At 44.1% G+C, this 45,947-nt stretch carries 41 protein-coding genes and 1 tRNA gene; 22 read left to right on the top strand and 20 right to left on the bottom strand.

Going from position 1 to position 45,947, the window contains the following annotated elements; all coding sequences use genetic code 11:
- On the bottom strand, positions 1 to 202 hold a 202-nt coding region (locus OS173_RS12150), incomplete at its 3' end, for a helix-turn-helix domain-containing protein (RefSeq protein ID WP_267184561.1).
- Between the two features lie 172 nt (positions 203 to 374).
- Here OS173_RS12150 and OS173_RS12145 point away from each other — a divergent pair.
- The 13 genes from OS173_RS12145 (at position 375) to OS173_RS12085 (ending at position 14,892) form a co-directional block, all read left to right on the top strand.
- On the top strand, positions 375 to 974 hold the full coding sequence (locus OS173_RS12145) for a TetR/AcrR family transcriptional regulator (protein WP_188365383.1): 600 nt from the start codon (positions 375 to 377) through the stop codon (positions 972 to 974).
- 264 nt (positions 975 to 1,238) lie between these two features.
- Complete coding sequence (locus tag OS173_RS12140; RefSeq protein WP_267184560.1) at positions 1,239 to 1,658, top strand: hypothetical protein; 420 nt, start codon at positions 1,239 to 1,241, stop codon at positions 1,656 to 1,658.
- The gene (locus tag OS173_RS12135) at positions 1,655 to 3,058 is read left to right on the top strand and encodes an MBL fold metallo-hydrolase RNA specificity domain-containing protein (protein ID WP_267184559.1); all 1,404 of its coding nucleotides are present in this window, start codon (positions 1,655 to 1,657) and stop codon (positions 3,056 to 3,058) included. Before OS173_RS12140 ends, OS173_RS12135 begins: the two co-directional genes overlap by 4 nt.
- Positions 3,059 to 3,109: 51 nt before the next feature.
- Complete coding sequence (locus OS173_RS12130) at positions 3,110 to 3,301, top strand: hypothetical protein (RefSeq protein ID WP_267184558.1); 192 nt, start codon at positions 3,110 to 3,112, stop codon at positions 3,299 to 3,301.
- Positions 3,298 to 4,326 carry a secretion protein HlyD gene (hlyD, locus tag OS173_RS12125; protein ID WP_267184557.1) on the top strand — a complete coding sequence of 343 codons (1,029 nt, stop codon included), beginning with the start codon at positions 3,298 to 3,300 and terminating at the stop codon, positions 4,324 to 4,326. The genes OS173_RS12130 and hlyD overlap by 4 nt, the downstream gene beginning before the upstream one ends.
- 23 nt (positions 4,327 to 4,349) lie before the next feature.
- Positions 4,350 to 6,140: an ATP-binding cassette domain-containing protein gene (locus tag OS173_RS12120; RefSeq protein WP_323373190.1), complete on the top strand. Its 1,791-nt coding sequence runs from the start codon at positions 4,350 to 4,352 to the stop codon at positions 6,138 to 6,140.
- Complete coding sequence (locus tag OS173_RS12115; RefSeq protein WP_267184555.1) at positions 6,137 to 7,321, top strand: ABC transporter permease; 1,185 nt, start codon at positions 6,137 to 6,139, stop codon at positions 7,319 to 7,321. The genes OS173_RS12120 and OS173_RS12115 overlap by 4 nt, the downstream gene beginning before the upstream one ends.
- A 3-nt stretch (positions 7,322 to 7,324) precedes the next feature.
- Complete coding sequence (locus OS173_RS12110) at positions 7,325 to 8,449, top strand: ABC transporter permease (RefSeq protein ID WP_267184554.1); 1,125 nt, start codon at positions 7,325 to 7,327, stop codon at positions 8,447 to 8,449.
- 17 nt (positions 8,450 to 8,466) lie between these two features.
- Entirely contained in the window at positions 8,467 to 9,912 is a 1,446-nt protein-coding gene (locus OS173_RS12105; protein WP_267184553.1) for an efflux transporter outer membrane subunit, read from the top strand.
- Between the two features lie 39 nt (positions 9,913 to 9,951).
- Positions 9,952 to 10,836, top strand: coding sequence for an LOG family protein (locus OS173_RS12100; RefSeq protein WP_188365375.1), 885 nt, complete (start codon positions 9,952 to 9,954; stop codon positions 10,834 to 10,836).
- A gap of 53 nt (positions 10,837 to 10,889) precedes the next feature.
- Positions 10,890 to 12,032, top strand: a complete 1,143-nt coding sequence (locus tag OS173_RS12095) for a lipid A deacylase LpxR family protein (protein ID WP_267184552.1) — start codon at positions 10,890 to 10,892, stop codon at positions 12,030 to 12,032.
- A 14-nt stretch (positions 12,033 to 12,046) separates the two neighbouring features.
- Positions 12,047 to 12,364, top strand: coding sequence for a hypothetical protein (locus tag OS173_RS12090; RefSeq protein WP_267184551.1), 318 nt, complete (start codon positions 12,047 to 12,049; stop codon positions 12,362 to 12,364).
- 176 nt (positions 12,365 to 12,540) lie between these two features.
- Positions 12,541 to 14,892, top strand: coding sequence for a phosphoketolase family protein (locus OS173_RS12085; protein WP_267184550.1), 2,352 nt, complete (start codon positions 12,541 to 12,543; stop codon positions 14,890 to 14,892).
- Between the two features lie 36 nt (positions 14,893 to 14,928).
- Here OS173_RS12085 and OS173_RS12080 read toward each other — a convergent pair whose 3' ends face one another.
- Complete coding sequence (locus tag OS173_RS12080) at positions 14,929 to 15,435, bottom strand: helix-turn-helix transcriptional regulator (RefSeq protein ID WP_229728305.1); 507 nt, start codon at positions 15,433 to 15,435, stop codon at positions 14,929 to 14,931.
- A 121-nt stretch (positions 15,436 to 15,556) separates the two neighbouring features.
- Here OS173_RS12080 and OS173_RS12075 point away from each other — a divergent pair, with 121 nt between their 5' ends.
- Genes OS173_RS12075 through OS173_RS12060 form a run of 4 tightly spaced genes read left to right on the top strand, consistent with a single transcriptional unit; the run spans position 15,557 to position 21,199 of the window.
- Positions 15,557 to 16,750, top strand: a complete 1,194-nt coding sequence (locus OS173_RS12075) for a hypothetical protein (protein WP_267184549.1) — start codon at positions 15,557 to 15,559, stop codon at positions 16,748 to 16,750.
- On the top strand, positions 16,747 to 17,757 hold the full coding sequence (locus OS173_RS12070; RefSeq protein ID WP_188365370.1) for an efflux RND transporter periplasmic adaptor subunit: 1,011 nt from the start codon (positions 16,747 to 16,749) through the stop codon (positions 17,755 to 17,757). The genes OS173_RS12075 and OS173_RS12070 overlap by 4 nt, the downstream gene beginning before the upstream one ends.
- A complete protein-coding gene (locus tag OS173_RS12065; RefSeq protein WP_267184548.1) occupies positions 17,757 to 20,822 on the top strand; it encodes an efflux RND transporter permease subunit in 3,066 nt (1,021 codons plus the stop codon). The genes OS173_RS12070 and OS173_RS12065 overlap by 1 nt, the downstream gene beginning before the upstream one ends.
- Complete coding sequence (locus OS173_RS12060) at positions 20,819 to 21,199, top strand: DUF3240 family protein (RefSeq protein ID WP_267184547.1); 381 nt, start codon at positions 20,819 to 20,821, stop codon at positions 21,197 to 21,199. The genes OS173_RS12065 and OS173_RS12060 overlap by 4 nt, the downstream gene beginning before the upstream one ends.
- 308 nt (positions 21,200 to 21,507) lie before the next feature.
- Here OS173_RS12060 and OS173_RS12055 read toward each other — a convergent pair whose 3' ends face one another.
- From OS173_RS12055 to OS173_RS12020, 8 genes are all read right to left on the bottom strand, one after another.
- The gene (locus OS173_RS12055) at positions 21,508 to 22,017 is read right to left on the bottom strand and encodes a hypothetical protein (RefSeq protein ID WP_267184546.1); all 510 of its coding nucleotides are present in this window, start codon (positions 22,015 to 22,017) and stop codon (positions 21,508 to 21,510) included.
- Positions 22,018 to 22,644: 627 nt separating this feature from the next.
- Positions 22,645 to 23,106, bottom strand: coding sequence for a hypothetical protein (locus tag OS173_RS12050; protein ID WP_267184545.1), 462 nt, complete (start codon positions 23,104 to 23,106; stop codon positions 22,645 to 22,647).
- Entirely contained in the window at positions 23,099 to 23,497 is a 399-nt protein-coding gene (locus OS173_RS12045; RefSeq protein WP_267184544.1) for a hypothetical protein, read from the bottom strand. Before OS173_RS12045 ends, OS173_RS12050 begins: the two co-directional genes overlap by 8 nt.
- Positions 23,484 to 23,870 (bottom strand): hypothetical protein, encoded by a 387-nt coding sequence (locus OS173_RS12040; protein WP_267184543.1) that lies wholly within the window; start codon positions 23,868 to 23,870, stop codon positions 23,484 to 23,486. The genes OS173_RS12045 and OS173_RS12040 overlap by 14 nt, the downstream gene beginning before the upstream one ends.
- The gene (locus OS173_RS12035) at positions 23,860 to 24,060 is read right to left on the bottom strand and encodes a helix-turn-helix transcriptional regulator (protein ID WP_267184542.1); all 201 of its coding nucleotides are present in this window, start codon (positions 24,058 to 24,060) and stop codon (positions 23,860 to 23,862) included. Before OS173_RS12035 ends, OS173_RS12040 begins: the two co-directional genes overlap by 11 nt.
- 80 nt (positions 24,061 to 24,140) lie before the next feature.
- Positions 24,141 to 25,067 (bottom strand): hypothetical protein, encoded by a 927-nt coding sequence (locus OS173_RS12030; protein ID WP_267184541.1) that lies wholly within the window; start codon positions 25,065 to 25,067, stop codon positions 24,141 to 24,143.
- Between the two features lie 100 nt (positions 25,068 to 25,167).
- Complete coding sequence (locus OS173_RS12025; RefSeq protein WP_267184540.1) at positions 25,168 to 26,373, bottom strand: tyrosine-type recombinase/integrase; 1,206 nt, start codon at positions 26,371 to 26,373, stop codon at positions 25,168 to 25,170.
- Positions 26,374 to 26,647: 274 nt separating this feature from the next.
- Positions 26,648 to 26,734 (bottom strand) — tRNA-Leu (locus OS173_RS12020).
- Between the two features lie 278 nt (positions 26,735 to 27,012).
- On the opposite strand from OS173_RS12020, the gene OS173_RS12015 reads away from it, so the two are divergent.
- Positions 27,013 to 27,327: an HPF/RaiA family ribosome-associated protein gene (locus tag OS173_RS12015; RefSeq protein ID WP_267184539.1), complete on the top strand. Its 315-nt coding sequence runs from the start codon at positions 27,013 to 27,015 to the stop codon at positions 27,325 to 27,327.
- Positions 27,328 to 27,422: 95 nt separating this feature from the next.
- Here the strand turns inward: OS173_RS12015 and OS173_RS12010 are convergent, their stop codons facing one another.
- The 3 genes from OS173_RS12010 to OS173_RS12000 all read right to left on the bottom strand — a co-directional run bounded on the left by OS173_RS12010 (position 27,423) and on the right by OS173_RS12000 (position 31,532).
- Positions 27,423 to 27,893, bottom strand: a complete 471-nt coding sequence (locus OS173_RS12010) for a Dps family protein (RefSeq protein ID WP_267184538.1) — start codon at positions 27,891 to 27,893, stop codon at positions 27,423 to 27,425.
- A 143-nt stretch (positions 27,894 to 28,036) separates the two neighbouring features.
- Positions 28,037 to 29,920, bottom strand: a complete 1,884-nt coding sequence (locus OS173_RS12005; protein ID WP_267184537.1) for a formylglycine-generating enzyme family protein — start codon at positions 29,918 to 29,920, stop codon at positions 28,037 to 28,039.
- Positions 29,910 to 31,532 (bottom strand): bifunctional metallophosphatase/5'-nucleotidase, encoded by a 1,623-nt coding sequence (locus tag OS173_RS12000; protein WP_267184536.1) that lies wholly within the window; start codon positions 31,530 to 31,532, stop codon positions 29,910 to 29,912. Before OS173_RS12000 ends, OS173_RS12005 begins: the two co-directional genes overlap by 11 nt.
- On the opposite strand from OS173_RS12000, the gene OS173_RS11995 reads away from it, so the two are divergent.
- Positions 31,531 to 32,592, top strand: a complete 1,062-nt coding sequence (locus OS173_RS11995) for a ribonuclease D (protein ID WP_267184535.1) — start codon at positions 31,531 to 31,533, stop codon at positions 32,590 to 32,592. The two genes, OS173_RS12000 and OS173_RS11995, sit on opposite strands and share 2 nt — an antisense overlap.
- Here OS173_RS11995 and OS173_RS11990 read toward each other — a convergent pair.
- The 4 genes from OS173_RS11990 to OS173_RS11975 all read right to left on the bottom strand — a co-directional run bounded on the left by OS173_RS11990 (position 32,575) and on the right by OS173_RS11975 (position 35,949).
- The gene (locus OS173_RS11990; protein ID WP_267184534.1) at positions 32,575 to 33,135 is read right to left on the bottom strand and encodes a hypothetical protein; all 561 of its coding nucleotides are present in this window, start codon (positions 33,133 to 33,135) and stop codon (positions 32,575 to 32,577) included. The two genes, OS173_RS11995 and OS173_RS11990, sit on opposite strands and share 18 nt — an antisense overlap.
- Positions 33,132 to 33,617: a GNAT family N-acetyltransferase gene (locus OS173_RS11985; protein WP_267184533.1), complete on the bottom strand. Its 486-nt coding sequence runs from the start codon at positions 33,615 to 33,617 to the stop codon at positions 33,132 to 33,134. The genes OS173_RS11990 and OS173_RS11985 overlap by 4 nt, the downstream gene beginning before the upstream one ends.
- The gene (locus tag OS173_RS11980) at positions 33,618 to 34,379 is read right to left on the bottom strand and encodes a Bax inhibitor-1/YccA family protein (RefSeq protein WP_456085718.1); all 762 of its coding nucleotides are present in this window, start codon (positions 34,377 to 34,379) and stop codon (positions 33,618 to 33,620) included.
- Positions 34,380 to 34,845: 466 nt separating this feature from the next.
- Positions 34,846 to 35,949, bottom strand: a complete 1,104-nt coding sequence (locus tag OS173_RS11975) for a bifunctional chorismate mutase/prephenate dehydrogenase (protein WP_267184531.1) — start codon at positions 35,947 to 35,949, stop codon at positions 34,846 to 34,848.
- Positions 35,950 to 36,030: 81 nt separating this feature from the next.
- On the opposite strand from OS173_RS11975, the gene OS173_RS11970 reads away from it, so the two are divergent.
- The gene (locus OS173_RS11970; RefSeq protein WP_267184530.1) at positions 36,031 to 36,732 is read left to right on the top strand and encodes a CsgG/HfaB family protein; all 702 of its coding nucleotides are present in this window, start codon (positions 36,031 to 36,033) and stop codon (positions 36,730 to 36,732) included.
- A 72-nt stretch (positions 36,733 to 36,804) separates the two neighbouring features.
- On the opposite strand, the gene lpdA is transcribed toward OS173_RS11970, so the two are convergent.
- From lpdA to OS173_RS11955, 3 genes are read right to left on the bottom strand one after another with little or no spacing between them, the layout of a single operon-like run.
- A complete protein-coding gene (gene lpdA / locus OS173_RS11965; protein WP_267184529.1) occupies positions 36,805 to 38,226 on the bottom strand; it encodes a dihydrolipoyl dehydrogenase in 1,422 nt (473 codons plus the stop codon).
- A gap of 29 nt (positions 38,227 to 38,255) precedes the next feature.
- Entirely contained in the window at positions 38,256 to 39,431 is a 1,176-nt protein-coding gene (sucB, locus tag OS173_RS11960; protein ID WP_267184528.1) for a dihydrolipoyllysine-residue succinyltransferase, read from the bottom strand.
- A gap of 6 nt (positions 39,432 to 39,437) precedes the next feature.
- The gene (locus OS173_RS11955) at positions 39,438 to 42,263 is read right to left on the bottom strand and encodes a 2-oxoglutarate dehydrogenase E1 component (RefSeq protein WP_267184527.1); all 2,826 of its coding nucleotides are present in this window, start codon (positions 42,261 to 42,263) and stop codon (positions 39,438 to 39,440) included.
- A 566-nt stretch (positions 42,264 to 42,829) separates the two neighbouring features.
- Between OS173_RS11955 and OS173_RS11950 the strand changes: the two genes are divergently transcribed.
- Entirely contained in the window at positions 42,830 to 45,364 is a 2,535-nt protein-coding gene (locus OS173_RS11950; RefSeq protein ID WP_267184526.1) for an adenosylcobalamin-dependent ribonucleoside-diphosphate reductase, read from the top strand.
- Positions 45,365 to 45,463: 99 nt separating this feature from the next.
- Positions 45,464 to 45,947: transposase (locus OS173_RS11945; RefSeq protein WP_267184525.1), on the top strand; the 484-nt coding region annotated here is incomplete at its 3' end.

Genomic DNA, 45,947 nt, shown 5'->3' with positions numbered 1-45,947 from the left:
GGGCGTTCTTACGACGACTTTCAGCCATCTGTTGGGCTTGCTTAGGCCGGTAATTCTTTTTGCCTGTATTACGGGATATTTCACGAGAAATGGTCGAAGGTGATCTGCCAAGTTCTTTGGCTATAATCTTTTGTGTGAAACCCATTTTCTTTAGCCTGTAAATCTGATATCGTTTTGTTTCGGTTAACTGTTTATAGCTCATATTGCATTTTCCTTTTGGTGAGAAAAATCAGTAACTATACCAGTTAACCGACCTCCTCAGGAAATTGCACTTATTATCCGAATTGAGGAAAGATAATTCAGCTAAGAAAACTAATGATTGGCAGTGGCATAAAAATATGAGAAGATAGTGGTCACTTACTATCTAAACTGTCATGACTTCCAGAACAAAAAATAAAACCGCTGAACAACGACGCCTTGAAACCGTTGAGACCCTGATAGATTTAGCAGGCGAACAGAACCCCAATGCCATCACCACCCAGGCTCTCGCCGATAAAATGGGTTTAACGCAAGGCGCGATATTCAGGCATTTCCCCACCAAGGAATCTATTTTTTCCGGGGTCATGGGTTGGGTGGCCGAGCGCTTAATGAAGCATATTCATAAAGCCATCAAATCAGAAGATTCGGCCATAGACAAATTACAGTCTATGTTTTTAGCCCATATTTCTTTTGTCAGTAAGCATCCGGGAATTCCACGCATACTCTTTGGTGAGCTGCAACATGACAAAAACAGCGTACCCAAACAGATGGTAAAGCAACTAATCGCCCAGTATGCTGATTTATTACAGGATATCATGCGCACAGGGAAAGAACGTGGTGAGCTCAATCCAAATTTAGACATTGAGGCGGCAACGCTGTTATTTATTGGCAGTATTCAGGGGTTGGTGATGCAATCAATGCTGGCGGCAGATCGACAGGATATGTTGGCGCAGGCAGAAGCGGTCTTTAATGTGTACCGACAGTCCTTACTATAAACCCATAAACAAACGGATGTTCATGGGGCGCAAGCGGTTGTACACTCACGCCCTTAACGTGCATCACTTATACTTCGATCTCTGATCCAATCTCGATTCTAACTTCCCCATCCATGGAGTCGTCTTAAGCTGTGCTGCTCTCAGCACTTCTCGGATAGATTAATCATGACTTAAATAAATAAAATTGCTTGACAAAACAATCAGAAAGATTAAAGATAGTGAGTACTCACTATCATAATATCAATTTTAGATAAGAGAATGGTTATGTCAGCAGAAAAAACGCACAAATTTTGGATATGGCTGGTCGCATTAGTGGCCGTAGCCTTTGGCCTGATGACGGTTAAAGAAGGTGGTCTGGTTTTATATGGCAATGAAGCCGCTGTCAGTGCCGCGGGTGATTATGTACCTTTTGTACTGTGGTTTAACTTTATCGCCGGTTTCTTCTATATTCTGGCCGGAATCGGCTTGTGGTTACAAAAACCTTGGGCGGTTTGGTTGGCGGTTAGCCTGGCAGCCGCAACAGCGTTTGTGTTTGCCGCTTTTGGACTGCATGTTGCTTTGGGTGGCGCCTTTGCTCAACGGACGGTGATTGCCATGAGTCTTCGTACGGCGATATGGGCCGCGATTGCGGTGATTGCCTGGCAGCAAATTAGAAAGCGTCAGCTAGGTGGAGCGTCACCATGAAAATTACATTTCATGGCGCCGCCCAGGAAGTCACCGGTTCATGTTTTATGGTGGAAACCGAAAGCACCCGTTTTTTGGTTGAATGTGGTATGTATCAGGGTGGTCGTCAAGCATCGGCTCGCAACCATGAGCCGTTTGCATTTGATGCAAAATCCATCGACTTTGTGTTACTGACGCATGCTCATATTGATCACAGTGGCCTATTGCCTAAGCTCACCAAATCAGGCTTTAAAGGGGCCATTCACACCACCACTGCGACCACCGATTTACTTCAAGTGATGTTGCTCGATAGCGCCCATATTCAAGAAAGTGATTATGAGCGTAGCATACGTCACGCCAATACTTCACACCAGCAGAGTGCGGTGATGGCACCTTTATACACGAAGAAAGATGCCCAAAGTTGTTTGAGCCAGGTTAAATCGCATGACTATGACCAGGAAGTCATTCCATTCGATGGGGTGCGCTGTCGATTCCGAGATGCCGGTCATATTCTGGGTTCAGCTATTATCGAAGTTTGGGTGTCGGAACAAGGCAAAACCAGTAAATTGGTTTTTAGTGGTGATTTGGGTCAACCGGGGCGACCGATTGTCCGTGACCCAACCATTATTGAAGAAGCAGATATTCTTTTTATTGAATCGACCTACGGTAACCGCGTCCACCAAGATATGGCAACCATTGAAGCCGAGTTGGTTGATGCCATTGATAACACGCTGAATAAGAAAGGTGGCAACGTAATCATCCCGGCATTTGCTGTCGGTCGTACTCAGGAAGTTTTATATCATTTACATCGCTTGTCTCGCGCAGGACGCTTACATAATTTGAAAGTCATTGTTGATTCGCCGATGGCCACAGAAGTGACCCGTATTACCCAACAACATATGGGCTTATTTGATGAAGCGACCAAAAACCTGGCAGGCTGGCACAGTTTGGGCAAGGACATTCCGTTTCTGCATTTCACTGAAAGTGTGGCCGGATCAAAAGCGTTAAACAAAATTCAATCCGGTGCCATCATTATTTCTGCCAGTGGCATGTGTACTGCAGGACGGATACTTCATCACCTACGGTATAACTTACCGCGGGCAGAGTGCAGTGTCTTAATCACTGGCTTTCAGGCTCAGGGGACATTGGGTCGGCTTTTGGTTGATGGTGCTAAACAGGTGCGTATTTTTGGTGATGAGATTCCGGTGCATGCTTCGGTTTATACCGTTGGTGGCGGTTTATCAGCGCATGCTGATTTGCCGGCTTTATTGGCCTGGACCGGTCATTTTCAACGGCCACCACAACATACGTTTGTGGTTCATGGCGAGCAAACAGCGGCCACAGATTTTGCCGAAAGCTTACGGCAGGCGCATGGCTGGCAGGTATCAGTGCCCGAGCCCGGACAGGAAGTCATGGTGTGACACTCATTTATCAACAAACAGCTGAATATAGCTGATTGACAGGAAACGATTATGAACAACAAAAGAAAAGTGAACTGGCAGGCCAAACAATATTTGGCTGAACATTTGTATGGCTGGGGCGATGATGGTGTTATGCCCATTACTATCGGTGCCCAAGTCATACCCAAACAGAAACCAACAAGTCCGATTAAGCCCAGTGCTCAATCGGTTAACGTCAGCATTCAATGGGACAATCAACGATGAATACGCAACAATCCGGCGGTAAAAAAGGCCGCATACTCTTGGTTCTTATTATCATAGCTGTCACCGCCGTGTCGGTGTGGTGGTTCTTATTACGTGAACAAAACGATGACTCGACCTTGCGTTTATATGGCAATGTGGACATTCGTGAGGTGGAACTGGCTTTTCGTCAACCCGGTCGATTAACCGAGATGCTGTTTGATGAGGGCGATCAAGTGAACGCCGGTGAGATTATGGCGCAGCTAGATGCCGGACCTTATCGGGATAAACTGGCGGCTGCCAAAGCCGAATTACAAGCCGCCCAGGCAGAGTTGGATAAGCTTCACAGCGGCAACCGGCCGCAGGAGGTTCTGCAGGCAGAAGCGACAGTCGCGCAGACGCAGGCAAATTACCATGAGGCGGAACGCAATTATCAGCGTCAAAGTGCGTTACTTGAATCCGGTGCCACCAGTCAACGGGCAGTGGACGCGGCGCTGGCCATGCGTAATCAGTCGGCGGCCAATCTGGCCTCAGCAAAAGCCGCCTTGTCATTGGTAGAAGCCGGATTTCGGGATGAAGACATTGCTGCCGGTGAAGCGCGGGTGGCGGTGGCGCAAGCGGCGGTGGCACAAGCTGAAACGGCGCTGGCCGATACTGATTTGGTGGCGCCCAGTGATGCCACGGTTTTGGCGCGTGTGCGCGAACCGGGCAGTATGGTGGCCAGTAACAGCACGGTCTATAGTTTAAGTTTGCGCGATCCGGTTTATGTGCGCGCCTATGTCAGCGAGCCGAATCTGGGTCATATTGCCCCGGGTACTCAGGTGCGGGTATTCACCGATTCATCTGATCAGGCTTATCAGGGTCAGATTGGGTTTATTTCGCCGCGAGCCGAGTTTACGCCGAAGTCGGTTGAAACCACAGATTTGCGCACGGATCTGGTTTACCGCTTACGAATTACCGTCACGGATGCCAATCAAGATTTGCGTCAGGGTATGCCGGTTACGGTTGAAGTGGATCAGAGCGGTAATAAATCGGTATCAGGGCAATAACTATGTCAAATGTTAATCATGTCATGAGTACCGCCATCACAAGTGATGTTTTTCGCCGATTGGGTAAAAATAATGCCGCAGTGATGATCGAAGATGTGGTGAAGCGTTTTGGCGAGGTGCAAGCGCTCAATGGTTTCAGTGCCGAAATCCAATATGGTCGGTTAACCGGTTTGGTGGGCCCTGATGGTGCTGGTAAAACCACCTTGATGCGTATTATGACCGGCTTATTGGTACCTAACAGCGGTCGCGTAACGCTGGCCGGGTTTGACGTGGTGGATGACAACGAAGCCATTCATATTGTCAGCGGTTATATGCCGCAGCGATTTGGTCTTTACGAAGATTTGTCGGTGATGGAAAACATGCGTCTATACGCACAATTGCGTGGTATGGATGCTGATCAGCATGGTGATATATTTGACAGTTTGCTGGATTTCACCCGGCTTGGGCCGTTTACCAAACGTTTGGCTGGTAAGTTATCCGGTGGTATGAAACAAAAACTGGGACTGGCTTGTGCGCTGATGGCAAAACCCAAGGTATTGTTGTTGGATGAGCCCAGTGTCGGCGTTGATCCGGTGAGTCGTCAGGATTTGTGGCGTATGGTACAGGAATTAACCGACGATGGCATGGCGGTGGTGTGGTCAACAGCCTATCTGGATGAAGCGGAGCGCTGTCAAAGCGTGTTGTTATTAAATGAAGGCAAACTTGAATTTAATGGTCCACCACAGGAACTAACCGATCAAATTAAGGAACGCAGTTATCGATTGGAACAGGTTGGCACTGAACGCCGCGCGGTGTTATCCAAGGCACTTAATTTAGCCAGTGTCGGTGACGGTGTGATTCAGGGTGATGCGGTGCGGGTGGTGTTACGTGAGGATGCCAACACCCGGGAAATTAAAGCACTGGCCGATGACGTGGGTGCCAGCCTGACTCTGGTTCAACCCAGATTTGAAGATGCATTCATTGATTTACTGGGCGGCGGTCCCGGTGGCACTTCGGCGCTGGCTGAGCGTATTGATGCGGTTGAACTGGGTTCGGATGTGGCCGTTTCTTGTCGCAACTTAACCAAACGTTTCGGTGATTTTACCGCCACAGACGATGTCAGTTTCGAGGTGCAAAAAGGTGAAATATTTGGTCTGCTCGGACCCAATGGAGCGGGTAAATCAACCACTTTTAAGATGCTCTGTGGCTTGTTTAAACCGACCGAAGGCGAGGCGCAGGTGGTTGGACATGATTTACGTTATGCCACCGGATCTGCCAAAAGCCAGTTGGGTTATATGGCGCAAAAGTTCTCTTTATATGGTTTGCTGTCGGTGCAACAGAATCTTGAGTTTTCCGCCGGTGTTTATGGGCTGGAAGGCGATATCAAGCGACAACGCATTGATGAGATGATTAACACCTTTGATTTGTCTCAATATTTGAGTACTTCACCGGATTCATTACCACTTGGCTATAAACAACGCCTGGCGTTGGCCTGTGCTTTGATGCACCGGCCGCCGGTGTTGTTCCTGGATGAGCCGACTTCCGGTGTGGACCCCATTACCCGACGCGAATTCTGGACCCATATTAACGGTCTGGCACGCAAAGGTGTGACCATTATGGTGACCACCCATTTTATGGATGAAGCAGAATACTGCGATCGGGTGGCGATGATGTACCGGGCACGACTGATTGCGCTGGATACACCCGATGCCCTGAAACAGGGCGCCGTTAATGAAAAACATCCTGACCCCACCATGGAAGATGCTTTTATACATCTGGTGGAGTCAGCACAATTGGACGATGAGGCGCGACGTGACGCGAAGGCCGCTGTATGAATGATCAGACATCCAAAACCGTCGATTCTCAAGCAGATTTAATACAAGATGAGCGTGCCCAACGTGCCTTTGACTGGCGGCGGTTGATGGCCTTGGTTCGAAAAGAAAGTTTGCAAGCCATTCGTGACCCATCCACCATTCTGATTGCCTTTGTGCTACCCATTATATTGCTGTTTTTATTTGCTTATGCGGTGTCTCTGGATGTCCGTGAAGTGCGTATCGGGGTGGTACTGGAATCTGACAGTGCTTCGGCGCAATCGTTGGCAGCGGCCTTTGCCGGCACCCGTTATCTGAAGGTGACGCCGGCACGGGATCGGCGGGAAGTGGCTGAGCAGGTGGTGTCCGGTCAATTGCGTGGCTATGTGGTGATTCCTCAGGATTTTGAGAAACGCCTGACATCAGGTCAACCGCAGTCGGTGGTGCAGGTGATAACAGATGGTTCGTTGCCAAATACCGCCAACTTTGTTGCCAATTACGCACAGGGCGTGGTGCTCAACTGGCAGGCAAGTCGCCACAGCGGCAGACCGGTATCGGTGATTAATCTGGAGCCGCGCTATTGGTTCAATGCCGAATTGGAAAGTCGTCGCTCACTGGTGCCCGGTGCCATTGCCATTGTTATGACCATTATCGGTACCATGTTGACGGCATTGGTGGTGGCACGGGAGTGGGAGCGGGGCACCATGGAAGCGGTGTTGTCGACACCGGCATCCGTGGTGGAGATTTTGATTGGTAAATTATTGCCTTATTTTGTCCTGGGTATGGCAGCGACCCTGGCTTCAGCCGCGCTGGCCGCTTTTGTCTTTGATGTGCCGCTGCGAGGTTCGTTACCGGCGTTATTAATCTTGTCTGCTGTGTTTTTGGTGCCGGCTTTGGGGCAGGGTTTGTTGATTTCATCGGTGACAAAAAATCAGTTTCTGGCTTCTCAGATTGCCTTATTCTCTGGTTTCTTACCGGCCTTTTTGTTGTCCGGCTTTCTGTTTGAAATTGATGCCATGCCGGTGCCGATTCAAGCCATCACCTATTTAATTCCGGCCCGTTATTTTGTGTCTTCTTTGCAAACGGTGTTTTTAGCCGGTGATGTGTGGGCGGTGTTTTTACCGGATTTGGCGGCCATGATGGCGATTGGGGTGTTCTTCTTTGCCATCGCCAAGCGCAAAACCCGTAAAAATTTGGAGTCATAGAGAATGCGTCGCTTTTTAAATCTATTTGTTAATGCCCGGCTCAGGGCGCAGATTGTGAAAGAATTATTGAGTATTTTGCGCGATCCTCGCAGTCGCATCATTGTGTTTGTGCCACCGTTGATGCAGTTGTTAATTTTCACCTTCGCCACCACCTTAGAAGTGCGTAATGCGGATATCGCTGTTTATGATCGCGATGCCGGTCACTGGTCCCATGAGCTGGTGGCACGTATAGATGCGGCGGATTTTGTGAATGAGATTCATACGGTACACAGCCCCGAAGCCTTACGCGATTTGATTGATCGTCGTGCCGTGATTGCGGCGCTTAATATCGGTCCGGAATTTTCCCGTGACATTGCCGCAGGCAAAGTTGGTACGGTCCAGGTTATCGTGGATGGTCGTCGCAGTAATGCCGGCCAGATCACCGTGGGTTATCTGAATACCATTGCCGCCGGTGTCAGTGCTGCCGTACAACGAGACACAGTTCATGCCAATCCGGTGGTGGTGCGCCACTGGTTTAACCCAAATCTGATTTATCGCTGGTTTGTGGTGCCTGCTTTATCGGGTATTTTGGTTTTCTTCAGTGCGCTAATGATTACCTCCTTGTCCATTTCCCGGGAACGGGAACTGGGGACATTTGATCAATTGCTGGTATCACCGACCACCACCTTTGAAATCATTGTGGCCAAAACCATGCCGGCCTTGGCCATCGGATTGGTTTTGGGGTTGATGATGATTGCTGCCGCGGCGTTTGTTTTCCGGGTGCCATTTGAGGGCTCATTTTGGTTATTGATGCCAAGTTTATTGTTATTTATCTTATCTGTGGTGGGTATCGGCCTGATGATTTCATCGGTCTCTGCCACCCAGCAACAGGCCATTTTAGGGGCTTTTGCCATTGGTGTACCGGCAGTTTTGATGTCCGGTTTTGCCACCCCGGTTGAAAATATGCCGACCTTATTGCAATGGTTGGCCGAGGCGATTCCGCTGAAGCACTTTTTGGTGATTGTAGAAGGAACCTTCCTCAAAGCCATGCCGGCGTCAGATATTATCGCCAATACCTGGCCGTTGGTCATCATTGCACTGGTAACACTCTCCATGGCGGTGGTGTTTGTGCGCAGTCGTTTGGAATAATTTTTGGAGTGATTAATATGACACAAGGTTTAAATTTTGGGCGACATGGGCTTTACCTGGCAGCGAGTTTATTGCTCGGTGCTTGTGCCGTGGGGCCGGACTATCGTCAGCCGCCAGCCGTTGCTACCGGTGATGGCTGGACACTGTCGGTGAACGCCAAAGACAGACAAATTGAATGGGCACAATGGTGGGCGGCATTGGGTGATCCTGTTTTGGATCGTCTGGTGGCCGGTGCCTTGTCGAGTAACCTGAATTTGCGACAAGCCTATGCCCGAATTAATGAGGCGCGGGCATTGCGTGACCGCGCAGCCGGTGGTTATGCGCCTGTTGTGGACACCTCAGGCAGTGTCGCACGACGACGACAAAGTGAGCATGGTCCGTTACCGATTGCCTCAATTCCGGGACTTGATCGTAATCAGACCATTTATGAGATTGGCTTCGATGCGGCCTGGGAAATTGATTTGTTTGGTCAAACCGGTCGTGCGCTTGAAAGTGCACAAGCGCGACTTCAGGCTGCGCAGGCCGATGCCATTGATATTCGCATTAGTGTTGCCGCGGAAGTGGCCCGGGTTTATTTAACGCTGAGAGGCGCACAACGGGAACTGGCAGCCCGACAAGCTTCCGTAGAAACATTGCAACAGACTTTAGACCTGGTGCAAAAACGCTATGAATTGGGCGATGTCGCAGAAGCGGACATTGCCATCAACCAGTCACGCCTGGCAGTGGCTGAGGCCGGTTTACCGGGTATTCAAGCACGCATACGTGCCGCTGCTCTGGGTTTGGGTGTGCTGTTGGGGATGCCGCCTGAGCATGAATTGGCATTGATTAATATGGATGCACCGGCGATTGCCTTAACAGCGTTACCGGTTGGTGAACGGGCTGATATATTGCGCCGACGTCCAGATATTCGGGCTGCAGAACGGCGTTTGGCTGCCAGTACGGCCGATATAGGTGTTGCCACGGCTGAATTATTTCCTCAATTATCGATTGCCGCCGGCGGTGGTTTTCAATCCCTGGACTCAAGCCAGTTATTTGATTCTGACAGCACCACTTTTTCACTTGTGCCGTTGATTTCCTGGCGCTTGTTTGATGGTGGACGGGTGCGTGCCGAAATCCGGGCCACCGAAGCGCGCCAACAACAAGCCGCATTGGCTTATGAGCAAGCGGTGTTGACCGCGCTGAGTGATGCCGAACGTGCCCTTAGCGACTATCTGCTTGGTCTTGATGCTGTTGAACGTCAACAGTTGGCAGTGAATGCAGCCAGACGCAGCTACCAACATGCCCAAGCACGATTTCAGGCCGGTGATATGGCATTAACCGAATTGCTGACTGAAGAACGGGTTTTACGCGAAGCCGAACACAACTATGCCCAAACCCACACCGCCACGGCGATTAATCTGGTGGCTTTATTTAAAGCCCTGGGAGGCGGTTGGGATATGGGCCTCATCGATTCGCAACAATGAAGACCCTAATATGAACTTGATTAATCGAGGAGAGTGAACATGTCTGATCAATCAAAACTGCATGCAGAACATAAGCAACTTGTGCAAAACATATTGTCGGGTGAGGCTTACCGGCTGGCTTATGAAGACATCGCATTTCTCAACAGTGACGATTTGCGGCCGATTCGATTACAACTGGAATTGCTGAAACCTGAACAGGAATTGCGTCGAAAAAAGATTAGCTCAACGGTGGTGGTTTTTGGTAGTGCCCGAATCATCGCGCAACAACAGGCTCAAGAAAATCTGGATAAACTTGAAAGACGTGCGGCATCAGAACAGGCAGATGCCCCGGATACGAGACAGCTTGATGAGGCTAAAAAACAACTGGCGCAATCACAGTACTATGAAGAAGCCCGGCGTTTTTCACACATTATTTCAACTCGATTTCAGGAACAACACCACCGTGATTTTGTGGTGGTGACCGGTGGCGGTCCCGGTATTATGGAAGCGGCTAACCGCGGTGCTTATGAAGCCGGTGCACGTTCCATTGGGTTAAATATTACCTTACCGCATGAACAAACACCCAATCCGTTTATTACGCCGGAATTGGCTTTCCAGTTTCATTACTTTGCCGTGCGTAAAATGCATTTTTTGATGCGTGCCAAAGGTTTGGTGGTGTTTCCGGGTGGTTTTGGTACGCTGGATGAATTGTTTGAAGTCCTGACTTTGGTACAAACCGGGAAAATGGCAGAGATTCCCATCGTGCTGGTTGGCAAATCCTATTGGCAACGTGTGGTTGATTTTGATTATCTGGTTGAGTCCGGTTATATCAGTGCTGAGGACAAGCAGTTAATGACTTATGTGGACACAGCCGAAGAAATCATGACTGTGTTGGAAGGATTCTATGCGGGAAGACCGCCGAAGGAAGAAACTTTAGACGTGTAGCCATGGTTCGTTTTTATTCATTTTTTTGCGACCGCTTTAATTATTGTTATCCAATGCAGTTGATGGCCGCGATGAGTATGCTGTTGTGGTCGATGTTGGCAGTGGCCGCCGATGAAAATATGGATATTGACCTGGCCTGTGCGCCCGAAGAAACAATTCAATTCCGCGGTGGTACGATACGACTGGAAAATGACAAGTTTACTGATACTGATCAGGATTATACCAATGGTGTGTCAATCACCATGGTTTCGCACGATATTCCCGGTCAATTACGGCCTGAGTGCCTGTCAAAGCCAAGTCGTTTGTATATGCGCTTTATTCAAATGATGAACCCCGGATTCTGGAATGATATGAATTATTCAGCGGATAGCCAGAATGTGGTGTTTCGGTTTGGTCAGTCGATGTACACACCGGAGGATTTTACCCGCACTGATTTAATTGTGGATGATCGACCTTATGCCGGGTTGCTGTATACCGGTATGGCCTGGAACCGACGAAAATTTAATCCCGAATCAAATCTTGATATGCTGGATACCCGTGAAATTACCATCGGCGTGATAGGACCTTTATCATTGGCAGAACAAGCACAAAACCTGGTTCATGATGCCTTCGATGATGAGCGTTTTCTCGGTTGGGATAACCAATTGGAAAATGAACCGGCCTTGCAGTTGGCTTTGGACCGGAAATATAAATCATCGAATCAAGACGGTGCCGTTACCCCGGGTTTTTCAGTCGATTCGATTCGCTCAATGGGGCTTAGACTGGGAAATATTGAAACCTCGGCAACAGTCGGTATCGAAGGTCGTATCGGTTGGAACCTGCCCAACGATTTTGGCAGTTACCCAATCAGACCAGGTGCCGAAAATCGTCCGCCATCGGCTTTCGCTCATGGAAATAACGGCGATAATTCTATTTCTGATTTAAGCCGGCCGGCACCCGGAATGCACCTGTTTGTTACCCTGGAAGCCAAGGCAGTCGGTTATGACTTTTCTCTGGATGGTAATTTGTTTCAAGACAGCCACAGTGTTTCGAGACGGCCATGGATTGCACAAGCGGCCGTGGGAATCAGTGGTCAGGGTTTTATTGCCGGTCATGGTTTTCGATTGGCGGTAATGCATGTTTACCGTACCCGTGAATATGATGAGCAATTGAATAATCACAGTTATGGTTCAATTGCTTTAAGTATTGAATTTTAGTTGAGGACAACGTTATGTTTTATAAGCGCCGATTAAAGCCGGTATTTGTCATTGTGCTGATAACCATTTTATGGTCACTGGCCTGGGCACAGGACAGTAACCAGTCTGAATCCATGGCGTTGCGTCAAATTATGCAAGAGATGAGTGACCATATGGAGGTTGTAACCGCTGCCATTGCCCGTGAACAATGGTCGCAAGTGGCCGCTATGGCACCTTTGATTGGAGAGCACCGACAACCTCCATTTATGGAAAAGACGCGTATTTTGCGTTTCGCCGGTACCGATGTGGGTACTTTTCGATCTTTTGATAACAAAACACAAGAAGCGGCCTAAACATTAAAACAGGCCGCTCTGGATAACAATGGGGAGAAGGTTATTGAGGCATTTGCAAGGCTGCAAAAAACCTGTCTAAATTGTCATCAGCGGTTTCGCGAACCTTTTGTGGCGCATTTTTATAAAAAATAACAATTCTATTGATACACTTAATCACTTAACAGCAGGATAAAAATATGACCATTAGGAAGAGTACTTTATCAAGTCAAGACATAACAAGCCTTAACCAATACTGGTCATTGGCCAATTATCTGTCAGTAGGGCAAATTTATTTACTTGACAATCCCTTACTAAAACAACCGTTAACCCGACAAGACGTCAAGCCCAGATTATTGGGCCACTGGGGTACAACGCCCGGCTTAAATCTCATATATGCGCATCTGAATCGATTAATCGCCAGGCATCAATTGAATATGATTTATGTCACCGGACCCGGGCATGGCGGCCCGGCCTTGGTGGCCAATACCTATATTGAAGGCAGTTACAGTCATTATTATCCTGCTATTCAGCAGAATGAATCAGGCTTGAAAAGACTGTTTAAACAATTTTCATTCCCCGGCGGCGTACCGTCCCATGTGGCGCCTGAAATTCCGGGATCGATTAATGAAGGCGGTGAATTGGGTTATGCCTTATCTCACGCCTTTGGTGCTGTGTTTGATAATCCCGATTTGATTGCCACCTGTGTGATTGGTGATGGAGAGGCGGAAACCGGTCCACTGGCGGCTGCCTGGCATAGCAACAAATTTCTTAACCCGGCCAGTGATGGGGCGGTGTTGCCGATATTACATTTAAATGGCTATAAAATTGCCAATCCAACTATTTTTGCCCGCATACCCAAGAAAGAATTAAACCAGCTGCTCAAGGGTTACGGTTACCAGCCCATATGGGTCGAGTCCTCCGATGTCAACGCGGTTCATCAATTAATGTCAGATGCACTCATCCAGGCTGTTAACCGCATACAAAAGATTCAAGTGGAAGCGCGAACTCAAGGTATTACGCAACGACCTATCTGGCCGATGATTGTCATGAAAACACCGAAAGGCTGGACCGGACCTAAAAGCTTTGAGAATTTACCGGTGGAAGATTCCTGGCGCTCACATCAGGTGCCTTTTAAAGAATTGCGACAATTTCCGGAGCGCATCGAATTATTGGAGGCATGGTTAAGAAGCTATAACCCTGAACAACTTTTTGACTCAACCGGCCGTATCATTGCCGATATTAACGATTTAATTCCCGAAGACAGCTTACAAATGGGGCGTAATCCGCATGCCAATGGTGGTGTGCTTATGCAAGCTTTGAAGATTCCCGGCGTCGGTGATTTTGCCGTGGATTTAAAAAGCCGAGGCAGTCAAAAAATCAGCGCCACCCGGGTGATGGGCACTTATCTGGCTGAAGTGATGCGCTTGAATGAGTCTAATTTCAGGGTTTTTGGCCCCGATGAAACCGCCTCAAACCGGCTTGATGATTTGTATCAGGTCACTGCTAAAACATGGGTTGCCGAGCAACTGGACAGTGATGAAGATTTGGCCATGGATGGCCGGGTCATGGAAATATTAAGCGAACACACCTGCCAGGGTTGGTTAGAGGGCTATTTGCTCAGTGGCCGTCATGGTCTGTTCTCTTGTTATGAAGCCTTTATTAATATCGTCAGTTCCATGGCAACGCAACATGCTAAATGGTTGCAAGTGGCGAGCCAAAAAGTCAACTGGCGACAACCAATACCGTCGTTAAACTATTTGTTGACTTCGCATGTGTGGCGTCAGGATCATAACGGCTTTTCTCACCAAGACCCCGGTTTTATCAACCATTTATCCAATAAAGAACCGAATGTTGTCAGGTTGTATTTTCCGCCGGATACCAATTGTTTATTGGCAGTGACCCAAAAAATTCTACAAACCACCGATAAAATCAATGTGGTGGTGGCCGGTAAGCAGCTGCAACCGCAATGGTTGGCTATTGATGAGGCGCAAAAGCATTGTGATCAGGGTTTGGGGATTTGGCACTGGGCCAGTAATACCGATTCGGCCAAACCGGATTTGATTATTGCCTGTGCCGGTGATGTACCGACCATTGAAGCGTTGGCCGCCACCAAAATATTGAATCAACGATTACCCGATTTGTCCATCCGTTTTGTTAATGTTGTTGATATTATGACGCTGGCCATGGACACAACCCATCCCCATGGCATCAGCGATGATCAATTTCGACAGATATTTTCAAGCGATGCCCCTGTAATTTTGGCTTTTCATGGTTACCCGTCGATGATACATCGGCTTATTTATAACCGTCCGGGTCATGAGAATTTTCATATCCATGGTTTTAATGAAGAGGGCACAACCACCACACCATTTGATATGTTGGTGTTAAACCAATTAGACCGATATCATCTGGTTAAGAATGCCGTCAACAGGTTACAGGATATGACAGATTCTGGTGCTATTTTAGAGGACATGGACTTTAAATTGGCACAGCACCATAAACATATTCTTCAAGCCGGTGATGATTTACCGGATGAAATTTTTAACTAAGAATATGGTTTATCCACTTAAACAGGTCATTAATGGCTAAGCGGCTTTGACCGCGATAAAATCTTCCATAAACCAGGCCGATAGTTCGTGTCGGCCGTCAATTTGCGCTTTTCTGTAAATGGCAGAAGCCTGGTGCCTGACTGTTTTTTCTTTGGTTGATCGCATAATAGCGATTTCAGGAATGCTTAAACCTTTTAAAATCAACAAAGCCACCTCCTGTTCACTGCGACTGAGCTGCCAGTCATTAAACTGTTTTTCTATCGCCTTAAAGTAATCATGACGCGCTGTTTTAAACTGTTCAGTAATCTGCGCCTGTTGATGATGGGCTTCTTTGAGCTCTTTTGATAATTGTTTCAGAGATCGGCTTCGACGACGCATTTCGATTATTAAATAAGCCGCCAGAAAGCCGGATACCATGACAATCATTGCTTCAGACAGAATATGCCATAAAGCCACATTCATTCGAATATCAGCAATTAAGTCTGCCATATTAAGCAGCATAATAAGCACCAGCCCAAAGGCAATCAATTTATCTTTAATCATATTTTTCTAATTTTATTTATTGTTTTAAATCAGTGGCTTACGAAGGCATAGGTCATCCGACCGATGTTATATGGCGGCCAAGAAGTTATATTGATTTTACTATTTTACGATAACCATTGCCATGACACTTCAACGATTGATGATAGTTTTTATTATTATCGGGCTACAGCCAAGCACGGCCCAGGCCGGGGCGCCTGCAAATTTGCAACAATTACTTGACCAAAGTATCCTACACACAAAACAGAACAGCCACACCTTATATCCGTTAAAAGCCACAGAAGAGCTCGTTTCAGGTTGGCTCGGCGACACCCCCACATTACAACTCACCAGTTTATATGGCAGTGACAGCCAAACACCAGTTGAATATGAAGTCAATGTTCAATTGCCCATTAAATCCGGCAGCCGGCGACAACTGGATCAGCAACTGTCTAATCAGAATCAACAGTTACAACTACAGCTACAGCACATGCATCGCTGGTATCTGTCCGGTCTCATTAGAGAGGTGTTGTGGCAACGCATCATCAGTGAACAGCAGTTAGAGATTGCCAACGGTAAAATTAAGTGGTTGCAACAGCAGCAACGCAGTGCTGAAGCCCTGGCTGACACCAATCAATTATCGCAAACACAATGGGTGATGATTAAAAATGCGATACTGCAAACCCAAATCGAAATTCAGACGTTCACTGAACAGCTTAATTTAGCCCATCAGCACTATCAGGCTTTAACCGGCACCACAGCTTTACCCGAAAATTACCGCGAAACCACCGCCACTGATTTTTCAGAGTCTATCAATGAGCACCCCGAGATTAGACTGTTTCAGGCACAATTGGATCAAGCGGAGTTGCTCTATGAAAATAGCACAAGCGGCCATCAAAACTGGCAATTGGGGGTGGTGGCCAAGCAGGTTCGTGATATCGGCTTTCATGAAAACCAAATGGGTGTACAAGTCAGTATACCGATTAAAGCCATGAAAACGATATCTCAGGCCGATCAACTCAGCTGGCAAAACAGCCAACAGGAAATCAGCCTGAGTTTGCAGAAAAGCCATACGGATATCAAGCAAACCTGGTTACAACTGCAATCCGAACAGCGACGCTTACAACAGCAACAAGAATTACTGGAGCAGCAGGCTGAACTGGCACAACAGTTAATGACCCAGTTACAACAGGTCTATGAAATGAATGAAATCAATCAATCCCTGTATCTTCAACAAATGATTCAAGCGCAAGATGATTTGTCAGCCGCTCGCCTGAATGCACTGTATATCGAGCGCAACAAAGCGCGTCAAAATCAAACCTTAGGTCTGCCATTATGAAAATATTTTTTGCTCTTCTAAGTGTTCTAACTTTTAATAATTTATCTGCTGATTCTGTATCACTTGATAAACTCGGTGCTTTAAGCCTCGACTTTCAGGCCATTAAGCAGGTTCAGGGTTTTGATTTAAAACCGGTACCGGCTCAAGTCAGCTATCTGCCCGGCGCAGGTTATCAAATAACAGCTCCTTTTCGGCCACAGCAAATTGATGTCTTGGTCTCGGCCGGCAGTGAAGTTGATAAAGATCAGCGCTTACTCAGGCTCTCAGGCAGCGAAGTGCATCATTTTCAAAGCCAGTATGCGTCGCAAAAAGCACTCTATGACCTGGCCTATAAACGTTATCAGAACAATTTAAGCTTGATGCAAAATAAACAAATCAGCGCCAGCCAATGGCAGGAAATTGTCACAGGGTATCACCAACAGAATATGGCTTTAGCGCATTTTCGTCACTTTTATCAGCTTCTGGAAACGCCAGTCGATGACGATGAGGTGTTTGTTAAAGCACCCAAAGCCGGCATTTATTTACCGCCTGCTAACTTTGATCAATCAGACAACCTCTATTTAGGGCAAATCTTAGCCCGGGATGCTTTGCGTTTACAGTTCAGTTTACCAACCCGAACCGCCTTGAATGTTACCTCGGTAAAAACCGATTTATGTGAATTAACGGTGGACCAAGTGGCTCATGACAGTGATGGTTTTTTTGTCAACATATGGAGTGAACCGATTAAAACAGCCTGTCAGTTATTGCCCGGCCAACACATTCAAGCCAAACCCCATTATCAAAAACAAGCCTATCAAGTGCCTAAAAGCAGCCTATTTGATTTTCAGGGACAGTCACAGATCTTGATTAAACAGGATAATATGTTAACAACTCAAGTGGTTTCAGTGATTCATGGGGACCTTGATTTTTATTACTTCCATGCCGAGAGAGACCTCACCGGGTTACCGTTGTTGATTCATTCAGTGGCCGCCATAAAAGGGCTGCTGTTGGGTATGGGGGGCGAATAATGCTTAATGCTTTTGTTAGATTTGCCCTGACTCAGCGCTTATTTATCAGTGTGTTGTTGAGTATTGCTTTGCTGATGGGTTTTTTGGCCTGGAAAAATATGCCGATTGATGCTTTTCCGGATATTTCAGCCACCCAGGTTAATTTAATCATTAAAGCCCCGGGCATGACTGCTGAAGAAATTGAGGCTCAAATTACCCGACCCATTGAAACCGAGTTATTAGGCATCCCCAATCAGGCGATTTTGCGTTCCACCACAAAATATTCGATTACTTCAATCACTTTGGATTTTACCGAAAGAACCGATATTTACTGGGCCAGACAACAAGTCAGTGAGCGACTTCAGAACTTGTGGGGTGCACTGCCCGAAGGCATCAGCGGTGGTATGGCGCCAATGAGTACACCCTTGAGTGAAATGTTTATGTTCACGGTGGAAAATCCACAGCTATCACTGCAACAACGCAAGCATTTGCTGGATTGGCAAATTCGACCGGCTTTACGCACGGTGCCGGGTGTCGCGGATGTTAATGTCCTGGGCGGGCAAACCAAAACCATTCAATTTGCACCCGATCTCAGTCGTCTAAGACAGGCCGGTATCAGTCTTGACCAGATCGAGGCAAGTCTGGCCATGAGTAACCTCAATGGTGCCGTCGGGCGTATGGATGTGGGTACTGAATCAATGATCATCCGCACCGAAGGCCGTATGCATCAGCTTGAAGATGTGGCTGGTTTGATTATTAGTAATGGTAACAGTATCTATCGTTTATCCGATTTAGGACAACTCAGCAGCGGTCAGTTAACCCGCTATGGTGGTGTTACCAAAGACGGCGCGGAAACCACCCAGGGTTTGGTGGTGGCTTTAAAAGACAGCAATACCGCGGAAGTGGTGGCGGCTGTACGTGAAAAATTAGCACAAATTCAGGCGACCTTGCCTGAAGGCACTAACATAAATATTTTTTATGACCGGAAGGATCTCATTGATACCGCTGTTGGCACCATAAGTTCGGCCCTGTTTCAGGCCATTTTTTTGGTGGCAGTTATATTGGCATTATTTTTAGGTAATTTCCGAGCTTCTCTGGTGGTGGCGGCATCAATTCCCATTTCCGTGATCTTCACTTTTTATTTAATGCGTCAGTTTGGATTGACTGCTAACCTCATGAGTTTGGGTGGTTTGGTGATTGCCATCGGCTTGTTGGTGGATTCTGCGGTGGTGGTGGTCGAAAATACAGTCACAGCTTTGCAAAAAGACAAGAGTTTACCGAAACTGCATTTAATTTATCGTGCCACAGGTGACATTGTTAAACCGGTTTTCGCCGGTACCCTGATTGTTATCGTGGTCTTTATACCCTTGCTGACCTTAACCGGCTTAGAAGGGAAATTATTTACCCCGGTGGCCCTGACCATTGTGTTTGCTTTACTATCTGCTTTATTAACAGCCATCACGGTGATGCCGGTATTGGCTTCATGGGTGATCACGCAAAAACGCAGCAAACCACCGAAATACCTCAACAAGTTACAACAGGTTTATCAACGCTCATTACAAAGAACCCTGTTAGCACCACGCTGGTTTGTGGCGATTATCAGCCTTGTTTTTATCGCCAGTCTGGTGCTGTTTACCTTTATCGGCAAAACCTTCATGCCGGTACTCAATGAAGGTGATATTATTATTCAGCTGGAAAAAGTGCCTACCATTAACTTACAGTCTTCATTAGAACTGGATAAAGAAATAGAAAAACACTTATTGGCTGAAATCCCTGAAATTGAACAAATTGTGGCACGTACCGGTTCCGATGAGTTGGGCTTAGATCCCATGGGTTTAAATGAAACAGATATTTTTCTGACCCTCAAGCCAATGAATGAGTGGCGTTTTAAGGACAAGGACAAATTAATCGACGCCATGCGTGACATTTTATTGCAATATCCGGGGATTAATTTCGCTTTCACCCAACCCATCCAAATGCGCTCAGCGGAAATGCTGACCGGTAGCAGCGGCACCGTGGCCATTAAAGTGTTTGGTGAAGACACGTCTGTTCTGGCCCAATTGGCCGAACAAATTTCAAATCAAGTGAAAGCCATCGAAGGCAGTGTTGATGTACAAATGACCTTGATAGACGGCGGAGATTACATCAGTATTTCTCTGCAAAACGAATTGGCTGAGCAATTTGGTTTAAGCAACCAACAATTGGCCAAGCTACTGCGGATACAGGTGGACGGCGAACCGTTTTCATACATAATTGACGGTAAAATAAAAACCCCGATTTACTGGGCTTACGACAGTGATCAAGGTGAACGGCCTACGTCTGTGGCCGAATTAGAAGGGTTACCCTTATTATTGCCTGATAATCGATTGGTGACCTTAGCGGATATTGCCACGGTTAAACGCACGGTGGGCCCGGCTATTATTGAGCGTGAGAATGGCGAGCGGTTTTCAGTGGTGGCTGCCAATGTGCAAGATCGGGATTTGGTGGGCTTTGTCGAAGAAATAAGATTAAAAGTTGACCAGAACCTGACCATGCCGGAAGGTTATTTTATCACCTATGGCGGTGAATTCGAAAACCAACTGCGGGCAACACGCAATCTGCTCACAGTGATTCCCTTGGTGTTGTTGTTAATCGTTATTATTTTATTCAGCACCTTTGGTAGCTTAATGACCGCCGGGCTTATTTTAGCCAATATCCCCTTTGCCTTGATGGGTGGTGTGCTGGCTTTATTTATCAGTGGCGAATATTTATCGGTACCGGCCTCAGTGGGCTTTATTGCCTTATTGGGTATCGCCATTCTTAACGGCGTGGTGTTGCTGTCGCATTTACAAGACACCCGCTTTCGAAGCAGCGAGTTATTAAATGGCGTTTTAGTGGGGTCAGGTGATCGTCTGCGACCTATTTTAATGACTGCGACCACCGCGGTATTTGGTCTGTTGCCCTTGGTTTTGGCCACCGGACCGGGCGCTGAAATCCAAAAACCTTTGGCCATTGTGGTAATCGGTGGTTTATTTACCTCAACTCTGATTACTTTGTATTTATTGCCACTTTTATATTACCGAATCGAATCCAGGACAACCTCATGAATGACCCACAATTACTGACAATCATTATTCCTTTATCCATGAAAAATACCTTGGTTGATGTATTAATGGCTTATCAAGATATTTCCGGTTTCACCATGACTAAGGTGGCCGGCTTTAGCCGTCGCCACAATCAATACAACATTAAAGAACAGGTCGCCGGCTATCAAAATTTTTTTCGTATAGAAGTGGCCTTAAGCCGTGTTCAAGTGAAACCCTTATTGCAGCATCTGTGTCAATTTAAAGATCGTTTCCCGCTGCGTTATTGGTTATTACCCTTAACCGATACCGGCATCATTGATTCTGACAGTGACTGCCAGGCGATGGATCAAGATTTACCGCAATCTGAAGATCACCATATTACCAAAGACAGCAATTAAATCGATATGGCTCATCGATCAGTTAAGGTGTGAAAATCTTAGGATGTGTGTAGTGTGGTGCCGAGGGAGAGAATCACACCGTTTCGCAAGCTATTGATAATAATAGATATAAAAACAATCTTTTAAATGTTACCAACGAAGTTGCCAACAAAAGATTTTAAGGCTTTGATTTAATCGGTCTTGAATTAACCGATAATAAGATACTAACAAAACCGCCATAAATAAAAAGGTACTTTCCAGCTTTTGACTTACGGGGGCTGTCGAGCGTAAAGGCTTGTTAGGTTTATCAGATATGGGGTTGTTGTTGTTTAATTTAATTTTAATCCCCTTTCAGAATACTGGCCTACATTTTTACCAGATTTATAATCCTTAATAACTAAAATATCTGAATTATTATTATCAACAAAATAGTAAGCCAGAATCATTGACAAAAAGGATTGCTTATCATCAAAGCTTAAGTCATAAAATTTAGTTTTAACAAAAACATGAGGCAATGATCCGGGCATCTCCACTTTGTGAATATAGCCATCATTGATAAGTTTTTGAATAAATTCCTTTCTTTTGTTTTGTGCTTCTATGCTTTTGTCAGGAACATTAAACTTGGATTTAACAGTCTTTGTGGTTGGGGTATTATTTGAAGTGCTTGTTTTTGGATTATCATCTATAAAAATCATTAGTCCTAACGCAATGGCAAACATTCCCCCAATAATCCAAGTAACTACTGATGTCTGCTTTATCGGGTTTCCACATTTCGGACACGTTTTAGCATTTGAAGATACTTTATTTGAACATGCTTTACAGTTTATAAGTTTAGTCATTTTTACCTCATCATTTTAATAACTATACGTTTTACCATTACAGTGTCAAGTATTAAGACTTATCAGTCTTTACAGCTCAATCCATGTCTTGACCTTGCTTAATGGTTTTAAGTGCGTAGGGTAGCCACTATGCGGGGGTAGTGCTTATATTTAGCGCCCTTTCCTGTAGTTCGTTAGCCATAGGGCTTTTTTTATATCCGCAAAATGGGTATTTGGGTTAAATGTTGAAATGTTTGTATTGTGGAAACAAAAACAACACGGGGGCTAACGAATTGCGCTTGTGTGTGTCTATGATTTGAACCGCCCCCCGGTGTCGATAAATTCCTACATGGTGTGATTATGGCCACTTGGTTATCAGAATAAAACCATTGATTATGTTTTTTGGAAGTGGTGGGCTGGCCGGATCTGTTTCAATCGGCCAACGCCACCACCCGTAGCTAAGTGGTTAGATATTTACCTGCTATATTTAATCCAAAGGTAAATTTGGTTGCCAAGCCATTCATGTTATAAGCCAATAAACCCAATGGTTTGAAAGGGTTTTTAAGTAGCTCTAACTGTGGCTTTAGCTAAAACTATAACTAAAACAAACTTAAATGAATGATTTGCCAATAACTCCACTGGTTAAAATCAAATAAGTTCCACATCATCGACTTTAGAATAAATCATCTGCTCTGGCAATGGGTTTTGCTGGTAGTCATGGGTCACATCAACAACCTTAATTTTGTAAATTTTGCTTTCAAGTTTGGTTAATGGGATTCTATCCAGTCTTTTTAACTCTGGGTCATGCGGTCTAAGTTTGTAATAAATCTTTAATAGTTTACCGCGTGGTGGGGGCTTAAAATGCCCCCGTAATCCTGTACGTTTTTTTAGTTTTGCATTAAAAAACATGGGTATGGTCTTATTAAAATATTTGCCCATGTCTGTTATAGAAAATAACCATATAACACGGCTCATTCCACCCATTCTAAAAGTAGTCCAAGTTAGAAAAGATGCTTCATATTCGCCTTTAGGTATTCTTTCCCAGCCGTTATATTCAAACTTGGCACCTTTGGGTGGATTTGACCAATTAAGTTCTACAATGTTACTCATAAGCCACCCAGTTATTTAATTGGTTTATGGCGGTTTGTATGTCTGGGGCTTCTCCACATTCATAAAGCCATTTAGCCATCATGCCGGTGTCGTTAATCTTGTGACTGCTTAACCCTTGGTTATATGGCACTTCAAGTTCATATAAGCCCAATTCAGGCCAATAATAAAGGTTGTGGCCGTTTGTACCGCTTATGCCGTTTAAAAGCCGGTATCGGTGCTGTCGGTATAATGTGCAGTCTGATTTAAAGGCTTTGTTAAGAATCGGCATGGCTTCAAACAAAACCCGGGCATAGCGACTTATCAAGCCTTGCTTGGTTGTTGCTCTGGCATCATGCTTTTGTAGTTTGCCTGTGTTAAAATGCTGGGGCTTGGTTGGTTTATTGAATATCATTTTTTAAATCTCCATGCTTCGTATTAAAACCCGTGCCACTCGCCAAAGTCTGTACGGGTTTTTTATTTTGGTAAGGTCTTAAATTCCACAGTGAACAATCCTTTATCTGGCAATTCCGTATTTCATTTTGTGGGTTTGGATCAAAACCGCAACCAACGCAATCAAAACACTTAGCATTAATGGCCAGCCGTAAACTGGTTGGCTTATCTTGTGCCCTTTCAATCGGTGATTTATTTTTCTGCAAACCCATTGTGTAGGGGGTTTGATAAGAATAACCGCCCCTTGCTGTGGGGTAGGTAGGGTTAATGCCTATTGGTTGCGTAGAATGACCGTCACGGCCATTATTATCGGCTTTAAATTGATTATTCGGCATGATCACTAACTCCTTTCCTTTCTTTTAGAAAGTCTTGAATGTCGACTATGTCATAACCGACTGCCCGGTCACCCAATTTAACGGGTTTGGGGAAATGGCCTTTATTTGTCCATCTGTATAAAGTGGCTTTTGAAATAGATAACAGTTCGCAAACTGCTTTAGGTCTTAGGTACTGGGTTTGTGTGTTCATGTTTGATACCTTATATGTGTTAATGTGGTATCAATGATAAGGTGGTAAATTAGTAGAAATACCCCTGCAAAAAAAATATTTTAAGGGGTCATATCAATATTGCCTGATATTTTTTTCCAGTCTGTGGTAATCATTCTTTGTGCAAGTTTGTATCTATTTTCATACATTTTTTGTAAAGGCTTTTCTGTGGCATCTAATCCTAATATTGGAAAATCATCATGCCATTTTGCTATAACTCTATTTTGTATGATTTTTGGTTTAATCCCGTATTTGTTTAAATCCCATACCGCTAATGCCTGTGACCATTTAAGGGGCTGTGCTTTATTCATTGTTCTGTATGGTCTTATTTGTCTTTCATTTTTTAAGTTATCTATACGTTTTTCTAATTCTTTGATTATTCTCTTAGTAGGCATTTTAAGGTTTACAAGAAAAGATGCGCCCATTTCATCAATAAATCGCTTTCCTGATTGATACTTGATACAGCTTTCAATATCCGGAAATTCAAACTTTAAAGTTTCACCATTAAAGGTTTGATATATAAACTTTGTATCTGGTTGATAAAATATTGAACACCACGCTTTTGCACTATCCGAAATGCTATTTGCGTCATCAATTTTATTTGCACCATACCTGCTTAATAAAATTTGTTGTTGGCTTTCAAGATATTTAGTAATTCGCTGTGAAGTATTTCCAAAGCTGTCATAAAAAACACCATTTTCCCACATCAGCTGGCGTTTATTCTTACTAACAGTGTAACCACCGCTTGATTCTGCAAATTCAGTGCTATCCAAATGACCGCCACGAATAGCAAATTCAAATGCCCATTCTGATAAATCTTTATATTTTTGCAAATCTTCATATAAGCCAAATTTAAACCAATCTGGTAAATGCTTATCGTTATGTGGCTTATAATTTTTAATGTCCTTTTTAAAAATAATTCCATTAGTAAGTTTTTTTTGATTTTCGGATAAATAATAAGGTTTGTTTGTGTCTTTGTCGGCTGGCATTGCTCACCCTTTCCAGTGATCGCTTTCAGAAAAGAACCAAGCCAAGGCGGTGAAAGTGTCCGCTGTTCAGTAGCTAACCTATGGCTTGGTTATGCTTATTTTAATTTGCTTTGCTGTTAATTGGGATAACTTTCCCGGTGTGTGCGTTGTCCACAAAGTCCGCCCATTCTTGCATCATCTTAGTTCTGGCCGGTAGGTACTCTGCCTTGTTGTAGGCTCCCCGGACTTCGTTCTTATCCTCATGGCTTAACTGCTTTTCTATATGCCGGCCATCGTAGCCCAATTCGTTTAAAGTGGTGCTGGCAAGGTGCCGGAAGCCGTGAACGGTCATACGACCATGAAAGCCCATACGGTATAAAGCGTATAGCATGGCATTTTCACTAAATGGCTGGGTTTGGGGCTTGTGTGATGATGCAAACACAAAAGGATAATGCCCGGTTATCGGGTATAGGTCTTTTAATACCTTAATCACTTGCTTGGATAACGGCACAATGTGTTCACGTTTCATTTTCATGCGTTCGGCCGGTATTGTCCAAAGCCCGGTATCTAAATCAAACTCATGCCACTGTGCGCCCCTTATTTCGTTTGTACGCTGAAAAGTATATAAGGCCACTTGTAAACCTGCTTTGGTGGTTGGCTCCAGTGGGTAGCTGTTAATGGCGGTTATCAGTTCGGGTAATTCTTTTATGTTTATGCTGTTGTAGTTTTTGGGTTTGTGGCTTTGTAGGACTTGCGATAAACCCTCTGCCGGGTTGCTTTCAATCAGGCCATGAATTTTGGCATAAACAAAAATTGCATTGCATCGCTGGCGCACCTTTTTTAACATTTCCAAAGAACCACGGCTTTCAATTTGTCTTAATACGGTTATTAAACGAAGTGGGGTAATGTCTTTGATAGGCTCATGGCCAATTTGTGGGAAAATGTTTTGTTCAAGTGAAACAATAACGGATTTTGTATGGCTTTCACTCCATTCATTGGATTGTGTGTTTATCCATTTTCTGGCGATTGTTTCAAAGGCATCGGCACCCATCTTTTTTGCTTTGGCTTCTTTGCGTTTTTCTGCTGGGTCTTTGCCATCGGCAATCAGCTGTCTGGCTTGGTCTACCTTTCGCCGGGCTTCGGCCAATCCGGTGTCCGGGAAAACACCCATTGATAAGGTTTTTTGTTTGTTGTTAAAACGGTAACTAAACCGCCACCATTTAGAACCATTTTTATTGACCAAAAGAAACAAGCCCTTGCCATCGCTTAGCTTGTAGGGCTTTGCTTTGGGTTTAGCTGATCTAATGGTGCTTATGTTTAGCTTCATTGTTGGTAACTATTTTTGGCGTTTGTTGGTAACTTTTGTTTTTTGTTACCATTTTTAAACGCTGGTATAGTTAGCTTTCAGCGGTGTTTGTTGGTAACTCCGACTAAAAAACACCCTGTCCACACTGGGTTATTTCAAAGTTACCAACAAGTTTACCAACAAAAGGCATGAGAAGCAAAGAACCTTTGTGATACTGTATTAAGGCTTAAATGTAGGTTTTATAGGGGTTTGCGGGGTAGGGTGATGTTTTATGATACTGCTTGAAAGGTACTAATGGTGCCGAGGGAGAGAATCGAACTCTCACTCCCGCAAAGGAACCGGATTTTGAATCCGGCGCGTCTACCAATTCCGCCACCCCGGCAAGGGAGGCATAAGTATAAGTTATTTATTTTTAATGGCAAGGGTTTTATTGAAATTTTGTGAGGTGATTTGTAATGGATTAATCGCTCAGTCAATGCCTATCAAAAAAAAGCCAATATCAGTTTTGGACTTTTTATTCAAAGGTTGTTTAAAGTACTTTGGTAAAAACTTAATTAATCAGATGTATGACACATTTTGGTTTGAAATTAATTAATTAGCCCCCAAAATTAAGTTATGTGGCAGACTATGCCAAATTGTTTTTTTATTGAGGAGAACCCTATGCAAATTTTAGTAAATCATGATCACAATATTGTGGGCGGAGAATCTTTACAAACCTATGTAGAAAATCTGATGACAGACGCCTTACATAATTTCAGAGACCAGGTAACTCGGGTTGAGGTTCATGTGGCCGATGAAAATGGTCAGAAAGGTGGTGATGATGATATGCGCTGCACCATGGAGGTGCGGTTACGGGGGTTGAAACCATTTGCAGTGACTCATCGTGATAAGAATATTCATGCTGCCATTGATGGCGCGGCTGATCGGGTGACCCGTTCGGTACGAAAAACAGTAGAAAAACGTCGCGAAATTTAAAAAATGATTTTAGCCCGAAAGGTTTTAGAAATATTCGGGCATAAAAAAAGGAACCGTTAAATCGGTTCCTTTTGTTTAGCATATGACTGGGTCGATTATTGATCCAGTAATGAGCGCAGCATCCAAGCGGTTTTTTCATGAAAATCCATTCTTTGCGTTAAGATATCGGCACTCACTTCATCTCCTTCGATGGCATCTGAGGTAACCACTTTGCGGGCGTGACGAATAACCGTTTCATGAGAATCCAGTAAGTTCTGAATCATTTGTGTGGCTTCAGGCACTTCAGTTTCTTCTTTGACATCGGTGAGTTTTGAGAATGCGTGATAAGAACCGGGGGCAAATTCTCCCAATGCACGGATGCGTTCGGCAATCACATCGACCGCTTCCGCCAATTCAGTGTAATGTTCCTCAAACATGGCATGTAAGGTATTAAACATGGGGCCGGTTACGTTCCAATGGTAGTTATGGGTTTTTAAATAAAGTGTGTACGTATCGGCCAAAAGTTTACTCAAACCTTCAACGATTTCACTGCGACTTTCTGCTTTTATTCCTGTGTTTATTGACATGGTTTTTTTATCCTTTTTTTGTTAATGAATAATTATTATAGACCTTATGCAGGGTTTTGTATAATTGAAAATAATGAACAAAGCAATCGTTTAAATCGATAAGACAAATTGATTAATGGTAATTTAACATTCTATCCAGTAAATCAAAATCCGAGCGTTTTAGCCACGCGAAAGCCCAAGCGGGGATCAGTTAATGTGGTTTCTGCCTGTTTTCGGTGGCTGCTATGATACTCGTCAATGGCGCTGGCCCAATGGCCACCACGAATAACCCGTTTTTCACAGCCTTTATTGACCCAGGCACTGCCATCATCCGGTGCTCTAAAATAACTGTCATGCCAACAATCTTCCACCCATTCCATAACATTACCGCTTAAATCATAGAGTCCAAATGGGTTAGGGCTAAACTGTTTCGCCGGAGCCGGTCCCCAGTAACCATCACCATAACTGTCAACACCTTCTCGCCAACGTACTCGGCTACCGCGTAAGCGGTCTTCACTGCCACTTAAATTATCGTAATTTTCAGGAGGCGGACTGACCCCCCAAGGGAAGAGCTCTTGAGAGCCGGCTTTAAGTACATATTCAAATTCACTTTCTGATAGCAAGCGATATGGTTCGCCGGTTTGTTCTGCTAACCAACTGGCATAGGCGTTCGCATCCGCCCATGAAACATGAATAACGGGCAGGTTAATATCGGCTCTCTTGCCAAGGTAGTCGTGACGCCAATATATGCCGTGCTTGTTTTTAAAACGACCGGTACGCGGATCATAAATAACACTGCGATTTAATTGTTCAGCGGTGGTTTTATAGCCTGTTGCCGAGATGAATTGTGCAAATTGTTCTACGGTAATTTCGTGTTGCGCCACGGCAAATGCTTTTGAAAAATTAACCCAATGGGTAGGTTGCTGGTATTTAGGTCCGCCGGCATGACCCATAAAGAAGTTACCAACTGGCATCACCACCATGGCTGGTGATTGCTGACCCTGTTGTAGATCATCCTGAAACACATCAAACACTGCGTAAGCTCCATAGATTTGGGCTTGTTTGAGTTGTTGCTGATAAGGGTATAGTAAGTTTTGATCAAGTTTTAATTGACTTAGTTTTTCAAATAGCTCTTCAGCTCGGCTTAGTTGCAGTGATTTGATGGCCAGATAGAACTGTCGATCTAAGTAATTAAAACGTTGTTGTTTTTGCTTGTCCACTAATGCAACTGTTTGCGTGTATAAGGGATGTTTTTTGCCAAGTTGCTCTAAGGTTCTCAGTTGAGCCTCGGCCACTTCAAAATCACCTTCTTCAGAAGCGCGAATTGCCTGTTGGCTGATGGTGGCCAATAATTGATTCTGTAGCTCAATTAACCCCGGATATTCGGGATCCAGTTTTTGTGCTTGCTGAAATTTGTGTATGGCATCCTGGTGATTAAACGCATATAAGTCGTTATTTTTAAGTAGCTCGCCGGCTTCATTAGTTATTCTTTGCAGTGTGAAAATGGTACTGATTTTGTCGGTGTATTGAGCAATCTTATCGTCCTCAGGAGCCAAGGATTTTAATCGCGCGGTCAATGCAGTGAGTCTTTCGGCATCATAATCTTCGGCCGCTTTATCGGCGGCTTCGTATAGGCGGGCATGTAGTGTTGTTTGTAATTGATTGATTTCAGGTAAATCAGGATTGGCACTTTGCGCCAGCATTAAATAATACAATGCGTTTTGGCTTTCCGGAAAAAAAGCATGGTCATTGTCTATCGCCAGTTGCGCAAAATTGATTAAATCATGGGCGGTTAAGTTCTGTTCATTGAGTTGTTTGTTTTCGGGTAGCCAATTGGGAATTTGTACTTGGGCACGAATTGTCTCCTCTAAGGTATTATCCAACGGTTGCTCTAAAGGTTTATGATCTTTGCTTATTGCTGTCTGTGGCTGACCGTTGGCTAGGTCAGGTTCTAATTCTTGAAAATAATTTGGGCCATTTTTTAAAATAAACAATAATCCGACCAATGCCAGCCAGATTAACATCATGACGAGTTCTTTAATGTTCATGCAAACAGTGATCTCTCGTGGTATTGCAAATACGTCGATTTCGCAATGGTGCGATACCTTCAGGGTGTGCGTTTAAATAATCAATCAATAAGTCCTTTAGCTCACTGCCATTGGCCTGACAATGTTGAATCATTGATTCGTTGACCATGGTGTAGCCGTCTTGATCGGTATTTTTTGATAGCAAATAAAAAGGCATGACCACTCTTATTGTTCCATCGGCATCCTCATCAAGCGCATCCTCATCTTTTGTTAAATGGATGTGGCTTATTTCCTCGTTTGTTGGATCATGGATAAAAGATAAGCCAGATACCTGTAGCCAGTGTCCGTTAGCAGTCCAGTTTGAAATGCTGTGCTGTAAGATTTTCGGTAACAATGCGGTAGGTATTTCAATTAAACGCAAATCGCTGGGATAGGGGAACATTTCATGGAGATGTTTCGCGATGATTTGACCTCCAGCAGGAATATTTTGGTTTAGACGGATACTGCCGGAATTAAGTAAAGCAACATCTGCTCCACATTCCTGAAAAGCTTGTTTGCTTAAATCTGCCAAGAGATTGCCTAAATTGGTTTCAAATCGGCGAATGGTGGTTTCTTCAGCCACCAACTCCGTGCGGGTTATACCGATTATTTGTTGTAAACATCGCGCATCAGCCTGGTGCTCGATACAGTATTGTTCTTCGATGGTGGCATTTAACTGATTGACTAAATGTAAGGTGTCTTCATCAGGGACGATATTTTCTGACAATGGCATGATTTGTGGCAATAATGCGGCTTTGGGTTTCGCTAAATCAACTTGAACAACGACCGCAGAAGCCGCATCCGCATCGGCTTTTAAAATCCAATGACCGTTAATGGTTTCTGCTTGAGCGAAGTGTTCATGACCACCAAAAATTATATCAGGTCGATAAGCATCCGGTAAACCCATCAGGGCTTGATCGTCAGCCATTGGTTGATGGGTCAAGGCAACCACAAAATCAGCGCCGGCTTGACGCAGTATAGGAACATAATGTTGTGCTGTTTGCTGAAAGTCATCAAATGACTCAATATATTCAGGGTGCGCCATATCGGTGGTAAAGCTAAAAACACCCACTTTATAATCGCCGTATTGTTTGAACACATACGGTTTTAATCGGTCAGAGGCTATGCCGTTGTCAGTCCATTTAATATTAGAGTCGAGCCAGGTGAATTCAGACTGATTGAGTAAGCCATTCATGATATCGACATGTTTCAGTCGGCCTTTGTCAAATTCGTGGTTACCAAAAGTGACTAACATATCTCCATCAAAAGCATCCGTCTGGCCATCTAAGTGGTTCATGGTTTGTATCATGGCTTGGCCATTGTCTTGTTTGCTGTTAAAGGAAGGGTGTAAAAAATCACCGGCATGCAGCAATAGCACATGTTTGTTATTGGCTTGCAGTTGGTTTCTTAACGTCCGCACCCGAGCCAAACCACCGGTTTTACCCTGGTTTATTCCGGCAATTCGATAAACATCATTGATGGCAATAATGGTTAATTGGGAATCGTCATTATCGGCTTTTTTAGTTGCATGTTGACAAGCTGCCAATACAATAATGAGACAACATATAACAAAGATTGGTTTAAAATTTTTCATGACTAAAATTCTATCAAATTTTCAATTCATTGATGACATTAATGTGGCGCAAAAAATCATTTCGACCATTGATGCGCAATCATTTTATGCCGTGGACACTGAATTCGAGCGTTCTCGCACATTTTACTTAAATCCTGCCTTACTTCAGGTATCGATTAATGATACCTTTTATTTGGTGGATATTGCCATTAAAGAATTGGCTGATGTGTTTTTAAAACCATTTAAAAAGTTGATAATTCATTCCGGCTCCGAAGATTTGGAATTATGGCAACAAGTAACTCATTCAAAACCGGATGCAGTGTTTGATACGCAAGTAGCTGCAGCTTTAGCCGGTTATTCTTTACACACGTCTTATCAAAATCTGGTGGAGGCTGAATTTGATGTTAACCTAACCCAAGGCATGAGTCGTTCAGATTGGCTGCAACGTCCCTTAAGCCAAGCACAAATGGAATATGCGGTTGAAGATATTTGTTATTTGCAAGATTTACAAAGTCAATTATCAGTTCAGGTTGAAAACCGTGGTTTGTTGCCATTGTTTGATGTACTTATGCAGCAGATGCTCGATAATTTAGAACATGATGCTCATAATGAAAAAATGTATCAGAAATTGGTTAAAAACCAAACCTTTACGGCCGCAGAAACAGTGCGCTTATGGCGATTGTTATTGTGGCGGGACGAAATGGCGCAAAAACGGAATAAGCCACGCAATTGGATATTAAAACCCCCGGAGATTATCGCCATTGTTAGACAAGTGAATGAATTTGAAGATTTATTTAAGGTGGGTTTATATCCAAAGTTTATTAAGCATAATGGCCGAGACTTGTTACGGGCGATGACCAATCATGATGATGAAATCAGCGAGCCGCCGAAAAAAATCAAATTAAACAGCCGTCAGGGACAACACTTTCTAGCCATGAAAAAAGCATTACAAGAAAAAGCCAGAGTGGCTGATATTGATCCGGCATTGATTATTAATAATGCCGCGTTAAAAGCCCTGGCATTTAATCAAGGTGATTTAGATGACTTACCAACTTGGCGTGCTTTACTCGATTCGTTTTAAAGAGTTTCCACTCGGGCGGCTGCCGTCCGGGCATAATTTAAACGCACAATTTTGTTGTGGGTCGCGACCCACATAACTGCCGTCCGGGCATTGTCTAACATCTTGTGGGCAAAAAATTGATGATTCAGGTTCTTTGGGATCATTTGGACAAGGCGGAAGTTTACATTGATTACTTGGGTCGGAAAATACAAAAGAGCCATCAGGGCATTTTTTTGTTTTTTGTTGGCAACGAGGTGTTTGGGTTTTGATCGGACATAGGTCAAATTCACAATTATTTTTTGGGACTCGTTTCACAAAAGAACCATCCGGACATTGTTTCATATCGCCTGGGCATTGGTTTTTGGTGAGTGCCGGAGGACAGGGGTCAAACGCACAATCAAGTGAAGGGTTTCGACTAACAGTTTGGCCATCGTCACAGACTTTTAATTCTTTGCTGCAGCCTTCAGGGGCAGCGACAGTGGTTTTATCTTGATCTGCTGCAGGTTGACAAGCACTGAGCATTAATGACAGCATAAAAAGTATGGCAGTGTAGTTAACCGTCATAAAGTTTTTTCCCAAAACATGGCCACGCCATGTTGGGCATCCAACTCATAAGGTTTGAAACCAAAACGCTCATAAGCCGCTTGAGCGGTGGTGTTACCGGTGACCACTTCTAATGTCAGTTTACAGCAATCATTTTCTCGGGCAATCTGTTCAGCGAAGTCAAACAATTGGCGACTGATACCCATACGGCGGTATTCGCCCGCCACCACCACATCATGGATATTAAGCAATGGTTTACAGGCAAAGGTTGAAAATCCAATAAAACAATTCATTAAGCCTGCCGGCTGACCATCTACATACGCCAAAATGCTTAGCGCATTTGGGCGTTTCGCCAATTCCGGGATTAGATTTTGTGCGGTAAAGTCACTCAAGGCCTCGCCACCGCCCATTGGGTCGGTGGCATAGCAATCCAATAACTCAATCACATGCCGGGCATGTTGAGGGTTATGGTAATCAGCTTGAATGACTTTAACGGTCATCATTTAATCTCTTAATTTAGCCAATAAGCGTAACAGTTCAATATAGAGCCAGACCAAAGTGACCATAAGACCAAAAGCGCCATACCATTCGAAATTCTTTGGCAGATTCTGTTCGCTGCCACGCTCAATAAAATCAAAGTCTAAAACTAAATTTAACGCTGCAATACCGACAATAAAGACACTCATGCCGATGCTCAATAAACTAGCATTTTCGGTATTAAAATAACTGACGTTGGCACCAAACCCGAACACCGCGACCATGCTGACCAAATAAAACAGTGCAATGCCCATGGTGGCAAAAACAATGACTTTCTTGAAGGTTTCAGTGACTTTAATTAAGCCAGTGCGGTAACTAAACAGCATGGCAAACATCACCGCGACAGTGAGACCTACCGCTTGCATCACCAAGCCTGGATAGCGGGCTTCAAATATGGCGGAAACACCACCGACAAAAAGGCCTTGTAAAACCGCATAAATCATGGAGCCGGCCACTGCAAATTTGGGTTTAAAGGCCACAAATAAACCCACCACTAAGCCACCAAACATACCGGTAAGCATTAAGGTTCGGCCTAAGGCAGGATCATTAAGCATGGTTTGCCAGGTCCAGGCAGCCACCGCAGTCATAATAAGCAATAAAATACCGGTTTTATTGATGGTGCCATTGACAGTCATACGCTGTGAATCGTCCTTAATCAGCTGATCCACTGGACCTAAGCTGATGGCCTGTTGTTCAAACTGGTTCATGGCTGGGTTAGCGGTTTTCATGTTTTTTAAATTCATTGATTTACCTGATAGTTAGTATTGAATAGGATTAACGATGATTATATAGGTTCGATTTCACAGGGTACAAGTTAAATCGGTTTTTTAGATAAGGATTGAAGGCAATAAAAGGGTGGGCAAAAAAATATGTTCAACCATTTGTGATAGGCAAATTGACTTGCGAATAATCGATTCTTCCCCAAAAATCGACTCTGTAACAACTAACATCCCCCAATGCGTTGTTTCTATCGTGCCAGAGGACAGGCATCAAACGGCTGAACATAAAACGAATTACCTGATCATTGCGGCTATCTTAGTTAGTGTAACGCAATGCATTTTTTCAGGTTACATCTATTCAATAATGCGATTTTTAATCGCCGTTATGTTTAGAAGCGTAAAAACAACTTAAAACCCTCAAAAATAATTCATTTATTGTTTGAGGGTAATTGTAAATTCTTGATATTCAGCTGTTTTAAGGGTGGTGGCGAATGGCCAAATAATCTTTGGCTTGTTGCATTAACTGCACGAAAGCAGTTTGTTGGTTGTTATGTAATATCTGTTTGAGGCGTTCAACGGTATCATCTAAAGCATTAATGATGGTGGGGCTGTATTGGTTTAATTTTTGGATTTCGTAGTATAAATCAGGGTTTTCATGGGTGACTTTGGCGGCAATATTCCACTGCGCATCAAAGGTGGTACTGGATAGGTTGGCCAATAGGTCGGCGGCTTCACCGGATTCTGCCAATACCGTCATAAAGGTGATATTGAGCAAATGCGATAAACCCAGCACATAGCTGATTAATCGATCATGGTCTTCAAATTTCATATCAATCTGTTCCACCATGGTCGGCTGGAACAATTGTCTGGCACTGTCTAATGCCTGTTGATCACCCATATCTATAAAAATAACGTGTTTGTTGGATAATAATTGAACATCGGGTCCAAACATAGGATGAATTGAAACCACACGGCAGCCACTATCAGATAAAGCCCGTAAAGGGCGTCGCAAAGGAGATTTGATGGAGCTGATGTCCATCACAACACCACTGGGTTGGTGTTGTTGTAATTGTTCCAGTATGTCGGCACTTTTTTGAATGGGGGTGGCGACAATAATAAAATCGTGGTTAAGTTCGATGTCATTAATATCAGCGATGAAGTTTTGTTGGTTATCTAAGGCTGCGATGTCGTTAATTTCCACGGTGAAATTTTGTTCCTGCAAAAAATGAGCAAACCACTGACCCATTTTGCCGTTACCGCCAATAATTAAAGCCTTCTTGTTGTGGCCATATGAAGAGTTTTTTACTTTCTGAACCTCTTGTTTACTGAGAGAGGTCTCAATAATCAACTCAAAGATCTGTTGCGCGATGTCCGGATTGAGGCTTTTATCCTCTGCGGTAGCGCGAATGTGGTTAATAACCTGTTTTTCACGGCCATAATCTCTGGTGGGGGATTTTGTGTCCAACTTCACATTTCCAATCAGTTCAACATTAAACTGTCGTTCAGCAATCAATGCTATAATTTGCTCATCGATGTCATCAAGACGCTGTCGTAATTGGCTTAATTTTTGATTTTTCATATTGATTGTCAGTAAATTTAAGCGTAAATTGTTACAGTATAATGATGATTAAGCAATATTTTTAATGGGAGAAGTAATCGTATGCGTAAGTTATTAGTTTTATTGGCAATTACCTGTTTTAGTGGCTTAGTGGTAGCCAAAGATCGTCCGGTGGTTGCTGTATTGGATTTTACCAATGAAACCCGTGCCAGTTGGTGGCAAACCGATGTCGGCACTGAATTAGGTGGTATGTTAGCCAACGAGTTAACCTCTACAGGTGCTTTTAAAGTGGTTGAACGTGAACGTTTAAATAGCGTTTTAGGTGAGCAGGATTTAGGCGCTTCAGGACGTGTTAACCCAGCCACAGCGGCGAAAATGGGTAAAGTCACCGGAGCTCAATATTTAATCACCGGTAAAGTTTCTGCCTATGAAGAAAACACCAAAGGTACCGGTGGCGGCTTAAGCTTCAAAGGGATTTCTCTGGGTGGTAAAAGCCAAGAAGCCTATTTGGCCATTGATTTGCGCGTAGTTAATGCAACCACGGGTGAAGTTGAGTTTGTTCGCACTGTGGAAGGTCGTTCTAAAGGTGGTGGTATGAATGTCGGAGTTTATCGCGGTGGTTTTGGTGGTACTTTAGGTGGTCACAATAAAACCCCAACCGGTAAAGCGATTCGAGCGGCACTGATTGAAGCCACAGATTACTTGGCTTGTGTTATGTATGATAAAGATGGTTGTGTTCGAGACTACCGTGATAAAGAACGTAAAAGACGCACCAAAACTAAATCATCATTGTCCTTAGATTAATGGACTTAAGTTAAGCAATAAAAAAGGCCGGTTTTCAAACCGGCCTTTTTAGTGTCCATATAAAACGGCTAATTAATTGGCTTTATGTACAGCGCGTTTATCAACACTCATGGCAGCTTCAAACACCGCTTCAGATAAAGTCGGGTGGGCATGAACAATACGTGCCAAATCTTCAGAACAACCTTTAAATTCCATGGTGACTACGCATTCGGCAATCAACTCAGAAGCGGCAGCACCAAAAATATGTGCGCCCAACAGTTCATCGGTTTCTTTATCTGCCAGTAACTTAACCATACCGGTGGGTTCATTCATGGCCAAAGCGCGGCCATTGGCGGCAAAAGGAAAGGTGCCGACCTTGTACTCAATTCCGGCTTCTTTTAATTGCTCTTCGGTTTGACCGACCCAGGCAATTTCCGGCTCAGTGTAAATAACCCAAGGAATGGTATTAAAATCAACATGACCATGTTCTCCTAAGATACGTTCCACCACGGCAGAACCTTCTTCTGAACTTTTGTGGGCCAACATCGGGCCTCGTACGGCATCACCTACGGCCCAGACATTATCAACATTGGTCTGACATTCATCATTAACATCGATTTGACCGCGATCGGTTAATTTCACACCACAATCATCACTCAATAAGCCTTCAGTTTCAGCTTTTCGACCAACAGCAACCAGTAATTTATCAAAAGTTTCGGTGTGTTTTTCACCGCCTTTTTCATAGATCACTTCAACTTGGTTATTTTTCACTTCGGCGGATTTAACAAAGGTCGATAAGTGAATATCAAGTCCTTGCTTTTTAAATTCACGGGCTGCAACTTTAGCAATGGCTTGATCGCAGGCACCTAAAAAGGTGTCCATGGCTTCAAAAATGGTGACCTCAGCGCCAACTCTGCGCCAGACACTGCCCATCTCAAGACCAATAACTCCGGCACCAATAACCCCAAACTTTTTGGGAACCTCATTTATATTGAGGCCACCGGTGTTATCTAAGATGTATTTATTGTCCACTTCCACATTGGGAATGGAGACCGGTACCGAACCAGAGGCCAGGATAATGTGTTTGCCGCTGACTTGTTGTTTACCCTCATCGGTGGTGATTTCAACTTGGCGGTCTTTTAATAGGCGACCACTGCCGGCGATGTAATTAACCTTATTGGCTTTGAACAACTGTTTAATGCCACCGGTTAACTGTTTCACAATTTTATCTTTACGGCCAATCATGGTGCCAATATCGATGGCCGCATCTTTAAAAGAAATGCCGTGAACGTCATAGTGACCGGTCATTTGTTCATAATGTTTGGATGAGTCGAGCAGGGCCTTGGAAGGAATGCAGCCGACATTTAAACAGGTGCCGCCTAAGGCATATTCATCGTCTTTGGTTTTAAAACGGTCGATACATAAGGTTTTTAAACCGCCCTGGGCGGCACGAATGGCGGCCACATAACCGGCAGGACCACCGCCAATAACAACCACATCATATTGATCACTCATAATTATTGTCTCCTTGTCAATTTATTGGCTTATAGGTTTAAGAGTATTCTCGCTGGATCTTCCAACATGTCTTTTATAGCAACCAAGAACAGAACCGCATCTTTACCGTCAATAATACGGTGATCATAAGTCAATGCTAAGTACATCATCGGTCGCACCACAATCTCACCTTCGACCACCACCGGTCGTTCTTTAATGGTGTGCATGCCTAAAATGGCGCTTTGCGGCATATTTAAGATTGGTGTTGACATCAATGAACCAAAAGTACCGCCGTTGGTAATGGTAAACGTGCCGCCTTGTAAATCTTCCATGCCTAACTTACCACTATTGGCTTTTTCAGCATAATCACGGATGGCACCATCAATGTCTGCTAAGCCCATGGCCGCGGTATTTCTTAATACCGGAACCACCAGGCCACGTTCAGTGGCGACTGCAATACCGATATTTTGTTGGCGATGATAAACGATGTCTTTGTCTTCCAAAGAAGCATTGATAATCGGGAATTGTTTTAAGGCCTCAGTGGCCGCTTTCACAAAAAACGACATCAGACCCAGTTTAATGCCATGTTTTTTCTGGAATTGATCTTTGTATTTTTTACGGATATCCATGACGGCTTGTAAATCAACTTCATTAAATGACGTTAACATGGCGGCGGTGGACTGCGCTTCAACCATGCGATCGGCAATGGTTGATCGTAAGCGACTCATGGGTACCCGTTCTTCCATAGGGGTGTTGGCGACGTTCTGGACATCCGGTTTAGTAATACGTCCACCCCGACCGGAACCCTCTACTTGAGAGGCATCGATGTTTTCTTCTTTCATCATTTTACGGGCAGCCGGTCCTGCTGATCCGGTGTCGATTTTGGATTCCGCAGTTTGTTTGGCTTCTGCTTTTTTGGCCGGTTGTTCTTTAGGTTGTTCTTGTTCAGAGTCGTCAGCCGGTTTGTCTTCTTTGGCTTCATTAACTGCACCTTCTTTAACCACGGCTAACACGTCATTGGCTTCTACCACATCGCCAGGTTCAGCGTTAATAGACTCTAAAACACCATCAACGGGTGAGGGTACTTCAAGAACCACTTTGTCGGTTTCCAAATCGACTAAGTTTTCATCTCGTCGAACGGTATCACCTGGTTTTTTGTGCCAAGTTGCAACGGTGGCGTCACTCACTGATTCCGGTAAAACCGGTACTTTTACATCGATGCTCATATCTTATTACTCCGAGTCTATGGCCGATCCATGTTTTCCATGAATGGCATCTTTAATTAATTGTTGTTGTTCTTTTACGTGAACCTTATAAGAGCCGACGGCCGGTGATGGCGAGCCTTTACGGCCGGCATAATATAAGGGGAAACGATTGTCTACACAATGTTGTAAGTGGTGCCTGATTTGAAACCATGCCCCCTGGTTAATGGGTTCTTCTTGGCACCAGATAACTTCTTTGGCATTGGTGAATTTATCAAGTTCAGCGGTTAATTCAGGTCGTGGGAATGGATACAATTGCTCAATACGTACAACAGCCACGTTCTTAATATCGTCCTCTGAAATGGCCTCAATTAAGTCATAATAAACCTTACCGGCGCATAAAATCACACGGTTGACGTCTTTATTGGTTACTTGACGGTCTGGAATGACAGTCTGGAATCCACCGTCAGTAAGTTGCTCTTTGCCAGACACTGCCAGTTTATGACGGAGCAGGCTTTTAGGTGTCATCACAATGAGCGGTTTGCGGGCTTTGCGCAACATTTGCCGACGTATCATATGAAATGTTTGCGCCGGTGTAGAAGGTACACAAACTTGCATGTTATTAACCGCGCATAGCTGTAAAAAGCGTTCTAAACGCGCTGAAGAGTGTTCCGGTCCTTGACCCTCAAAACCATGGGGCAAAAACATCACCAAACCACTTAAGCGACCCCATTTGGCTTCACCGGATGAAATAAACTGATCAATCACCACTTGAGCGCCATTGACGAAATCACCAAACTGCGCCTCCCAGATCACCAAAGCATTGGGTTCGGCAGTGGCATAACCATATTCAAAACCAACCACTGCTAACTCAGACAAGACTGAGTTGATAATATCAACCTTGTTGTTGTCCGTTTCTAATTGTTCCAGCGGTGTATAGTTACGGGCTGAGTCACTGGTATGAATAACCGCATGGCGGTGGAAAAACGTGCCACGTTGGGAATCTTGACCATCTAGTCGGATTTGATAACCGTCATCTAAAATACTGGCATAGGCCATGGTTTCGGCAAAACCCCAATCCATGGGCAATTCGCCTTGACGCATTTTGATGCGGTTGTCATTTATATTTTTAACCCGTGGATGCGGCTTAATATCGTCGGGCAAGTCTGTTATGATTTTTGCGTATCGATCGAATTGTTCGGCACTGATGGTGGTGTCCACTTGTTCACGCAGGTCGCCATCCAAATGGGGTGTCCAATCAACTGCAAATTCGTCATTATTATCGTCTGAGAAAACCACAATGTTATTGCCGGCATCTAAATCATCGCGGTATTGATCCACCAGTTGACTGGCGTCTGCTTCTTTAATGATGTTATCTTTAACCAGCTTTTTGGCATAGATTTCACGCGGCGACGGATGTGATTTGATGATTTTATACATTTTGGGTTGTGTGGCGGACGGTTCATCGGCTTCATTATGCCCATGTTTACGGTAACAGACCAAATCAATCACCACGTCAATGTCAAACCGTTGACGGAAATCAGCCGCAATTTGGGTGGCAAAAACCACCGCTTCGGGGTCATCGCCATTGACGTGAAAAATCGGGGCTTGCACCATCTTCGCAATTTCGGTGCAGTATAAGCCGCCTTTTTTATCCAATGCATGGGTGGTGGTGAAACCTATTTGATTGTTGATCACCACATGAATGGTGCCGCCAACATCAAAGCCTTCCACCATGGCCATATTGAATAATTCCATAACCACGCCTTGCCCTTCGAAAGAAGCATCACCATGGATTAACACCGGTACCACTTGATTCTTGTCTTTATCATCACGACGCACTTGGCGGGCACGGGTAGAACCAATAACCACCGGGTTTATGATTTCTAAATGCGATGGATTAAAAGCCATGGCTAAATGCACTGAGCCATGGGCGCCGGGTACATCCGAGGAATAGCCTTTGTGGTATTTTACATCGCCGGAATTAACATTATCCAATGACTCGTCATTGCCTTCAAACTCTTCAAATAAATCACGCGGTGATTTGCCCAAAATATTGACCAGCATGTTCAGACGACCGCGATGAGCCATACCAAACACAATTTCTTTGACTTTTTGTTCGCCTAAATGATCAATCAAAAAAGCCATCTGTGGTATTAAGGTGTCACCACCTTCCAAAGAAAAACGTTTTTGACCGACATATTTGGTATGTAAATAACGTTCAATGCCTTCGGCTTGCGTGAGTTTTACCAGCATTTTTTTCTTGGCTTCAGCGTCAAATCCAAATTGACCAGCGGGTTTTTCTAATCGTTGTTGTAACCACTGACGTTTTTCTATGTCTGTGATGTGCATATATTCTATGCCGATGTGACCGCAATAAACCTGTTCTAAGGTTTTAATAATGTCAGCCAAAGTCATTTCCGGTTCAGTGGTAACCATTGAACCGGTGTTAAAGCGCGTATTTAAATCAGCTTCACTGAGACCGTGGAAGCCCAGCTCTAAATCAGGTGTCGCCGGACGATTGGAATAATTAATGGGATCTAAGTCAGCTTTTTGGTGGCCCCGTAGGCGGTAAGAGTTAATCAGTCGTAACACCGCCGCTTGTTTCATGGCATGATCGGCATCACCGCTCAAGCCACCACCGGGAGGTAATTGTCCGGCAGCTAAAAACTGCTCAATGATGGGTTGGTGTCTGATATCAGGTTGGTCGCCATCAAACTGTTTGAATAGCTGTTGTAACTCAGTTGAGACGGCATCGGGATCTTGTAAATAAAGATCGTAATATTGCTCTAACCAACTTGAATTGGCACCAAAAAATGGTGCGCTTTGTTGTTTTTCTTTAATCCAGCTCGCCAAGGGAACGCTCTCATCAAAAAAATTAAAGCTGGTATTATACCTGAGTTAACCGTGGGTAAAAACCTATCCAAGCTGTTTCCGGCAAAATTGTTATTAAATAGTCATTATTTGTGCAAATTGTTATTTTAAGGTTTTGCTTGAGTTCGCGCCATGTTAATGGCAAATGTGGGTAATTTCAGAGTTGCTGCGGTTGGTTTTCTCGCGGAATTATGATAATGCAAAAATCTAAATTAATTATTTTTGTTAATTTTTAAAAATAAAAAAAGCAAAAACTTAACCAAAAAGAATAAATCTCCCTCGTTTAAAGACTGAAAATATGCTATATTTCCTGTCGTCAAATGGCTGCTCGGTAAATATACTTATTTGCTTATAAGTCATTGATTTTAAACCATATAATGATATTTTTGACAGACAAAAAATATGAGCTTTAAAATCTAAGTTATTGAATTACTTGGCTTATTAGCTAAACAGAAAAAGTCATTTATGGTTAACAAATTTTGTAAAAAAAATAATTGAGTGGAAAATTATTTTTCTTTATCGGGATATTAACGGGGACAATTATGCAAATGAGTGAAGTTAAGAAACAAGGTCAAGTATTTACCCAGGAGCAGGCTTATCAGGCGGCTTTAAGTTACTTTAAAGGTGACGACCTGGCAGCCCGGGTGTGGGTCAATAAATATGCGCTTAAAGATTCTGAGGGCAATATTTTTGAGCAGACACCGGATGATATGCATCATCGTTTAGCATCTGAGATTGCTCGGGTAGAAAAAAAATACCCCAACCCTATGTCGCAGCAAGAGATTTTTAATTTGATTAAGGGATTTAAATACTTAGTACCGCAGGGTGGTCCCATGACCGGTATCGGCAATCCTTATCAAATTGCCTCCTTGTCAAACTGTTTTGTGATTGGTAATCCCGGTGAATCGGATTCATACGGCGGAATTATGAAAATTGACCAAGAACAGGTACAGCTGATGAAGCGGCGTGGTGGTGTTGGCCATGATTTATCACATGTTCGTCCACGCGGATCAGCCGTTAAAAACTCCGCCTTAACGTCAACCGGAATTGTACCGTTTATGGAGCGCTATTCAAACTCTACCCGAGAAGTCGCTCAGGATGGTCGTCGCGGCGCTTTGATGCTCTCAGTATCTATTAATCACCCCGATGCTGAGGATTTTATTGATGCCAAAATGGAGCAAGGTAAAGTCACCGGAGCCAATGTCTCAGTGCGTATTGATGATGGCTTTATGCAAGCAGTTAAAGATAATGATAATTACGTACAGAAATATCCGATTTTTAGTGAAGACCCAAAGTTTACCCACACCATTGAAGCCCGTAAACTGTGGAAAAAAATCATTCACAATGCCTGGCAATCAGCAGAACCGGGTATTTTGTTCTGGGACACCATAACCCGTGAATCGGTACCCGACTGTTATGCGGATTTGGGTTATAAAACCGTGTCCACCAATCCCTGTGGCGAAATCCCGTTATGTCCTTATGATTCATGTCGTTTATTGGCCATTAACTTATATTCTTATGTCAATGATCCATTTACTGATAAAGCTGAATTTGATCAAGAATTGTTCATTGACCATGTCGCCAAAGCACAGCGTTTGATGGACGATATTATTGATTTGGAATTGGAAAAAATTGACGCCATCCTGGCTAAAATTGATGCCGATCCGGAAAGTGAAGAGGTTAAACATATTGAGCGAAATCTGTGGCTTAATATTAAGAAAAAAGCAGAAGAAGGTCGTCGAACCGGTATTGGTATAACCGCTGAAGGTGATATGTTAGCCGCCTTAGGTATTCGTTACGGTAGCCAGGAAGGCAATGATTTTTCCGAAGAGATTCATAAAACCATTGCTGTGGAGACGTACCGGGCTTCAGTCTACATGGCGAAAGAACGTGGTGCATTTGGTATCTATAACAGTGAGCGTGAAAAAGATAATCCGTTTATTAAACGCCTTAAAAAAGCCGATGAATCACTATACAAAGACATGGTTAAATACGGTCGGCGTAATATCGCTTTATTAACCATTGCGCCAACCGGTACCACCAGTTTAATGACCCAAACCACGTCTGGTATTGAGCCGGTATTTTTACCGGTATATAAGCGCCGTCGTAAGGTGAACCCTAATGACAAAGATGCGCGGGTCGATTTTGTTGATGAGGTGGGCGATTCCTGGGAAGAATATACTGTATTTCATCACCGCTTCAAAGAATGGATGGAAGTGAACGGACACGATACCGATAAAAATTATTCAGAAAAAGAAATGAATGCTTTGGTGAAACAATCACCTTATCATAAAGCCACCTCTAACGATGTGGACTGGCTGAGCAAAGTTAAAATGCAAGGCGCCGTGCAAAAATGGGTTGACCACAGCATTAGTGTCACCATTAATTTACCCCACGATGTGAGTGAGAAATTGGTGGGTGAATTGTATATGGAAGCCTGGCAAGCCGGTTGTAAGGGTGTCACTGTCTATCGTGACGGTTCACGCTCCGGGGTATTAATTTCCAATGAGGATAAGCCAGAAGAGCTGGTGCCGTTCCCAACCAAGCGACCAAAAATATTGGATGCGGAAGTGGTGCGGTTTCATAATAACAAAGAAAAATGGATTGCTTTTGTGGGTACCATTAAAGGCAAACCCTATGAAATTTTTACCGGTCTGGCCGATGATGAAGATGGTATTTTCTTACCGCGCACCGTTGAATCCGGTCATATCATCAAAAGCCGATTAGAAGATGGCAGTTCGCGCTATGATTTCCAATTCACCAATAAGCGTGGTTACAAAACCACCATCGAGGGTTTATCACATAAATTTAATCCTGAGTATTGGAATTATGCGAAACTGATTTCCAGTACCTTGCGACACGGCATGCCGATTGAAAAAGTGGTGGAATTAATTAACACACTGCAGTTAGACAGTGAGTCGATTAACACCTGGAAAAATGGCGTGACCCGTGCCTTAAAACGTTACATTGCGGATGGTACAGAGGTTGAAAAAGGCACTTGTGAAAACTGTCAGTCAACAGAGCTTATTTATCAGGAAGGCTGTTTAACCTGTAAAAGTTGTGGCTCATCGAAGTGTGGCTAAATTAATTTAAGGTCCCTATTAAAAAAAGCACCCATGGTCGGGTGCTCAGACTGCTGACAAAGTCCCCACTTTTGCGTGGGGATTTTTTATAATAGCAATATGCTAAAAAATCATCCCCCCATCCAAACAAGCTATGAGTTTGTCAGCCTTGAGGATTTAGTGCCTCAAGACCACTTAGTCAGAAAGATAGATCAATCCGTTGATTTTAGTTTTATCCATGATTTAGTTGCTGATTTGTATTGCTCCAACAATGGCCGTCCAGCCTTTGATCCAACCAAGATGTTTAAGTTATTATTGATTGGTTATATTTTTGGGATTCGTTCAGAACGCCAGCTCATCAAAGAAGTTCAGGTTAATACAGCCTATCGTTGGTTTGTAGGTTTTGGTTTGCTTGAGAAAATTCCAGATGCTTCGACCTTAAGTCAAAATCGTCGTCGTCGCTTTAATGAATCAGATGTATACCAACAAATATTCGATGAGATTGTCATCCAGGCGATGGGCAAAGGGCTGATCAAAGGTCATCATTTATACACAGACTCAACCCACATCAAAGCCAATGCCAACAAAGGCAAGTGGGTTGAAA

Source organism: Marinicella gelatinilytica (assembly GCF_026410405.1).
GTDB classification, from domain to species: Bacteria; Pseudomonadota; Gammaproteobacteria; order Xanthomonadales; family Marinicellaceae; genus Marinicella; species Marinicella gelatinilytica.
The sequence above is the reverse complement of the archived record's forward strand: the minus strand, read 5'-3'. Positions and strand labels throughout refer to the sequence as shown.

Bases quoted from the DNA above. Each gene is read 5' to 3' on its own strand.
- OS173_RS11980 (WP_456085718.1), bottom strand. From the start codon at position 34,379: ATGAAAACCGCTAACCCAGCCATGAACCAGTTTGAACAACAGGCCATC.
- OS173_RS12075 (WP_267184549.1), top strand. From the start codon at position 15,557: ATGACACTTCAACGATTGATGATAGTTTTTATTATTATCGGGCTACAG.
- OS173_RS12045 (WP_267184544.1), bottom strand. From the start codon at position 23,497: ATGATATTCAATAAACCAACCAAGCCCCAGCATTTTAACACAGGCAAA.
- OS173_RS12115 (WP_267184555.1), top strand. From the start codon at position 6,137: ATGAATGATCAGACATCCAAAACCGTCGATTCTCAAGCAGATTTAATA.
- OS173_RS12040 (WP_267184543.1), bottom strand. From the start codon at position 23,870: ATGCCGAATAATCAATTTAAAGCCGATAATAATGGCCGTGACGGTCAT.
- OS173_RS12025 (WP_267184540.1), bottom strand. From the start codon at position 26,373: ATGAAGCTAAACATAAGCACCATTAGATCAGCTAAACCCAAAGCAAAG.
- OS173_RS12070 (WP_188365370.1), top strand. From the start codon at position 16,747: ATGAAAATATTTTTTGCTCTTCTAAGTGTTCTAACTTTTAATAATTTA.
- OS173_RS12030 (WP_267184541.1), bottom strand. From the start codon at position 25,067: ATGCCAGCCGACAAAGACACAAACAAACCTTATTATTTATCCGAAAAT.
- OS173_RS12140 (WP_267184560.1), top strand. From the start codon at position 1,239: ATGTCAGCAGAAAAAACGCACAAATTTTGGATATGGCTGGTCGCATTA.
- OS173_RS11950 (WP_267184526.1), top strand. From the start codon at position 42,830: ATGAGTGAAGTTAAGAAACAAGGTCAAGTATTTACCCAGGAGCAGGCT.
- OS173_RS12000 (WP_267184536.1), bottom strand. From the start codon at position 31,532: ATGAAAAATTTTAAACCAATCTTTGTTATATGTTGTCTCATTATTGTA.
- OS173_RS12145 (WP_188365383.1), top strand. From the start codon at position 375: ATGACTTCCAGAACAAAAAATAAAACCGCTGAACAACGACGCCTTGAA.
- hlyD (WP_267184557.1), top strand. From the start codon at position 3,298: ATGAATACGCAACAATCCGGCGGTAAAAAAGGCCGCATACTCTTGGTT.
- sucB (WP_267184528.1), bottom strand. From the start codon at position 39,431: ATGAGCATCGATGTAAAAGTACCGGTTTTACCGGAATCAGTGAGTGAC.
- OS173_RS12135 (WP_267184559.1), top strand. From the start codon at position 1,655: ATGAAAATTACATTTCATGGCGCCGCCCAGGAAGTCACCGGTTCATGT.
- OS173_RS11985 (WP_267184533.1), bottom strand. From the start codon at position 33,617: ATGATGACCGTTAAAGTCATTCAAGCTGATTACCATAACCCTCAACAT.
- OS173_RS12105 (WP_267184553.1), top strand. From the start codon at position 8,467: ATGACACAAGGTTTAAATTTTGGGCGACATGGGCTTTACCTGGCAGCG.
- OS173_RS12055 (WP_267184546.1), bottom strand. From the start codon at position 22,017: ATGACTAAACTTATAAACTGTAAAGCATGTTCAAATAAAGTATCTTCA.
- OS173_RS12015 (WP_267184539.1), top strand. From the start codon at position 27,013: ATGCAAATTTTAGTAAATCATGATCACAATATTGTGGGCGGAGAATCT.
- OS173_RS12065 (WP_267184548.1), top strand. From the start codon at position 17,757: ATGCTTAATGCTTTTGTTAGATTTGCCCTGACTCAGCGCTTATTTATC.
- OS173_RS12120 (WP_323373190.1), top strand. From the start codon at position 4,350: ATGAGTACCGCCATCACAAGTGATGTTTTTCGCCGATTGGGTAAAAAT.
- OS173_RS12110 (WP_267184554.1), top strand. From the start codon at position 7,325: ATGCGTCGCTTTTTAAATCTATTTGTTAATGCCCGGCTCAGGGCGCAG.
- OS173_RS11970 (WP_267184530.1), top strand. From the start codon at position 36,031: ATGCGTAAGTTATTAGTTTTATTGGCAATTACCTGTTTTAGTGGCTTA.
- OS173_RS11975 (WP_267184531.1), bottom strand. From the start codon at position 35,949: ATGAAAAATCAAAAATTAAGCCAATTACGACAGCGTCTTGATGACATC.
- OS173_RS11995 (WP_267184535.1), top strand. From the start codon at position 31,531: ATGACTAAAATTCTATCAAATTTTCAATTCATTGATGACATTAATGTG.
- OS173_RS12060 (WP_267184547.1), top strand. From the start codon at position 20,819: ATGAATGACCCACAATTACTGACAATCATTATTCCTTTATCCATGAAA.
- lpdA (WP_267184529.1), bottom strand. From the start codon at position 38,226: ATGAGTGATCAATATGATGTGGTTGTTATTGGCGGTGGTCCTGCCGGT.
- OS173_RS12090 (WP_267184551.1), top strand. From the start codon at position 12,047: ATGTTTTATAAGCGCCGATTAAAGCCGGTATTTGTCATTGTGCTGATA.
- OS173_RS12100 (WP_188365375.1), top strand. From the start codon at position 9,952: ATGTCTGATCAATCAAAACTGCATGCAGAACATAAGCAACTTGTGCAA.
- OS173_RS12010 (WP_267184538.1), bottom strand. From the start codon at position 27,893: ATGTCAATAAACACAGGAATAAAAGCAGAAAGTCGCAGTGAAATCGTT.
- OS173_RS12085 (WP_267184550.1), top strand. From the start codon at position 12,541: ATGACCATTAGGAAGAGTACTTTATCAAGTCAAGACATAACAAGCCTT.
- OS173_RS12095 (WP_267184552.1), top strand. From the start codon at position 10,890: ATGCAGTTGATGGCCGCGATGAGTATGCTGTTGTGGTCGATGTTGGCA.
- OS173_RS12050 (WP_267184545.1), bottom strand. From the start codon at position 23,106: ATGAGTAACATTGTAGAACTTAATTGGTCAAATCCACCCAAAGGTGCC.
- OS173_RS12080 (WP_229728305.1), bottom strand. From the start codon at position 15,435: ATGATTAAAGATAAATTGATTGCCTTTGGGCTGGTGCTTATTATGCTG.
- OS173_RS11990 (WP_267184534.1), bottom strand. From the start codon at position 33,135: ATGACGGTTAACTACACTGCCATACTTTTTATGCTGTCATTAATGCTC.
- OS173_RS12035 (WP_267184542.1), bottom strand. From the start codon at position 24,060: ATGAACACACAAACCCAGTACCTAAGACCTAAAGCAGTTTGCGAACTG.
- OS173_RS12130 (WP_267184558.1), top strand. From the start codon at position 3,110: ATGAACAACAAAAGAAAAGTGAACTGGCAGGCCAAACAATATTTGGCT.
- OS173_RS12005 (WP_267184537.1), bottom strand. From the start codon at position 29,920: ATGAACATTAAAGAACTCGTCATGATGTTAATCTGGCTGGCATTGGTC.